We start from the raw sequence: 57,049 nt of genomic DNA, 5'->3' as shown, positions 1-57,049 counted from the left end.
GGAGCACCCGGTGACCGAGCTGGTCTACGGGGTGGATCTGGTCGAGGAGCAGCTGCGGGTGGCGGCCGGGCTGGCGCCCACTTTCGACCCGGACGCACTCGCCCCGCAGGGGCACGCGATCGAGCTGCGGATCAACGCCGAGGACCCGAAGCGGTTCCTGCCCGGCCCTGGTGTGGTCAAGGCGTGGGTGGAGCCGACCGGCGACGGGGTACGCGTCGACTCCGGCTACGTCGAGGGGAACACGGTTACCCCGTTCTACGACAGCCTGATGGCCAAGCTCATCGTCAGCGGCGCGACCCGGGCCGAGGCGATCGAGCGGGCCCGTGCCGCCGTCGCCGGCTTCGAGGTCGCCGGCCCGAAGTGCAACCTGCCCTTCTTCGCCGAACTGCTGGAGAACGCCGAGTTCGTCTCCGGCGACTACGACACCGGCATCGTCGGCCGGATGCGCTGACCCCGCCCCGCCCTGTCCCCGCCCCGCCCCGCCCTTAGCGTTGATCATGAAGTTGTTGTCACGACACGCCGGCAGGGATGGCAATAGCTTCATGATCAACGCGGAAGGCCGGGGCGGCGAAGCGAACGGGAGGCCGAGAGGCGGAGGCGGGGTGGGATGCTGGGGGAACCCATCACGTAAGAGCGACCGGCAATAGGGCGGCCCCGCCAGTCCTATTGCCGGACGCTCTGAGACCGTCACAGTGAGGTGACCCCTTATGGCGGAACTGCCGGACTTCGTCTCCATCCGGGAGGTCGGGCCGCGGGACGGACTCCAGAACGAGGAGCCCATCCCCACCGACGCCAAGGTGCGGCTGATCGACGCGTTGTCGCGTACCGGCGTGCGGCGGATCGAGGCCGTCTCGTTCGTGCACCCGAAGGCCATCCCGCAGATGGCCGACGCGGACGAGGTGTGGCAGCGGGCCACGGAGGCCGACGGGGTGCGCTACTCGGCGTTGGTGCCGAACACCCGGGGCGCGCAGCGCGCCCTCGCCGCCGGCTTCACCGAGATCGAGGTGGTGGTCTCGGCCAGCGACACCCACAACCGGCGCAACGTCAACCGGTCCACGGACGAGTCGCTGGACGACATCGCCGAGCTGATCGACCTGCTGCACAGTGCCGGGGCCACCGCCGAGGTCATCGTGGCGACCAGCTTCGGCTGCCCGTACGAGGGGGACGTCGACCCGCAGCGGGTGGCCGGCATCGTCGACCGGGTGGTCCGTGACGGCGCCGACCGGGTCGCGTTCGGCGACACCACCGGCATGGGTACGCCCCGGCGGGTCCGTGAGCTGCTCACCGCTGTACGGGACCAGAACGCGCACATCCCGGTGCTGCTGCACTTCCACAACACCCGGGGCACCGCCCTGGCGAACATGCTGACCGCGATGGAGTTGGGCGTCACCGAGTTCGACGCCAGCGTCGGCGGCCTCGGCGGCTGCCCGTACGCGCCGGGGGCCAGCGGCAACCTGGCCACCGAGGAGGCGGTGCACATGCTGCACGACATGGGCATCGACACCGGCATCGACCTGGACGCCCTGATCGAGGCCGCGGAGTTGGCCGAGGAGTTGGTCGGCAAGAAGCTGCCCTCGGGCGTGCTGCGGGCCGGCCCCCGCACCCGGCTGACCCCGCTGCCCGCCTGATCCCCCACCCGCGTCGTCGCCAGGATCAGCGGGCCGGGGCTTCGTGTATCAGCAGATCGAGGTCCGGTCCCCGGTCACGGGCATCAGCAGATCGAGGGCCGGTCCCCGGTCACGGGGACCAGCTCTCAGCGTTCCGGACCCTGGTCACGCGGCGGCGGTGCGGCTCGCCGGAGGGTGAGGGGATACGCTAGCCTAACGATCGTTCAGGTCGGTAGGCCGGTTTGTCCGGCACGCGACGAGGGAGTCGGCGTGACGCTCGACGGTGAGGCACTGGAGCAGCTACGCAAGCGGGCCCGGGCCGGCGGTGCGGACAAGTACCACGCGGCGAACGCCGCGAAGGGAAAGCTCTTTGCGCGGGAACGGGTAGCTCTGCTGGTCGACGAGGGTTCCTTCGTCGAGGACGGCCTCTACGCCAACGCCCTCGCCGACGGGTTGCCCGCCGACGGGGTGGTCACCGGTACCGCCACGATCGACGGCCGGCAGGTCTGCCTGATGGCGAACGACTCCACGGTCAAGGCCGGCAGTTGGGGAGCCCGTACCGTCGAGAAGATCATCCGGATCATCGAGCGGGCGTACGCGAACGGCGTACCCATGGTCTACCTGGTCGACTCGGCCGGCGCCCGGATCACCGACCAGGTCGATCTCTTCCCGGGCCGGCGCGGCGCCGGCAAGATCTTCTGGAACCAGGTCCGCGCCTCCGGTTCGATCCCGCAGGTCTGCGCGCTGTTCGGGCCGAGCGCGGCCGGCGGGGCGTACATCCCGGCGTTCTGCGACGTGGTCGCCATGGTCGACGGCAACGCCAGCATGTACCTCGGCTCGGACCGGATGGTCGAGATGGTGACCGGCGAGAAGACCACCCTGGAGGCGATGGGTGGGGCGAAGGTGCACTGCGCCGAGTCGGGCGTCGGGCACTTCCTCTGCAAGACCGAGGCCGAGGCGCTCGACGTGGTCAAGCGCTACCTGTCGTACCTGCCGGCCAACTGGACCGAGCAGCCGCCGGCTGCGGAGGCGGTGCCGGCGCCGGAGAAGGTCGACCTGGCCGCACTGGTACCGGTCAGTGAGCGCCAGGCGTTCGACATGCGCCGGTACGTCAGGGGTCTGCTCGACGACGGCTCGTTCTTCGAGATCCAGGCACTCTGGGCCAGGGAGCTGACCATCGGCTTCGGCCGGCTGAACGGCCAGGTCGTCGGCGTGGTCGGCAACAACTCGATGTTCAAGGGCGGCGTTCTCTTCGTCGACTCGGCGGACAAGGCGACCCGGTTCGTGCAGCTCTGCGACGCGTTCAACGTGCCGCTGCTCTTCCTCTCCGACGTGCCCGGCTTCATGGTCGGTACGGCGGTGGAGAAGCAGGGAATCATCCGCCACGGGGCCAAGATGATCACCGCGATCTCCGAGGCGACCGTGCCGAAGATCTGCGTGGTGGTGCGCAAGGCGTACGGCGCGGGCCTCTACGCGATGGCCGGCCCGGGGTTCGAGCCGGACGCCACCATCGCCCTGCCCACCGCCAAGATCGCGGTGATGGGCGCGGAGGCCGCCGTCAACGCGGTCTACGCCAACAAGATCGCTGCCATCGCCGACCCGGACGAGCGCGCCGCCTTCGTCGCGGAGAAGCGCGAGGCGTACGAGCGGGACATCGACATCGTCCGCCTCGCCAGCGAACTGGTGGTGGACGCGATCGTCGAACCGCACGAACTGCGGTCGGAACTCGTCCGCCGGTTCGCCGCCGCCAGGGGTAAGGAGCGTTACTTCTCCCGACGCCGGCACGGCGTCACCCCGGTCTAGCGGCGTCACCCCGGGCCGGCGGTGTGACACGCCGGCCCGGCCGCGTCACCCCCGACCGGGCGCCACAAGCGCCGGCCGGGACCGATCCGTACAGGAGGAACCCGATGGACTTCCGGCTCACCGAGGAGCACGAAGCGCTCCGTGACAGCGTGCGGGAATTCGCCCGCGAGGTGGTCGCGCCGGTCATCGCCGAGCACTACGAAAAGCACACCTTCCCGTACGAGGTGGTCCGCCAAATGGGCAAGATGGGGCTGTTCGGGCTCCCCTTCCCCGAGGAGCACGGCGGGATGGGCGGCGACTACTTCGCCCTCTGCCTGGCCCTGGAGGAGCTGGCCCGGGTGGACTCCAGCGTGGCGATCACCCTGGAAGCCGCGGTCTCGCTCGGTGCCATGCCGATCTACCGCTTCGGCACCCCCGAACAGAAGGAGCGTTGGCTGCCGAGGCTGGTCAGCGGGGAGGCGCTGGCCGGGTTCGGGTTGACCGAGCCGGGGACCGGTTCGGACGCCGGGGGTACCCAGACCCGGGCGGTCCTCGACGGTGACGAGTGGGTCATCAACGGTTCGAAGGCGTTCATCACCAACTCCGGTACCGACATCACCGTGCTGGTCACGGTGACTGCGGTGACCGGTACCCGGCCGGACGGCTCCAAGGAACTGTCCACGATCATCGTGCCGTCCGGTACGCCCGGCTTCACCGTGGCGCCCGGCTACTCCAAGGTCGGCTGGAACGCGTCGGACACGCACGAACTGACCTTCGACGACTGCCGGGTACCGGCGGAGAACCTGCTCGGCGAGCGCGGCCGGGGCTTCGCGCAGTTCCTGCGGATCCTCGACGAGGGCCGGATCGCCATCGCCGCCCTGGCGGTCGGTCTCGCCCAGGGCTGCGTCGACGAGTCGCTGAAGTATGCGAAGGAGCGGCACGCCTTCGGCCAGCCGATCGGTAACTACCAGGCCATCCAGTTCAAGATCGCGGACATGGAGATGAAGGCGCACACCGCGCGGCTGGCGTACTACGACGCGGCGGCCCGGATGTTGGCCGGCGAGGACTTCAAGCGTTCGGCGGCGATCGCCAAGCTGCACGCCAGCACGGTCGCAGTAGACAACGCCCGGGAGGCGACCCAGATCCACGGCGGGTACGGCTTCATGAACGAGTACCCGGTGGCCCGGTTCTGGCGGGACTCGAAGATCCTGGAGATCGGCGAGGGTACCTCCGAGGTGCAGCGCATGATCATCGCCCGGGATCTGGGGCTTTAGGTAGCAACAGCGCCCGTTCCCAGGGGAACGGGCGCTGTCAGGCTGGCTGTGGTCAGGCTCATTCGGCGACCTGGGTGACGAAGGCCCGCCAGGCGGCCGGGGAGAAGGTCAGCGCCGGCCCGGCCGGGTCCTGCGAGTCCCGGACACCCACGACACCGGGCAGGTTGACGGCCACCTCCATGCAGTTACCGACGTTGCCAACTGCTGCGGCTGCCTGGCGGGCTGGTTCACCGCCGTGGTCACGGAACTGTCCCGACATGGGGCATGCTTCGATGTGGACGCGCTGTACCAGCGGCACCTCGGCTGGGTCGAGCTGACCCGCCGGCCCCGTCGGCTGCCAGGAGCGGCGGTGACCGTTCCGATCGCGATGGACAGGGTTAGCCCCACTGTCGAGCTGCTGGCACAGACGGAGCAGTTCGGCCGAGCGGTGTAGTTCGGGCAGTGTGTGCAGGCCGTGCTGCCGTGCAGCTGGGGGTGCGCTGTAGTTCAGCCGTGCCGTGCAGCTGGGGGTGCGGTGTAGCTCAGGCCGCGCCGTGCCGTGTAGTTGGGGGTGCACTGTAGTTCGGGCCGTGCGGTTCGGTTGGGAGTTCGGCCCGCCCTGCACCCGCAGGTCCGCCGGTTCCGTTGCACAAACGGTGCAGCTCGACAGGGAGTGACGGCCGCCTCCCGTCTTCGGTCAACGGGACGGCGCCGTCGGCCGCGCCGGGGACCGATCGGCACGCCGGTGGCGGGCCCGGTATGCCTTCGCCCTCGCTGGGCAGAGACCCGTGTCGGATATCCGAACCGGTACCGGTCGGTAGGACGACGCAATCCTGTCGGATGTCGGCGGCCCTCCGTAGCCTTCCTGCCCATGACTCCGGATCATGATCGCGGGCAGGGTCGGTCCGGGCTGCCGGAGTTGTTGCTCGGGCACCGGCTCGCCGCCGGGTTCACCCAGGCCGAACTGGCCAGCCGGGCCGGCGTCGGGGTACGTACCGTCCGTGATCTGGAACGCGGCCGGTCGGTACGCCCGCAGCGGACGACCGTGGAACTGCTGGCGGCTGCGCTTCAGCTCGATCCGGCCGACCGGTCCGTCCTGCTGGCCGCCGCACGTGGCCACCGCAACCCGCCACCGGCCGCAGGGCTGGTCAACCCGCCACCGGCCGCAGGGCTGGTCAACCCGCCACCGGCCGCAGGGCCGATCAACCAGTTGCCGCCCGCCACCGAACTGATCGGCCGGGACGACGAGGTCACCGGCGTGGTGGAGCTGTTCACCCCGGCACCGGACCGGCGCTCCCCGGCCGTGGTCAGCCTGGTCGGGCTGGCCGGTGTCGGGAAGACCGCCCTGGCCCTCTCGGTCGCCCGGGCGGTACCCGTACCGCACCGTGCCGGGGTCCTGGTCGGTGAGGGTTCGGACGTCGGGGACGTGCTCACCGCAGTGGCCGGGGTGTTCGGGGTGGCCCGACCGGCGGAACTCGTCGACCGGCTCGGTGACGCTCCCGCGCTGCTGGTGGTGGACGCGGTGGAGCGGGCACCAGGTGCGGTGGCCGAGGCGCTCACCCGGCTCACCGGTCACCTGCCCGGTCTGCGGGTACTGGCCACTGGCCGGCACCCGGTCGGTCTGCCCGGCGAGCGGGTCTGGCCGGTCACCCCGTTGGACGTGCCCCCACCCGACAGCGGGCCGGCCGGAGCGCACCGCACCGGTATCCCCGCCGACCTGGACCGGCTGGCCACCTACCCGGCGGTCCGGCTCTTCCTGGCCCGGCTCGGCCAGGTACGCCGGGAACCGCCCCGACCGGACGAACTGGCTGCACTCGGTCTCCTCGTCCGCCGGCTCGGTGGACTGCCGCTGGCGATCGAACTGGTCGCTGCCCGGGGCCGGATCCTCGACCTGAACGACATGCTCGACCGGTACGGCGACCGGGTGCTCGACCTGACCACGGTTGCTCCCCGGCCGGCGATGGCGGTGACCATGCGGGACGCGGTCGCGGCCAGCTACCACCTGCTCGCACCGGAGGAGCAGCGGGCACTGCGGGTGCTGTCCGTGTTCCGTAACCGGTGGTCGCTGGCGCTCGCCGAAGAGCTGCTCACCGCCGATCCGGATACCGGATCCCGCCCGGACCCCGACACCGGTGCCGGACCGGCGGCGTTCGGCCCGGTCGCCGGCACCGACCTGGTGGCCCTGCTGGACCGCCTGCTCGAACTCGGCCTGCTGAGCGTGTGTGGCTCCGGGGAGTTCCGGTTCCGGCTGCTGGACGTGGTGCGGGACTTCGCCGCCGAGCAGGCCATCGTCAGTGGTGAGGCCACCGTGATCCGGCGCAGGCACGCCGTGGTGCTGACCCGGTGGGCCGCGCGGATCGCACCGGAGCTGGCCGGTACCGACCCGGCGCCGACGGTATGCCGGTTCGACGAGGTCAGCCCCGACCTCTCCACCGCGTTGACCCACGCGGCGAACGACGACCCGCACACCGCGCTGGCGCTGGCCGCCGCACTGTCCCGCTGGTGGGGCTTCCGCGGTCGCGACGTGTTCGGCCGGCAGTGGCTGCGCCGGTTGCTGGACGACCCGCGCACCGCCGACGCCGACCCCCGGGTACGCGCCGACGCCCGACTGGGAACGGCCCGGCTGGCCGCCGAGCACGGGGCGGGCGCCGACGAGGTACCGGCGGCGCAGGAGGCGTTGGCGGAGTACCAGCGGACCGCCGACCTTCCGGGCGAGGTGGCGGCCCGTACCGTGCTCTGCGCGCTGTTGACCGCAGCCGGCGGGTACGACGAGGCCCGTGCACACGGTGAGACCGCGCTGGCTCTGGCCGCACGTACCGGCCGGAACCGGGACATGGCAGTGGTCCAGCTCGAACTGGGCCGGCACGACATCCGGGTCGGTGACCTCCAGGCCGCCCGGCGCCGGCTGGCGGTGGTGGACCGGCTCGCGGCCCGGTGCGGTGATGGCCGGCTGCGGTCCCTGGCCCGGATGGAGTTGGCCGAGGTCGACCGGTTCGTCGGCCGGTACGACGAAACGGTCCGGAACGGCCGGCGGGTGGCTGACGCGCTGCCTGGCCAGGGTGATCCCGGGCAGCGCTATCGGGAGTTGGGCACGGTGGGGCTCGCCCTGGCCCAGGACGGGCGACTGGACGAAGCTGCGGTCAACGCGGCAATCGAGGGATATCTCGCGCTGCGTCGGGGTGAGCTGGAGCGGGCGGCGCAGTGGTTCGCCGCGGCTGTGGCGGCGAGCCGTTAGCGGTACCGGTCGCCGGTCGCCTGCTCAGTCGGTCGCCGACTCGGGTTCGAGGTGGCGCGAGCGGCGGAGCCCCCTGTCTAACCCCTCGCTCGCCGCCCGCGCCACCGCCCCCCGGTGCGTTGCCGCTGATGCAGGTTAGCCGGCGTTAGCTGACCGGTTTGTCTATTAAGTGCGGATCCGTGCCGTCTGTGGCCCGGTTCTGCCGGCACTTCTGCCGGTGGTGGGCGTCGGCGTCCGGGCGTGGTCAGGCGTGCGGCGCCGGTTCGGTGCTGCCGGCGGTGGCGCCCGGGTGTACCGCGTCGCGCACCTTGCGGAGGCCGTCGAGCAGGCCGGTCAGCTCGCGGGCGGTGAGCTGGCCGGTGAACCACTGCTCGATGATCTCCAGGTGGCCGGGCAGCGTCTCGTCGAGTCGCCGGAGTCCGGACTCGGTGACCACGGCGTACGAACTGCGCCGGTCGGACGGGCAGGCGCGCCGGCACAGCAGCCCGTCCCGTTCCATCCGGTCCACCACGCGGGTGACCCCGCTCGTGGACAGGGAGGTCTGCGCGGCGAGGTCGGTCATGCGGAGCTGGTTGCCGGGTGACCGCGACAGTCGCATGAGCACCTCGAACTCCACCGGCGACAGGCCGTGCTCCTCGTACTGCGCGGCGAACCGGGCGGAGAGCCCGGCGTGCGTCTCGAAGAGCAGGCCGACGGCCGTGATGCGGGGGTCGTCGAACACGTTCCTGGTCACTGGTTCATCCTAGCAGTACTTGACAGGGGGAATATTGCTTCGGCTAAAGTTGCTTCAACAGCCATTGGGTATCTAAACCATCTCTCCGGAGGGCAGCAACATGACCAGCGGCATCGAATCCGTTACCCGCGAGTGGGACGGCCTCACCATCCCGGCAGCCGGCACCTACCTGCTCGACCAGGCGCACAAGCGGGTCGGCTTCGTGGTCCGGCACATGATGGTCAGCAAGGTGCGCGGCGAGTTCGCCGAGGCGACCGCGACGATCACCGTTGCCGAGGACCCGCTCCAGTCGTCCGTCACTGCCACGATCCAGGCCGCCAGCATCAGCACCGGCCAGACCGACCGGGACAACCACCTGCGCAGCGGTGACTTCCTGGAGGCCGAGAAGTACCCGACGTTGGAGTACCGCAGCACCGGGGTCAAGTCCCACGACGGCAACGAGTTCGTGCTCACCGGCGAACTGACCATCAAGGGCGTCACCCGCGAGGTCGAGCTTGAGGTCGAGTTCGAGGGCGTCGGCCGCAGCCCGTACGGCCAGGACATCTTCGGTTTCTCGGCCAGCACCGAGATCGACCGCGAGGACTTCGGCCTGACCTGGAACGTGGCCCTGGAGACCGGTGGCGTGGTGGTCGGCAAGAAGATCAAGATCGAGATCGAGGGTGAGGCCATCCGTCAGGAGGCCTGATCCGGTCCCGAGTGACCAGCACGACGCCCCGGCTGCCGGCGATCCCGGTACCCGGGGCGTCGTGCTGGGTATGGAGGTGCCCGGGAACGCCGGCCGGTGCCGGGTGGTAGCCCCCGCCTGGCGGGTGCCCTTTCGTCCGCCTCTGGTTCCGATCTGGTCGTCCCTCTTACCGTAGATAGTTCACAAGCGTCACGGTACGACCGTACTGTTGTATCGTCGGCCGCCTCGCTCCGGGAGGGCACATGGGTAGGGACGTCGCGAAGGGCGCCTTCTCCCGGGAGGATCGGATCCGCTACCGACAGAAGGTCCGTCGGTGCCTCGACGTCTTCGCGCTCATGCTGGACGACTTCGGCTTCGATGCGGACCGGCCCACCACCGGGCTGGAGATCGAGCTCAACCTGATCGACGGTGCCGCCGAGCCCGCCATGCGGAACGCCCAGATCCTGGCCGACATCGCCGACCCCAACTTCCAGACCGAGTTGGGGCAGTTCAACCTGGAGTTGAACGCCAGCCCACGGCTGATCGAGGGCAGCGGGTTCGCCGACTACGAGCAGGATCTCCGGGACAGTCTGGGGCGGGCCAACGAGCGGGCGGGCAGGTCGGACGCCGCGATCATCCTGATCGGCATCCTGCCCACCCTCACCGAACGCCACCTGGTGCTGGACAACCTCTCCACCAACGAGCGGTACCGGGTCCTCAACGAGCAGATCGTGGCGGCCCGGGGCGAGGACATCGAACTGGACATCCGGGGCGTGGAGCGGTTGCAGACGCACACCGACTCGATCGCTCCCGAGGCTGCCTGCACCAGCCTCCAGTTCCACCTCCAGGTCGCCCCGGACAGTTTCGCCAACTACTGGAACGCCTCACAGGCCATCGCCGCGGTGCAGGTGGCGATCGGGGCGAACTCCCCCTTCCTGTACGGGCGGCAGCTCTGGGCAGAGACGCGGATCGCCCTCTTCGAGCAGGCCACCGACACCCGGCCGGACGAGCTCAAGGCGCAGGGGGTACGCCCCCGGGTCTGGTTCGGGGAGCGTTGGATCACCTCGATCTTCGATCTGTTCGAGGAGAACGTGCGCTACTTCCCGCCGCTCCTGCCGATCTGCGAGGAGGAGGACCCGGCCGAGGTGCTGCACGGCGGCGGCGTACCCACCCTCGGGGAGCTGCGCCTGCACAACGGGACGGTCTACCGGTGGAACCGGCCGGTCTACGACATCATGAACGGCCGCCCGCACCTGCGGGTGGAGAACCGGGTACTACCGGCCGGGCCGACGGTGGTCGACATGCTGGCGAACGCCGCCTTCTACTTCGGGCTGGCCCGGGATCTCGCCGAGGGCGACCGTCCGATCTGGAGTCAGCTCAGCTTCAGTGCCGCCGAGGAGAACTTCCACGCCGCAGCCCGGCGCGGCATCGACGCCGTCCTGCACTGGCCCCGTCTCGGCGACGTACGCGCCACCGACCTCGTGCTCGACGTGCTGCTGCCCCGGGCGGCGAACGGGCTCGACCGGTTCGGGGTCGCGGCCGAGCACCGGGACCGACTGCTTGGTGTGATCGAGGGACGGTGCCGGACCGGACGCAACGGAGCGGTGTGGCAGACCGAGGCGGTGTGGGCGGCCGAACGGCATGCCGGACTGGACCGGGGGGCCGCACTGCACGACATGCTCAGGCGCTACGGCGAGCTGCAACGGACCAACGAGCCGGTGCACACCTGGCCGGTGGAGTAAGCCCGCCGGGCCGGCCCGCCTTCCCGCACGAACGCATGCGGATCCGGTCCGGTCGGCCGGGGCACGGTCAGGGCGTGGCGGGGCGGTCCGGTTCCGTACCGTCCGCCGGGGCGGTGCCGGCCGGGGCGGACGCGGATTTCGACCGGCGGGAACGCGGACGCGGGACGACCGGGCGGGCAATCGGCTGATCGACCGGCCCGCCGTCCGGGGCCGGTTCCACATCCGCTTCCGGTTCCACATCCGCTTCCGGTTCCGGGCGCTGCCCGGACTGCGGGCCGGCCGGTTGCCCGGCCCGTTCGGCGGCACCCTGTCGGGCCCGCTGCTCGGCGCGTTGCTCGGCCCGCTGGGCCAGAGCCGCCACCAGGGCCGAGCCGGCCAGCCCGGCGAGGACCGCCCAGGGAGCCACCAGGTGGGCCGAGCGCAGCTCCGCCGGCAGCCCGGACAGAACCGGTGTGGTCAGCAGGTAGGCGACGGCCACCAGCAGCGGGCCGGCAGCCCCGGAACCGGCCGCACCCACCCGGCCGGTCGGCTGTTGGGCCGCCGTCCGGGCGGCGAGCATCCCGATCAGCAGGGCGGAACCGAGGGAGAGCGCCGCGCCCGGCCAGTAACTGATGTCGCGGAACCACCGGTCGCCGGTGCCGGGGGGCCAGTTGGCCAGTGGGCCGCCCACCGGCGGGTCCCCACCGGCAGCCCGGACGACCACCCCGGCGACGGCCAACGTCCAGATCCAGGCCACCGTGCCCGCCACGTTCCGGGCGGCGGCCGGTGAGGTGAGCACCCAGTACGCCGCGATCAGACCCAGGAGCACGCCGAGCAGGGCGTGGCCACCCACGACGGTCTGCGCGGGTGCTGCCGTCGTACCGTCGGCGGTCCGGGCCGGTACGGCGAGCAGGACGACCGTGACCAGCGCGCCGATCGCCGAGGCGAGGGCGAGTACGGGTCGGCCGGGACGGGCCACCGGTCGGGCCGTACCCGGTGCCGGGTCGTCGACCCCACCGGTGCCGGTCAGCCGGCCGGCGGCGAGCGCCCCGGCGACCGTTGACGTGGCGGCCACCCAGACGGCCCAGGCGAGGCCCTGCACCCAGGCGGTCGCTGCGGACGGGTCGCTCGGTGCCAACCAGGTGATGATGCCCAGCCCGTAGCCCAGGCCGAGTTGGGCAGCCCCCGCAGCAGCCGCCACGCCGGTCGCTGTCCCGACCGGCCCTCCCCAGCCTCGTACGGCCATGCCGGGCAGCGTAACCGTCCCCCGGCCGGCGGGCGACCCTTACGACACGGGTGAGCTGCCTCCGGGCGCCGGGCCACCTCCGGCCGTCGTGCCGGGCCACCTCCGGCCGTCGTGCCGGGCCACCTCCGGCCGTCGTGCCGGGCCACCTCCGGCCGTCGTGCCGGGCCACCTCCGGCCGTCGTGCCGGGCCACCTCCGGCCGTCGTGCCGGGCCACCTCCGGCCGTCGTGCCGGGCGACGACCGGTCCACCCCCCGTTGCCGACGGCCGGTACGGTCGCCATGGTGACGCGGAGGTCGTAGATGGTTCAGGGAGACACGGACCGGTCGGGAGTGCCGGTCCGGCGGCCCAGCCGGGGAAAACTGGTAGTGGGCTCGGCCACCGCATTCGTCGTGCTGGCCGCGCTCGGGGCGTTCGGCGGCCACCTGATCGCCACCCGGGGAGCCGGGCGACCCGCCGCAGATGCCGGGGCCGTGCCGACGGTCAGCGGCCCGCCGGTCGCTGTCCCGACCGCGCGTACGCCGCGACCGGCCACCCAGCAGCCCACCACCCCGGCTGCGCAGCGGACCACCGGCGCCGCCGGAGAGCCGCTGCCTGACCTGGTGGGGAAGGACTTCGAGCAGGCCCGTACCGAGCTGCGGAAGCGCCGGCTCGGTTGGCGACTGGTCTTCGCGTCCGATGGCGGGAGCCGGGCGGTGCTGCGGACCGAGCCGGCCAGGGGTACGCCGGTACGCCCCGGCGACACGGTCCAGCTCTTCGTGGCCGGAGCGGCACCGGTCGTCCGGGTACCGGACCTCACCGGCGACGGGTGTGCGGACGCGGCACAGAAGCTGGTCGACGAGGGACTCTATCCCCGGTACGCCTCGGGTCGGCAGGGAACGGTGACCGGGCAGAACCCGGCTGCGGACGCCGAGGCCCGTTGGAACGACCAGGTCGAGATCGTCTGCGGCAGCGCTCCGCCGACCGCCCCCACGGCCGGTCCTAGCCCCACCTGACTGACGTCGGACACGCCGGGGTCGGACGCTCGATCCCGGCCTGTTGCCGCAGGTGCGGTTAAGTTTGGTGGTGGGGGGCCAGGGGCGCCGGCCCCCGTGGAGAGGACGCGCCATGGGCGACGATCGTCAGGATCCACCGGAACAGCCGCGACCCGTGCCGGATTCGGACCGGACGCAGCGCATCCCACCGCCGGGCGCAGACGACGTGGACCGGACGCAGCGCATCCCACCGCCGGGCGGCGGGTCGAATCCGGCAGGTGGTGCGACAGCCCACCATGAATCGGTCGACCGGACCATGCCACTGCCCCCGGGCGGGCAGGTCGACCAGACCGCCCACCCGGCACCATGGTCCGGGCGGGCCGAGGTCCGGGCACCGCAGCCGATCGACGACGCCGGTCCGGGCGACTGGTACGCCGACCAGGACCAGTCGGGTCGTCGCTGGTGGCTGCCGATCGTCGCCGGCATCGTGGCGTTGCTCCTGCTCGGCGTGCTGGGGCTCGGAGTCTGGCTGATCCTCCGGTCGACGCAGGGGGAGCCCGGCCCGCCACCGCTGCCATCGGCCGTCCCGTCGGTGACCGGTCTGCCGTCGCCCACCGCGCCGGCCGCCACCACCGGCGAACCCTCGGAGACCGCCGGTCAGCCCACCACCCCACAGACCACTGCGGCGTCGCCCACCACGGCCGGATCCCGGCAGGTACCGCCGCTGGTAGGACTCCCCCGGGAACAGGCGGTCGCGGTGCTCGAACAGCTCGACCTCGACTACCGGATCCGCACCCGTGAGTCGGACCGACCGCCCGGCACGGTGATCGCCACCGAACCGGGACCGGGGGAGCCGGTACCGGACGATGAGGAGATCATCCTGGTCGTCGCCGCTCCCCGGGTCGTACCGAGTGGGGAGCCGAGCGCGTCACCGAGTGGTCCCCGGCCGACCCGGTGACCTGAGGAGGCCCCACCGGTCGGTCACCACAGCCGACGTCGGTGACCCACCAGCGTCAACCCCACCACGGAGATGAACAGTCCGAGCAGGCCCGAGAAGACCAGCGACCGGGACAGGTCGACGGATCGGTCCCGGTGGGGACGAAGGCCGGGAGGCGGCGGGGCGGCGACCGGCCCGTCGGCGGGTACGCCCTCGTCGCCGGACAGTCCGGACGGCTCCACGGCGACCAGGTCGACCGGTTCGGCGCCCGGAACCGGCCCGGTGGTCTCCGGTGGCCGGGAGGCGAGTGGAGCGGCGGGCGTGGGCGGATTGGCGGGGCCGACCCCCGGTGCCGTCACCGCTCCGGCGGTGACACCGATGAGGACGAGCAACCCGCCGACGAGGAGCAGGCGGGGTGTGGGGCGCGGGCGTGCGGCGGACTCTCTGAACATGGCCATCCCAGGTTCTGGGTCCGGACCACGCGGTTGTTCCTGCCGGGGTGGGCACCACCGAGTCTATGGGCTCCGAGGGTCGTCGGCCGCTGATTCGCCGCGCTGGAGGTGGATGCCGTCCGCCTGACCGCCTCAGCCGTCCGCCTGACCGCCTCAGCCGACCCCGACCGGCGTCCTGGCGACCGGCCGGCGCGGCCGGACGGTGTGCGGGCGCGGCTCCGGCGCCGAGCGGAGCGTACGCAGGCCGGCCAGCTGAACGAAGATCGAGCGACGACTGACCGCTTCCCCCGTCGCGTTCAGTTCGTACCCTTCGAGCCAGACCCAGCCGTCGTAGGTGACCCAGTCGAGGATCCGGATGACCCGGAAGAGGATCGGCTTGACGAACTGCACACTGGCTGCGCGAGTCACGTGTAGTACGTCACCTGAGCGGGGAGGCACATCGGCTCCTACGAGGATTGGCCGGTGGAGGTACCGGCGAGAGGTCTGTCGGGGGCATCGGCGTGCCGGCGGGATCCTGCCGTCCGGCGATCAGGTCGCTGGGTGGGGTTGGCCGGGGGCGCTGCTGGTGGCCCTCGCACCCGGCCAACACCCGTCCTGCACCGGGGTACCGCTCCCGTCGCCGAAGCCGTCCGGCCTCCGGCAGCGGGGTCTTTCCACCCCGGCGCACGTCTAGGTGGTGATGTGGACGACCCGGATACGGCGTGTTCCGCAGCAGATGGCGGCGTCCCGCCAACCGAGGAAACCGGAACGCTGAGTTACCCGAGCCATACGGACAGCGTGCATCAGACGAGTGGTTTGGTGCAAGTTGCAAGTCGGCTTTTGCTGTTCGGCGGCTAGGTCACCAAAGAGTGGTTGATGCCCACCTGTCCCGGACGGCACACTGGACGCCGGTTTCGCCGTTGCGGCCCGGCCGAGGATCGGTAGCACCTGCCGCGATGATCGCCCGCCGCTCGACGGTCGCGCCCTCGGCGGGCGCCCGACCACACGCGACCCGGAGGTGACTGGTGAGTGCGAGGAGCGAGCTTGCGAGCCCCGCAGTCGCGAACGGAAGTGGTCTGGTGAGTGCGAGGAGCGAGCTTGCGAGCCCCGCAGTCGCGAACGGAAGTGGTCTGGTGAGTGCGAGGAGCGAGCTTGCGAGCCCCGCAGTCGCGAACGGAAGTGGTCTGGTGAGTGCGAGGAGCGAGCTTGCGAGCCCCGCAGTCGCGAACGGAAGTGGTCTGGTGAGTGCGAGGAGCGAGCGTTCCGGGGCCACTCGCGTGGGACGCGGTGGCGCCGGAATGCGAGGAGAGCTTGCGAGCCCCGCAGTCGCGAACGAGGCGATGAGCCGGTGACGGAGCGCCGCAGCCCCACCATCCGCCGGCGCCGGCTGGGAGCCGAACTCCGCCGACAGCGGGAGGCCGCCGGCATCACCATCGAGATGGTCGCCGAGCAGTTGGAGTGCTCCGCCTCGAAGATCTCCCGGATCGAGACCGGCCACACCAGCGCCAGCCCACGTGACGTACGCGACATGTTGCAGATCTACGGCGTCAGTGACGAGGAGAGCGAGGAACTGGTCCAGATCGCCCGGGAGGCCCGGCAGAAGGGCTGGTGGCATCCGTACAGCACGGTGCTGACCGGCGCCTATGTGGGTCTGGAGGCGGCGGCCAGTTCCATCCGGGCGTACGAGCCACAGGTCGTTCCAGGCCTCCTCCAGACCGAGGAGTACGCCAAGGCGATGATCCTCGGTGCCCGTACGGATATTTCTGCCGGCCAGATCGATCAGATGGTGCGTGTCCGTTTGGGGCGCCAGTCGTTGTTGAGCCAGGACGATCCGATCGATCTGTGGGTGGTGCTCGATGAGGCGGTGGTGAGCCGGCCGGTGGGCGGGGACGCGGTGATGCGTGCCCAGTTGAGGCGTCTGGTGGAAACGGCCAATCTACCGAATGTGACGATTCAGCTGTTGCCCTTTGAAGTCGGGGCCCATGCCGGCATGGACGGCAGTTTTGCCATCCTCGACTTCCCGGAAGCCGGTGATCCGGATGTGGTGTACGCAGAGAATGCCACGGGCGGACTCTTCCTGGAGAAGAACGACGAGCTTCAGAAGTACATCTTCATCTTCGACCATATTCGAGCAGCGGCCATTCGCCCGGATGAGTCCATAGCTCTCATCGCAAAAATGGCAGAGGAGCCGTTGTGGAAGTGCCGACCAAAGGGTTCCGCGTGGACCTGACGCACGCAGCGTGGTTCAAGAGCTCGCGTAGCGGGCCCAATTGTGACAACTGCGTGGAGGTGGCGTTCGTTGCCGGTGGGATCGCGGTGCGCGATTCCAAGAACCCGACCGGACCCGCCCTGATCTTCACCCCGGACGAGTGGGACGCCTTCGTAGGCGGCACGAAGGACGGCGAGTTCGACCTGGCCTGACCCGTTTCTCCGGGCAGCAGGCAAACCAGGGCGTGGCCCCGACCGGTTCCGGAACCGGTCGGGGCCACGTCTGCTGTTCGGGCCGTACCGGTACGCCCGGGCAGCCAGCCAGCCCGGCCGTGCGGCAGGAGACGCCGGTGTGCCCCCGGGGCGGACACCGGTGGCATCGGCCCGTCGCCAGTTCCCCACCTGCCTCGTTGTACGTCTCGGTACGGCAGAGCCGGCCAACCCGCGGCAGGAATCCGCAACCCACACGAGGCAGGCGAGACGGATGACGATCGGGTCAGACAATCTGGGCAACGGCTCCGGGAAGCCGGAGCGCTTCGGCGGAAAGTACCGGGGTGCCCGTCGGGACAGTGTGTTAACCGAGGTGGTCTCGACGGACAGTGACAGCGGCGGTCGCGAGTCCAGCCCGCCGGCCTTGGAGCTGGCCGAGCCGCCGCCGACGCCACTCAGCCTGCCGTCGCTCGACCCGGGCACGTTGGCCGAGCCGTCCTTCTCCCCGGCTGGTTGGGGTGAGGTGACCCCGCCGCTGGCGGACCACCCGCTGCTCCGCGGTCTGCTGCTGGAGTTGCCGCCGAGGGGAAGCGTTCCGCCGCCCGGGTGGCTCGACCGGTGGTTCGAGGCGACCCGGGCGATCCTGGAGCTGCTATACGTGCAGGGCGCCGGTCGCGGGCGGTGACGCCGCCGCGGCGGGAGCTGCCAGTTCGGTGAGGCGGTTGTGCCGCAGGGCGTGTCGCACCCCGATCGCCAGGACGCCGATCGCCAGCAGGCTCAGTATCAGTCCGCCCGGACCCGTGGTCAGGGACGTCTCCGGACGGCTCGCCGGAACCAGGGCGAGGGCGCAGAGCAGCGCGGTGACCTGGACCGGTAGGCCGATCATGGGATGTGCGGCGCCGACCCGCAGGCTGGGTGGTGCAGGCGTGCCGGGTGCGGAGGCGAAGGCCCCCGCACCGGCCCGGATCCGACCGAGCCGACGGAGGGTCGACAGTGCCACCACGGCGGCCGGGATTGCCGGTACCGCCAGCGCGGTGCCGGCCCGGTCAACTGCGGTGAGGTCCGTCGTGCCCAGTCCGGCTGCGACGACCGTGGCCGTCCCGGCCAGGGCGGTGAGGATGAGGGTGAGCAGCCAGCCGGTACGGCGGCGGAGCGTGCGGGCCCGGTCCAGCGCGGGCAGCCGGTCGGCCAGCACGCCGGCGACCAACCAGAGCGCGGCCATCGGGAGCACCATGGCCAGTGAGGTCTGCATGACCCCACCCTTGCCCTTCTCCGGTCCCGACGGATCCGGGCCGGGCCCCCGGCGGACCCGGACAGTCGACCACTAGGGGAAGCCTGGCGGTACGTGAGGGGTCATCCTCTCCACAGTATGGAAGATTCGGCATGTTTATTTATGTCGATCTCAGAGGATAGCCTCGCCTTGATCGGCCATCGTCGATCCACTCCTTTCCGGGGTGGACGCGCGTGCCGGTCGGAGGGGAGGTAGGGAGATGCGTCTCCCGTACAGGTCGATTCTGGTGGGCGTGGCCGTCTTGGGTATGGCGGTTGCGGCTACCCCGGCCTCGGCGGCCGAGCCCACCGGGACCATCCGGTCCGCAGGTGGTGCCACCGCCGTGGCGGACAGCTACATCGTCGTCTTCAAGGACAGCGCGGTCAGCTCCGCCCGGGTCGGTGCCACGGCGCAGGACCTGGTCACCAGGCACGGTGGCACGGTGGCGCGCACCTACTCCGCCGCGCTGCGCGGCTTCGAGATCAAGGCGAACGCCAAGGCGGCCGCCCGGATCGCCGCCAGCCCCGACGTCGCCTGGGTGTCGCAGAACCACACGGTGAGCATCACCGGTACCCAGAGCCCGACCCCGTCCTGGGGCCTGGACCGCAGCGACCAGCGGGCCCTGCCGCTGAACAACTCCTACACGTACCCGAACACGGCGAGCAACGTCACCGCCTACATCATCGACACCGGTATCCGGACCTCGCACAGCGACTTCGGTGGCCGGGCGACCTGGGGTACGAACACGGTCGACACCAACAACACCGACTGCAACGGGCACGGCACGCACGTCGCCGGCACCGTCGGCGGTAACGCGTACGGCATCGCCAAGGGTGCCCGCCTCGTTGCCGTCAAGGTGCTCAACTGCCAGGGCAGCGGCACCTTCGCCGGGGTCATCTCCGGCATCGACTGGGTGACCGCCAACGCGCAGAAGCCGGCCGTGGCCAACATGAGCCTCGGTGGTGGCGCGGACGCCTCGGTCGACACCGCCGTCCGCAACTCCATCAACTCGGGTGTCACCTACGGCCTGGCCGCCGGTAACGACTCGGGTGGCAACGCCTGCAACACCTCGCCGGCCCGGACGGCCGAGGGCATCACCGTCGGCTCGACCACCAACACCGACGCGCGGTCGTCCTTCTCCAACATCGGTACCTGCCTGGACATCTTCGCCCCGGGCTCGTCGATCACCTCGGCGTGGAACACCAACGACACCGCGACCAACACCATCAGCGGTACGTCGATGGCGACCCCGCACGTGGTCGGCGCGGCGGCCCTGGTGGCCAGCGCCAACCCGTCCTGGACGCCGCAGCAGATCCGGGACTACCTGGTCAACAACGCGACCAGCAACGTGGTGACCAACCCGGGTACCGGCTCGCCGAACAAGCTGCTCTTCGTGGTCAACGACGACAACCCGCCGGCAAACGACTTCTCCGTCGCGGTCTCGCCGACCTCCGGCTCGACCGCGCCGGGCGGCTCGGTCACCGCCACCGTGGCGACCGCCACCACCAACGGTTCGGCCCAGTCGGTCAGCCTCTCCGCCAGCGGCCTGCCGAGCGGGGCGACCGCCTCGTTCAACCCCGCCACGGTGACCTCGGGCGGCTCCTCCGCCCTCACCATCAGCACCTCGGCCAGCACCCCGGCCGGCACCTACTCGGTGACCGTCACGGGCACCGGCACCTCCGGTAGCCGTACCGCGACCTACTCGCTGACGGTGACCGGGACCGGCGGTGGCTGCTCCGGCACCAACGGCAATGACGTGTCCATCCCGGACACCAACACCGCGATCAGCAGCTCGATCGTGATCAGCGGCTGTGACCGGAACGCCTCCTCGGCCTCGACGGTCGCGGTGAACATCGTCCACACCTACCGGGGCGATCTGGTCATCGACCTGATCGCGCCGGACGGCTCGGCGTACCGGCTGAAGAACTACGCCTTCTTCGACGGTGCCGACAACGTGGACACCACCTACACCGTCAACGTCTCCGGCGAGGCGGCGAACGGCACCTGGAAGCTCCAGGTCCGGGACGTCTTCTCCGGTGACACCGGCTACATCAACACCTGGTCCCTGAACCTCTGAGGCCGGTACGCGAAGGGCCCCCTCCACCCGGAGGGGGCCCTTCCCGCTGTCGTGCGTCGGTCGTCAGACCGAGAAGCTGGCCGGCAGCTCGGTGGCCGGTGCGGGCGGGGTGGCCTTCCAGAGACCGGTTTTCTGGGCGGCCATCCGGGCCAGGTAGGCGGGGTTGAGGATCACGTACCGGCGCCACAGCCGCTTGGGCTCCAGCCCGAGCCGCCAGAACCACTCCAGCCCGGCCCGCTGCATCCACGGCGGCGGCTTGCGGAGCAGCCCCGCGTGGTAGTCGAACGCGGCGCCGACCGCCATCAGCGGCATGTCGAGCAGCGGCCGCATGGCGTACGCGAAGACCTCCTGGCGCGGGCAGCCCAGACCGACCAGGACGAGCCGGGCGCCGCTGGCCCGGATCCGGTCGGCGATCTCGGCGGCCTCGCCGGGCTGGACCGAACGGAACTTGGACGGCTCCACCCCGGCGATCTTCAGGGCCGGGAACATCCGCTCCAGCGCCGGGATGAGCCGGGAGAGGGTCTCCTCGGTCGAACCGTAGAGGTAGACCGGCAGCCCCTCGTCGGCGAACCGGGAGAGCACGCGCAGAGTGAGGGTCGGGCCGTAGACCCGGTCGGTGAGCCCGGCGCCGTGCAGCAGGTTGAGCGCCCAACGCACCGGCTGCCCGTCCGGGGTGACCACGTCGAAGGAGTTGAGCCGGGCGTTGTGCGCCGGGTCGAGCACCCCGGTCATCACCCCGTGCACCGCGAGCGCGGTCAGTGCCAGCGGCCGCCGTTGGTGTCCCGCCGCCACCACCTGCTCGGTGGCCGCGGCGTAGTCGGTCGCGTCGACCAGGACACCGAGGATGTTCCGCTTACCGCCCCGTGCCGTGCCGCTGCCGTGCCCGCTCATGCCTGCGGTACCCACTTGTCGACGTTGGCCTCGTAGATCTCCTGCATGATCATCGGTACGTCGTAGACCTGCTTCCACTCGGGGTAGTCGGCCTGGAACGCCTCGTTCGAGCCGATCCACCACTTGTGGTCGCCGATCCGGTTCTCCTCGACGTACTCGGTGACCATCTCCCGGCCGGTGATCCGCTCGGCCAGGGCGAACGCCTCCCGGTTGGAGGTGTTGGAGTGCCGGCCGCCGCCCAGGTTGTAGACCGCCGCCGACCGGGGGTTACGGAAGAACGCCTCGAACGCCGACACCACGTCCGAGCTGTGGATCGCGTCGCGGACCTGCTTGCCCTGGTAGCCGAAGATCCGGTACGTCCGGCGCTCCATGTTGGCGCGCATCACGTAGCCGAGGAAGCCGTGCAGCTCGGTGGCCGAGTGTGCCGGGCCGGTCAGCGTGCCGCCCCGGAAACAGGCCGTCCGCATGTCGAAGTAGCGGCCGTACTCCTGCACCATTACGTCCGCCGCGACCTTCGACGCGCCGAAGATCGAGTGCAGGCAGGAGTCGATCGACATGTCCTCCCGGATGCCCTGCTCGTACGGGTGGCCCGGCTCGATCTCCCAGCGGGTCTCCAGCTCCACCAGGGGGAGGGTGTTCGGCCGGTCGCCGTACACCTTGTTGGTGGAGCAGTGGATCACCGGCGCCCCGATGCAGTGCTCACGCACGTTCTGCAGCACGTTCAGCGTGCCACCGGCGTTGACGTCGAAGTCGGTGTAGGGGTCGCGGACCGCCCAGTCGTGCGAGGGCTGCGCGGCGGTGTGGATCACCACGGCGATGTCCCGGCCGTACCGCCGGAAGATCGCCGTCAGCGCGTCCCGGTCCCGGATGTCGACGTTGTGGTGCGTGTACGCCGCACCGAGGTCGGCGGCGAGCCGCTGCACGTTCCACGCGGTGGACGCCTCGACGCCGAAGAAGGCCTGCCGCATGTCGTTGTCGATCCCGGCGACATCGAGGCCGAGGCCGGCGAAATGCCGGACCGCCTCGGAGCCGATCAGGCCACCGGATCCGGTCACCAACGCGACAGCCACACGCCACTCCTGGGTCTGGGGGGAGGCAGGGAAACCACCGGAGCATAACGCGCCCGCGAGGGGGCCCTGGAACGAAGGAAGGGCCCCGCGTTTCGCGGAGCCCTTCGACTCTGGTGGGGAAGGGGGGAGTTGAACCCCCACGCCCTTTCGGGCACACGGACCTGAACCGTGCGCGTCTGCCATTCCGCCACTTCCCCGTGGCTCGACCAGGATTCAGTGTAATCTGTCCCGATCCCTCCCCTTAGTGGGGGGTGCCCGGACATATTACGCTGTCCCCAGCCTCCGCTGCGAAAGATCGCTCGTTCGCGGCGGAGGGAAGAGTAGCACGACATGAACGGCCCGGTGGAACGGGCCGGTGACAGGCGGCCGAGCGGCGTGTGAGCTGCGCGAGCGGCGGCCGGATACCATCATGTCCTCGGGACCCGAGGAGGAGCCGGTGAGCGTGCTGCAACGCTTCGAGAAGCGTCTGGAAGGCCTGGTTGAGGGGGCCTTTGCCAAGGTCTTCAAGGGGGTCGTCCACCCCGTGGAGATCCTCAACGCCATGCAGCGGGAGGCCGAGGCGCACAAGGCGATCCTGGCTGGTGGGCGCACGTTGGTGCCCAACCGCTACGTGATCGATCTCTCGCCGTACGACCACAGTCGGCTGGCGCCGTACGCCGCCGCGCTGGCCCAGGAACTGGCCCAGTCGCAGGCGGAGTTCATCGGCGAGCAGGCGTGGACCGTCTACGGGGACGTCATCGTCGAGATCGAGCGCGGCGAGGGGCTGGACACCGGCATGTTCCGGGTCACCGCCGAGGTCTACACCGGTGGTGAGGTCGCCCCGGTCTCCGGTCCCGGCTACGACGCCCCGCCCGCCTACCCGGCGTACGACCAGGGCGGCGGCTACGGCCCCCCGCCCGGCCACGGCGGCGCCCGCAACGTCCGTCTGGTCTCCGGTGACGGCCGGACGTACCCGCTCCAGATGGGCTCGACGGTGATCGGCCGTGGTGACCAGGCCAACCTGCGCCTGCCGGACGTCGGCATCTCCCGTCGACACGCCCGGCTCGACTTCGACGGTGGCCAGGTGGTGCTGACCGACCTCGGTTCGACCAACGGGACCATGGTCAACGGTCAGCGGGTGTCGGCCGTGGCGCTCAACCCGGGCGACATGGTCCAGCTCGGGACGACCACCCTGACGTTCCGCGTGGACGGTTAAGCGACTTGCCCCCTCTCGTCATAACCGTTGCGCGCTTCGGCTTCCTCATCCTGCTGTGGATCTTCGTGTTCACCGTGGTGGGAGTGATCCGTCGGGATCTCTTCGCCGGGGCCAGGTCCAACCGACTGGTTGCGGCACCACGTGCGGTCGGGGCCTCGACGGGACAGGCGGCGGCCAAACCGGCGAAGGTCAAGCGGGGGCGGGCCGCCCACCAGTTGGTGGTCACCGCCGGTCAACTCGCCGGCACCCGGATAACCCTCGGCGAGTCCCAGATAACCATCGGTCGGGCAGAGGATTCGACGCTCGTCATCACCGACGACTACGCCTCCGCGCGCCACGCCCGGCTGGTCCCCCGGGCGGGGCAGTGGTTCGTCGAAGACCTCGGCTCGACTAACGGCACCTATCTGGATCGCGCTAAGGTCACCGGACCAACCCCCGTCCCCCTCGGCGTGCCGATCCGGATCGGCCGCACTTCTCTCGAATTACGGCCATGACACTGACCCTGCGCTATGCGGCCCACAGCGACCGCGGTCTGATCCGAGACGGAAACCAGGATTCCGTCTACGCCGGGCCGCGGCTGCTCGCCGTCGCCGACGGCATGGGCGGCATGGCCGCCGGTGACGTCGCCAGCAACATCGTCATCGGCGCGCTGGCGCCACTCGACGAGGACGTCCCCGGTGATGCGCTAGTCGATGCGCTGCGCTCGGCCGTGGACACCGCCAACCAGCAGCTGCGCGACACGGTGGACGCCAACCCGCAACTGGAGGGGATGGGCACCACGCTGACCGCGACCCTCTTCTCCGGCAGCAAGATCGGGATGGTGCACATCGGGGACTCCCGCGCCTATCTGCTGCGCGACGGCGAGTTCTCCCAGATCACCAAGGACGACACGTACGTCCAGATGCTCGTCGACGAGGGCCGGATCAGCCTGGAGGAGGCGAGTAGCCACCCCCAGCGCTCGCTGCTCACCCGGGCACTCGACGGACGGGACATCGACCCGGAGTACTCCGTCCGCCAGGTGCTCCCCGGCGACCGCTATCTCATCTGCAGCGACGGGCTCTCCGGCGTGGTCAGCGCCGAGACGATCGCCGAGACGATGCGGGAGTACGCCGACCCGCAGCAGTGCGTCGAGCGGCTGGTGCAGCTCGCCCTGCGCGGCGGCGGCCCGGACAACATCACCGTGGTCATCGCGGACGCCACCGACCAGGACATCGTGGAGGCCGCGCCGATCGTGGGCGGGGCAGCCGCCCGGGACCGGGGCATGGCGACCTCCGCCGACCGCTCCACTCCCGCGGCCCGGGCCTCCGCGCTCGCCGCGCCCCGCCCGCCGGCACCCGAGCCGGCCCCCGCGCCCGGCCGGGACGACGACGGTGAGCGTCCCCGGCGACGGCCGGTCCGCACCGCCCTGCTCCTGATCGTGCTGCTCGGTCTCCTGGGAGCCGGGCTGTGGGGTGGCTGGAGCTACACCCAGCGGCAGTACTACGTCGGTGCCACCGAGGACGGCCAACTCGCCGTCTTCCGGGGGGTGCCGGGGCAGATCGCCGGGCTGGACCTGTCCAGCGTCCACACGACCAGCGCGGCCGAGCTCGACGACCTCACCGCTGCCGCTCAGGAGCAGGTCAAGCAGGGCATCCAGGCCAAGAGCGAGCCGGACGCCGAGCGGCGCCTCGCCGAGCTGACCAACGATGACCCGACCAACCCGAACCTCAAGCCGATCTGTCCGCCGAGCCCCGCTCCGGGGGTGACCCCGTCGGCGGTACCCGCACCCGGCGGCACCACGGCGCCGGCCGCGACCACCACCCCGGTCGCCCCGACCGGGGCGACCCTGCCCACCGCCACCGCGACCGCAGCGGTGGCCCCGACCAGCACGCCCGACGCCCTGCCCTCCGACTCGGTTCCGCCGGTGCTCGATCCGGCGGGTTGCCGGTCGCCCGAGTGAGCTCCGGCTCGACGACCTGAGGACCTGCTTGTGACCGCCCAGGCCGGAACGGCACCGTCCCTCTCATCCGGGGGCGAGCTGCCGGGCGCCCGCCTGGCCCGCGCCCAGCGCAACTCCGAGCTGACCCTGCTGCTGTCCGCGATGGCCATGGTGGCCGCGTACGGGGCGACCGTCGAGGCCAACCTCCTCGACACGGTCACCCCGGACTTCTGGATGCCGGCCGCCGCGCTCACCGGCGTGTTCCTCGGCCTGCACCTGATGATCCGCTGGCTCGCGCCGTACGCCGACCCGGTGCTGCTGCCGGCGGTGGCCCTGCTCAACGGGCTCGGGGTGGGTTTCCTGCGCCGGCTCGACCTGGGCAAGGCCACCCCGGCCGAGCGGGAGGACCTGGCGATCTTCGCCGGTATCGGCGGTCGTCAGCTGGCCTGGACCCTCGCCTCGGTGGTGCTGGCGGCCGGCCTGCTGGCCCTGATGCGGGACCACCGGTCGGTCTCCCGGTACGCCTACACCCTCGGCCTGGCCGGCATCGTGCTGGTGATGATCCCGGCGGTGCTGCCCGGCCGGTTCTCCGAGATCAACGGCGCCAAGCTGTGGATCCGGGTCGGCGGTTTCTCCATCCAGCCCGGCGAGTTCGCCAAGCTCGCCCTGCTGGTCTTCTTCGCCTACTACCTGGTCCGTAAGCGCGAGGTGCTCTCGCTGGCCAGCCGGCGGTTCCTCGGCATCGACTTTCCGCGCGGCCGGGACCTCGGCCCGGTGGTCGGGGTCTGGCTGATCAGCCTGCTGGTGCTGGTCTTCGAGAAGGACCTCGGCACCTCGCTGCTTTACTTCGGCATGTTCGTGGTGACCCTCTACATCGCCACCGAACGGGTCAGTTGGCTGCTCATCGGTCTGGTGCTGTTCTTCGGCGGTGCCTTCCTCGCCTACTTCCTCGGCAGCACCATCGGGGGGCCGTTCGCCAACTTCTACGACCGGGCGCAGATCTGGCTCAACCCGTTCGCCGAGCCCTACGACCGGGGTTACCAGTTGGTCCAGGGTCTGCTCGGGCTCGGTACCGGCGGCCTGTTCGGTACCGGACCGGGTGGCGGGGAGCCGCTGGAGGTCCCCGAGGTGCAGAACGACTTCATCTTTGCCGGCATGGGAGAGGAAATCGGCCTCTTCGGGCTCACCGCCCTCCTGGTGATCTACCTGCTGATCGTCGAGCGGGGCCTGCGGTCCGCGCTGGCGGTCCGCGACTCGTTCGGCAAACTGCTCGCCGGTGGCCTGTCCTTCACCCTCGGTTTGCAGGTCTTCGTGATCGTCGGCGGGATCAGCAAGCTCATCCCGTTGACCGGTCAGACCACCCCCTTCCTCTCCGCCGGTGGCTCGTCGCTGATGGCCAACTGGCTGCTGATCGCGGTGCTGCTCCGCGTCTCGGACGCCGGGCGGCGACCCCTGACCGGCGGTCCGGCCCGTCCCGCCGGGTCGGGTGGCCCACCCGAACAGCTGCACGGTGCCCCCACGGAGGTGATCCGCCCGTGAACGCGCCCCTGCGCCGTGTCGGCGTGGTTGTCATGATCCTGTTCGGTCTGCTCTTCCTGAACCTCAACTGGGTACAGGCGTACAAGGGCGACGAGTACCGCACCAGCGACTACAACGGTCGGGTCCAGGTGGCCGAGTACGACCGCAAGCGCGGCAACATCGAGGCCGGCGGCTCGGCGTTGGCCACCAGCAAGGAAACCAGCGGGAAGCTCAAGTTCCTGCGGGTCTACCCGCAGGGCGAGAAGTACGCGCACATCCTCGGGTACAAGCCGGTCAACCTGGCCGACATCGGCATCGAGCGGGTCGAGAACGACTTCCTCGCCGGCACCAGCGACCAGCTCTTCGGCGACCGGGTCAAGGACCTCTTCACCGGAGAGCAGACCGGCGGCGGCAACGTGCTGCTGACCATCTCCCGGCGGGCCCAGGAGACGGCGTACACCCAGCTCAGCGAGAACCGGGTGGGCGCGGTCAAGGGCGCGGCGGTGGCGGTCGACCCGCGTACCGGGGCGGTCCAGGCGCTGATCTCCATGCCCAGCTTCGACCCGAACCCGCTGGCCAGTCACGACACCGACGCCGCATCGGCGGCCTACAACAAGCTCGACTCGGACAAGAACGGTCCGCTGCGCAACCGGGCGCTGGCCGAGGTGCTGCCCCCGGGGTCGACCTTCAAGGTCGTGGTCGCCGCAGCGGCCCTGGAGTCGGGCATCGGCCAGCAGACCAACATCCCGGCCGGCCCGTCCTACCGCCCGCCCACGGCAGGTCAGGACATCCGCAACGCCGCTACGTCGATCTGCCCCGAGTCGCAGGTCACCCTGAAGAAGGCCCTCACCCAGTCGTGTAACACCGGCTTCGCCCAGCTCGGGGTCAAGCTCGGGGCCGACAAGGTGAAGGAGAAGGCCCGCCAGTTCGGGTTCGAGCAGGAGGACCTGACCGTCGGCCAGATCAGCGAGGGTGGCCTCCCGGTCGCGGCCAGCCGGACCGGGACGATGCAGAACCCGGACGGCGGTACCGACCCGGCGGCCCTCGCCCAGTCCGCGATCGGGCAGAACAACGTCTTGATGACCCCGCTGCAGGGCGCGATGATCGCTGCGGCGGTGGCGAACGACGGCCGGCAGATGCGCCCGTACCTGGTCCAGCAGCTCCTCGGCCCGGACCGGACCACCAGCTACTACACCGCCACGCCAAAGGAACTGCGCGAGTCGGTCAGCAGCCCGGTGGCCCGCGACCTTCAGGAAATGATGGTCAGCGTGGTCACCGACGGCACCGGGACCAACGCCCGGATCAGTGGCTACACCGTGGGTGGCAAGACGGGTACCGCGCAGAACGGCGGCGGGACCGCGGAGGAGGACCACGGCTGGTTCATCGGCTTCGTGATGAAGGACGGTCAGCCGATCTCGGCGGTCTGCGTCGTACTGGAGAACGCGGGCCGGGGCGGGAGCGCCGAGGCCGCACGCATCGCCGGGCAGATCATGCGCGGTGTCATCGCCGACACGAGGGGCCGCTGACATGTTGAGCCCCGGGGTGCAGCTCAACAACCGCTACCGGCTGGACGAGCGGATCGCCAGCGGCGGCATGGGTGACGTCTGGCGCGGTACCGACCAGGTGCTGGGCCGGACGGTCGCGGTCAAGAGCCTGCTGCCCGCGCTGCTGGACGAGCCCGGCTTCGCCGAGCGGTTCCGGGGCGAGGCACGCACCATGGCGACGATCAACCACCCCGGTGTGGTCGACATCTACGACTTCGGCAACGACCAGCAGATCGCCTTCCTGGTGATGGAGTACGTCGAAGGTGACGCGCTGGCCAGCACGTTGAGCCGGGTCGGTCGGCTCACCCCGGCACGGACGATGGCGCTGCTCGCGCAGGCCGCCGACGCGCTGCACGCCGCACACGCCAAGGGGATCGTGCACCGGGACGTGAAGCCCGGCAACCTGCTGGTCCGGCCGAACGGCACCCTGGTGCTCACCGACTTCGGGATCGCCCGCTCCGACATGGTCGGCCAGCTCACCGCAGCCGGCTCGGTGCTCGGCACCGCCTCCTACATCTCCCCGGAGCAGGCGGCCGGTGCGGTCGCCACCCCCGCCTCCGACGTCTACGCCCTGGGCGTGGTCGCCTACCAGTGCCTCTCCGGCCGGCGTCCCTTCGAAGGGGACAACCCGTTGGAGATCGCCATGAAGCACGTCCGGGACCACCCCCGGCCACTGCCGGGTGACATCCCGCCCCAGGTCCGGGCGATCGTCGAACGCGCCATGGCCAAGGACCCGACCGCCCGTTGGCCCAGCGCCGCAGCGCTGGCCGGGGTGGCCCGGCAGGCTGCTGCGGCGGCGCCGCACGCCGGCCGTACCGGTCCGCACCGGGCTGCCGTCCAGGTCTCCGCTGCGCCCTCCTCACCGGCCACCCCGCCGCCGTCGGCACGGGCCCGGGTGGCCCCGCCGCAGCCCGCGGCCCCGCGTCCACCGGTCACCCCGCCACATCCCCGTCCGCCGGTCCAGGCGCCGACCCCGACCCGGGTCGCCGGTCCGGTGCCCCCGGTCCGGACCACCGGCTCCGCACCGGTCGGTGCGCCGCGGTCCCCGGCCGTACCGATGCCACCGCCGGGTCCGGTCGGCTACCAGCGGGGTGCCGCCCCGGTGCCGCAGGCCGTGCCCCGACCGGCCCCGGTACACGGTTACACCCGACCGGTCCCGCCGCCGCCGATCGCCGACTCGTCGGGCAACCGGACCACGGTCGTGCTGATCGCCATCGTTCTGGGCGTATTGGTGCTCATCTGCTCCGGCATGATTTCCTATAAGTTGAGCACCGGCTCGACCGCGCTCGGTGTGTCGCAGTCTGCGGCGGTGCCGTCCCGGTCACTGGCGGACGGGTGGAACGATCCACCCCGGGGGTCGTACCGTCAGGTGGAGTCCCTGCCTGCCGGGTGGGGTGACCAGACGAGCGAAGGACGACAGAGGCGATGACAGCGCAGGCCCGCCTGCTCGGTGGCAGGTACCAGGTCGGCGAGCTGCTCGGTTACGGCGGCATGGCCGAGGTGCATCGCGGCCGCGACCTCCGGCTCGGTCGGGACGTCGCGATCAAGATGCTGCGGGCGGATCTCGCCCGGGACGCCACGTTCCAGATGCGGTTCCGGCGGGAGGCGCAGAACGCCGCCTCGCTCAACCACCCGGCCATCGTCGCCGTCTACGACACCGGTGAGGAGATCGCTCCGACCGGCGAGACCCTGCCCTTCATCGTCATGGAGTTCGTCAACGGACGGACGCTGAAGGAGGTGCTGGCCGCCGAGGGGCGGTTGCAGCCCCGCCGGGCGCTGGAGATCACCGCGGACATGTGCGCGGCGCTGGAGTTCAGCCACCGGCACGGGATCATCCACCGGGACATCAAGCCCGGCAACGTCATGCTCACCCTGACCGGGCAGGTCAAGGTGATGGACTTCGGTATCGCCCGGGCGTTGGCCAGCGGCGCGACCACCATGACCCAGACCAGCGCGGTCATCGGCACCGCCCAGTACCTCTCCCCGGAGCAGGCGCGCGGTGAGGCGGTCGACGCCCGCTCCGACGTCTACGCGGCCGGCTGTGTGCTCTTCGAGCTGCTCTGCGGCCATCCCCCGTTCGTCGGGGACAGCCCGGTGAGCGTGGCCTACCAGCATGTCCGGGAGGACCCGCCGACGCCGAGTGACATCAACCGGGATGTCACCCCGCCGATCGACGCGATCGTGCTCAAGGCGCTCTCCAAGAACCCGCTCAACCGGTACCAGAGCGCGGGCGAGATGCGGGCCGACCTGCTCCGGGCCGCAGCCGGTAGGCCGGTGATGGCCACCCCGGTGCTGCGGGAGGCCGAGACGGTGGCGATGGCGCCGATGGCCGGCCAGGGCCAGTTCACCCGACAGGGCGCCCCGACGGGTCCGCAGACCCGTCCGATCCCGGCCACGGTCGGTGACCCGCGCCGTCGGCGTGCCTCGTCGTGGGTGCTCGCGGCGCTCAGTGCGCTCGGCGTGCTCGCGGTGATCGCCCTGGTCGCGGGGCTGTTGCTGACCCAGCGGGACGAGCGGGTGGCGGTACCTTCGGTGATCGACCAGCCGCGGGCCACCGCGATCGCCGCCCTGACCAATGCCCAGCTCCGACACCAGATCGGCGAGCCGGTCCTGAACAGCGAGTGCAAGCCGGACACGGTAGTCGAGCAGGATCCGCCGAGCGGTCGCAGAATCGATCCGCAGAGCATCGTCACCCTGCGGATCTGCGGCGGCAAGCCCACGGCGACCATCCCCAAGGGCCTGGAGGGCGGCACCTACGAGGCGGTTGCCGCCCAGCTTGAGGGCCTCAACCTCAAGCCCAAGGAGAAGCCGGTCAACAGCGAGCGGCCGGAGGGCACGGTCACCAAGATCACCCCGGCGCCGGGGACGGTCGTCCCCGAGGGCACCGAGGTGACCGTCGAGGTCTCCCGGGGCAACATCCGGGAGGTGCCGAACGTGGTCGGGCTCAGCGAGGCCGAGGCCACCCGGGTACTGGAGAATGCCGGTTTCAGGGTGGACGTCGAGGACGGGCCGGAGGTCGATCCGCAGGAGGCCGGTCGGGTCACCGACCAGAACCCGAACAGGGGGAGCAAGAAGGCCACCGGCAGTACCGTCGTCATCAAGGTGAGCCAGCCACGCAGCGAGCCCACCCCCACCGATCCGGGACCGAGCGGGACGGCGACCCCGCCGCCCGGCGGCGGGGGCGGCGGCCTGCCGCTGCCGACCGGATCACCCACCTTGCCGTTCCGCGACTGACCCACCCGGTCAGACCCGCGAGCCGTCACGCCGGCCCTGCGTGGCTGACCGCCGCCGGTCAGACTCCGGCGAAAGCCGCCCGGCGGCGCTCGTCCACCTCGGCGGCGAGCGCCGGTGCCCGGTCCAGTGCGGCCGGGAGACCGCAGGTGGCGAGCCAGTTAGCGAGCATCAGGTGTCCGCCCTCGGTGAGCACCGACTCGGGATGGAACTGCACCCCCTCGACCGGCAGGCTCCGGTGCCGGAGTGCCATCACCACCCCCGAACCCGTCCAGCCGGTCACCTCCAGCTCGCCGGGCACGGTCTCGGGCACCACCGCGAGCGAGTGGTAACGGGTGGCGGTGAACGGGTCGGGGAGGCCCGCCAGTACCCCGGTCGAGTGGTGTCGTACCTCGGACGTCATGCCGTGCAGCAGCTCGGGCGCGCGGGTGACGGTGGCGCCGAAGGCGGTGGCGATCGCCTGGTGACCGAGGCAGACACCGAGGATCGGTAGGCGGCCCGCGTACGCGTCGATGACATCGGGACAGATGCCGGCCCGCTCTGGGCTGCCCGGGCCCGGTGACAGCAGCACCCCCGCGACACCCAGCCGCCCCACCTCGGCCACGCCGATCTCGTCGTTGCGCCGGACCAGACAGTCGGCGCCGAGCTGGCCGAGATACTGCACGAGGTTGAACACGAAGGAGTCGTGGTTGTCGACGACGAGGATGCGCACCCGGCTCACCGTCCCGGCGAGGAAGGCGGGTTGTTCGTGGTGATGTCGTACGGCAGATCGTGGTCGTCCATCCCCGGTGGCGCGTCGGTGCCGACCCCGCCGTCCCCACCGGGTACCCCGGAGTCCTGGGTCACCTGCACGTCGTCGAAGGGCAGCAGTGGCTCCGCCCAGGGGAAGACCACGTACCAGAGCAGGGCCACCACGGCGGTGGCCAGCAGCAGGGAACCGGCCAGTTTGCCGGCCAGACCGAAGGGCAGCTTGCGCCAGATCCAGGCGTACACGGCGGTCAGTCCCTGAGCTCCGCCGGCCGGCCGGCCGACTTGGGTTGGGACCGGTCCAGCTCGGCGTGCACGATCAGGCGTTCGTAGTTGTCGAACTTCGGGTTGCAGGTGGTGAGGGTCAGCATGGCCTTCGTCGGCTTCACGCCGGGGCGTCCGGGGACCGGTGCGACGACCTCGACCTGCGACGGTTTGACGATGCGCAGCTGCGAGACCCGGTAGACGTACCAGCTGTCCTTGCCTTCGACGACGATCGCGTCGCCCGAGGAGAGCTCGTCCAACCGCCAGAAGGTGGCCCGGTTGCGGTGGCCGGCCACCGAGAAGTTGCCGACCTGTCCCGGCATCGCGCTCTTCGGGTAGTGGCCCGGTGCGTACCGGATGTCCTTCTGGGTGACGCCCTCGACCACCACCCAGTTCTTGTCCAGCTTGGGGATGTACAGGCCGGCGATCGGCCGGCCGTGGACGACCGGTTGCAGTTTGCTGCCAGACGGTGTCGGCGTCGGCGTCGGGCCGACGGTGGGGTCGGTGCCGACCCCGGCCGGACCACCCCAGGCCTGTTCCAGTTGCTGGCTCAGGTCGCTCTGGTGGGCGTCGACGATCGCTGACTTGCCCCACACCTCGTACCCGGCGAAGAGCAGGACGACCAGACCGAAGGTGATCAGCAGTTCACCGGTGACCCGTATGCCGGTGCGGATCCGCGAGCCAAGGGTGGGGCGGGTCAGTTCGGAGTAGACGCTGCGGTAGCCGTCCTCGGTACGGCTGGCCCGGAGTTGGACGACGCGCTCACCCCGACGGGGACGGACCTCGGGTGGTGGCGGCGGGATGACCAGTCGGCCGGGCTGCAGCGTCGGGATCAGGGCCGTCTCCGAGGCCACCGCGGTGACCCGATCACCGGTCGGCGGGTCGGTCCGGCCGGTTGGGGAAGTGGCCCGGTCGGCGGGTCGGCCGATCGGGGAGGTGCTCCGGTCGGCGGGTCGGCCCGGCGGGGGGTCCCAGCCGCCGTCGGCCGGGGCGACCCGGTCAGCGTTGGATATCGCCGGGATCAGCGCGGTGAGCCGGTCGTCGGCGTTCGGGCGCCCGGCCACGGACGGGATGAGGGCGGTGTCGGCGGCGTCACTGCGACCGGTGCCGTGATCGTGGCCGGCACCACCGGGACGCCCGCCCGCACGGCCGGCCGTCCCGGCGGGGATCGTGGTGATCTTGGTGGTCGGTGGATCCGCATCGTCCTGCACCGTGGGGATGAGCACGGTGGGACGGTCGGCCGGCGGCGGTACGTCGGTGGTCGGGGGTGATACCCACGGTCCCGCCGTCTGTGGGGCCGGTGTCGGCCAGGGCGGATGCGGGGCCGGTACCGGCGACTTGGTTGGTGCTGGCGGCTCGGTCGGTACCGGCGACCCGGTTGGTGCCGGCGGCCAGGCCGGCGGTCCGGCCGGCACCGAAGGCTGGACTGATGGGCCTGTTCGTGCCGGATGTCCGTCTCGCGGCGGCGGCGGCGGTCCGGTCGGAGCCATGGCGGGTGGTGCGGACGGTGGCGTGGTCGGCGGTGCGGTGGGTGGCGGTGCGGTGGGTGGCGTGGTGGGCGGAACCGGCCCGGGGCCGTCAGGTAGGGGCGTGGCCGGCCCGGTCACCCGTGGGATGATCGCAGTGGGATCGTCCGTGTGTGCGGCACGGTGCCTGCCGTTACGGCCAGCCGACCGGTCGTCGTGGCCGGCCGCCGGGTCCCCGGTCGGTCCGTTCATTCAGGCACCTGCGCGGAGCGCAACGCTGTCGAACCCTCGAACGCGGGCACGGTCACGGTGGAGACGGTCTCGCGGTAGCCGAGCTGGTAGTGATCGACCACTTCCTTGAACAACCGGACTCCCTCGGAGTCGGCGAGGGCTCGCTGAAGAGCAGCCGGATCGCCGATTGCCACGATCTTGAACGGCGGGGAGTAGACCCGACCGTGCAGCAGCAGCGTGTTGCCTACGCAGCGTACCGCGCTGGTGGTCAGGACGCGGACGTTCATGATGGACATGGCCTCGGCGCCACCCGCCCAGAGGGCGTTCACCACCGCCTGTACGTCGCCCTGGTGGACCACCAGGTCATCCGCGCTGGCGCCGTCGGGCAGCGAGCCGTCGCCGCGCTGGGGAGCGTCGTCGAGCTCGACCGTCACGCCGGTACCGGTGAGGGCGGTGAAGCCGGCCGCCTCCCGTAGCCCGGCGGCCCGGTCACGCTGGGTGGCGATCGGCTGATCCGAACCCGCGAGCGCGGCGGTCTGCCCCTCGATCCTGGCGCGGAGTTCCGCCGCCCGCGCCTCGCTGTCCGCTACCTGCTGCCGGCGGTCGTCGATGAGCTGCGCGAGCTGTGGACGACGGTCCTCACGGAGGGCGGTCCCGCCGGCGGTGGTGGCGGTCGTGGTGAAGAGCAGGCCCGCGGCGAGTGCGATCAGCGGTACGCCGACCGACCAGCCGGGGCGTCGCTGCTGTGGTCGTCGCAACAGGGCGGCCACCGCGCGCCGGAGCGCCTTCTGCCAGGAGGCGGCACCGGACGTGTACTCCACCGTCTGTTCCTTCCGCTTGTGCCCGTCCGCCCGGTTGGCTCCGTAGCGTCACGGATGGCGGGTCGCTCAGCTCATTTCGGTCACCACGCGTATCCGCCTGACCCCATTCATGGCCTGCGCGGGCCTTCGCGACTACGCTATCTGTCGAACATTATTGGCCATGGACCGTCGCCCCCGCGCCCGGTTGTCAGGCCGGACGAGGTCGTATCCCCTCAGGAGAGCGTCGTGCCCAAGTCTCAGGTTCGTAAGAAGAAGGTCTACACTCCGCCGTCCGACGTCCGTCCGACGGCGACGGCTGCGACACGTAAGCCGAGCCCGGTCTGGCTGCCCATCTCAGCGGTGGCTCTGATCGTGTTCGGGATTGCCTGGCTGGTTGTCTACTACCTCTCCGAGACGGAGTACCCCGTCGCGGCGTGGGGCTACTGGAACCTCGCGGTTGGCTTCGGCGCGATGGTCGCCTCGCTGATCCTGCTGTCCCGCTGGCGCTGACCCGGCCCGCTGCCGGGGTGACGGGCCGCTCTCGGGCACCCCGTCCCACGGTCGGCGGCCGGGCCACGCCCACCCTGGCCGGCGGATTCTCCGTGGTGCGCCTAGGGTGTGCGCAGGGCAGCGCGGCCCGGTGCGAGAAGACTCACGTTACTGCTGGGTAACCTTGCGCGTAGGCTGCATGGCATGACCGAGCTGAGCGAGGTCATCGACCGGTCCGGTCCAGCTCCGGGCGACGACGTCCTGTCGGCGCCCCGCTGACCCGTCCCGGTCGCCCAGCCGCTTGCCAGCAGCAGACCGGGAGGCCAACGCATGGGCAGCGTCCAGATCGTCACCACGGTCCTCGCGGCCGCCATCACCGCGGTAGCGGTGTGGCTGGCGGTACGCGCGGTGCTGCGAATGGTGTCGGTGATCCGGCTGGGTCAACCCGACCCGTCCCGCTTCACCGACAAGGCCACCCGCACGAAGACCATGCTGACCGAGACGGTCGGCCACACCCGGATGCTCCGCTGGAGCGTCGTCGGTGCGGCCCACTGGTTCGTGATGGTCGCCTTCGTCGTGCTGTCGCTGCTCGTCCTTGAGGCGTACTTCGAGGTGGTGAGCCCGACCGGCGGGCTGCCGCTGATCGGCGGCTGGGCGGTCTACGGTCTGGTCACCGAGATCATCGCGGTGCTCGGCGTGGTCGGCATCCTGGTGCTGATCGCGATCCGGCTGCGCAACCGCCCGACCCGGCCCGGTGGCCGCTCCCGGTTCACCGGCTCGACCATGTGGCAGGGCTACTTCGTCGAGGCGGTCGTACTGGCCGTGCTGATCCTCGGCTTCCTGATCCGCGGCTTCAAGGTCGCCACCGACCACTTCGAGTACCCGGTCTGGGCCACCCCGGTCAGCCACGCGGTCGGCGCCCTGCTCCCGAACTGGGACGCCGGAGTCAGCATCGCCGCCCTGCTGAAGATCAGCGTCTCGATGACCTGGCTGATCGTCATCGCGCTGAACGTCACCATGGGCGTCGCCTGGCACCGGTTCGCGGCCTTCTTCAACATCTTCTTCAAGCGCAACCCCGGGGCGGCCGGCTCCGGTCTCGGCGCGTTGCGCCCGATGATGAGCAACGGCAAGCCGCTCGACTTCGAGGAGGCCGACCCGGAGAAGGACCAGTTCGGTGTCGCCCAGGTGGAGCAGTTCACCTGGAAGGGCCTGCTCGACTTCACCACCTGCACCGAGTGCGGCCGGTGCCAGTCACAGTGCCCGGCCTGGAACACCGGCAAGCCGCTGTCGCCGAAGCTGCTCGTGCTGAGCCTGCGCGACCACGCGTACGCCAAGGCGCCGTACCTGCTGGCCGGCGGCGGCAAGGACCTCACCGGTGAGGAGAAGGCCACCGCCGCGCAGCTCGCCCACGTCGATGTGCTGGCCCTGGCCGAGGCGGACAAGCCGCTGATCGGTGGCGCGGAGGACGGCGGCGTCATCGACCCGGACGTGCTCTGGTCCTGCACCACCTGCGGGGCCTGCGTCGAGCAGTGCCCGGTCGACATCGAGCACGTCGACCACATCGTCGACATGCGCCGCTACCAGGTGCTCATCGAGTCGAGCTTCCCCTCGGAGGCCGGCGTCATGCTGCGCAACCTGGAGAACAAGGGCAACCCGTGGGGCGCCCCGCAGAACACCCGCGAGGACTGGACCAAGGGACTCGACTTCGAGGTGCCCCGGGTCGGTGAGGTCGACGACTTCGAGTACCTCTTCTGGGTCGGCTGTGCCGGCGCGTTCGAGGACCGGGCCAAGAAGACCACCCGGGCGGTGGCCACCCTGCTGCACGAGGCCGGCGTCAACTTCGCCATCCTCGGCGAGGGCGAGACCTGCACCGGTGACCCGGCCCGCCGGATCGGCAACGAGTTCGTCTTCCAGATGCTGGCCCAGCAGAACGTGGAGACGCTGAACGAGGCGTTCGGCGACCGCGAGCCGACCAAGCGCAAGATCGTCGCCACCTGCCCGCACTGCTTCAACACCCTCGGCAACGAGTACGGCCAGCTCGGCGGCGAGTTCGAGGTGGTACACCACACCCAACTGCTGGCCCACCTAGTCGCCACCGGCAAGCTCACCCCGGTGCAGCCGGTCGACGGCGGGGTCACCTACCACGACCCCTGCTACCTGGGCCGGCACAACCGGGTCTTCACCCCGCCGCGCGAGGTGCTCGACTCCTCGATCGCAGGCGAGATCACCGAGATGCCGCGCAACAGCGAGCGCTCCTTCTGCTGCGGCGCCGGCGGCGCCCGGATGTGGATGGAGGAGAAGATCGGCAAGCGGATCAACGTCGACCGGGTCGAGGAGGCCATCTCCACCGGCGCGAAGACCATCGCGGTCGGCTGCCCGTTCTGCAGCACGATGCTCAACGACGGGGTCAACGGCAAGGGCGTCGGCGAGCAGGTCGAGGTGATCGACGTGGCCAGCGTGCTGCTCCGCTCGGTGAAGCCGGCGAAGCACGAGGGCGAGCCGGAGCCGGTCGCCGCCGGCTGACCCCGAGCCCGTGGGCGGGTGTTAAGAAGGGCCCCTTCCGCTACCGAAAGCGATAGGAAGGGGCCCTTCCTTACACCCTCAGCCGCGGTGACGGCCGCGGTGCGGGCGACCGCGTAGCCGGGTGACGAGGAAGTACGCCGCCGCGACCACCACGGCCACGATCACCACCTTCTGGAACAGGCCGGCGTACTCCTCGACCCGCCACCAGTTCTCGCCGAGCAGATAGCCGGCGAGCACGAAGATGCTGTTCCAGATCAGGCTGCCGAGGGTGGTGAAGAGCACGAACGTGCCGAGCGGCATGCGTTCCACCCCGGCCGGGATGGAGATCATGGAGCGGAAGATCGGGATCATCCGTCCGAAGAACACCGCCTTCTTCCCGTGCCGGGCGAACCACGCCTCGGTACGGTCCACGTCCTCCAGCTTGACCAGCGGAATCCGGGCGATGATCCGGCGGGTACGGGACCGCCCCAGCGCCGCGCCGATGTAGTACAGCGCCAGGGCCCCGACCACCGAACCGATGGTGGTCCAGACGATGGCGGCGGTGAGGCTCAGGTCCCCCCGGCTCGCGGCGAAACCGGCCAGCGGCAGGATCACCTCGCTCGGCAGCGGTGGGAAGAGGTTCTCCAGCGCGACCGCGAGACCGGCACCCGGCGCCCCGAGGGTTTCCATCAGATCGGTCGCCCAGCCGGCGATCCCGCCGGGCGATTCAGGGGTCGGCTCGGCGGCGAGGGGGATCATCCGATCGACGTTAGGCCTCCCTTCCTGGGAAGCTGCTGTGAGGTGTGCCCGGGGCGCGCCGCGATGGTGACTCGTGCCAGCCGTACCGCCGTGCAAGAATCTGCGCCGAGGTGAACCGACCATTGACGGCATACTCCTGACCACGCTGTTGCCCCTGGTCGGCTTCGTCCTGCTGACCGCCGGCAACGCGTTCTTCGTCGCAGCCGAGTTTGCGCTGGTCACCGTGGACCGGGCGGACATCGACCGGCGGGTGGCCGCTGGCGACCGGCGGGCCCGGACGGTCCGCCGGGCGCTCCGCGAACTCTCCTTCCAGCTCTCCGGCGCGCAGTTGGGCATCACCATCACCGCCCTGCTCACCGGGTACCTGGCCGAGCCGGCCCTGGCCAAGGTCTTCAGCCCGCTGCTCCGCTCGGTGGCCGGTACGCTCACCGACCGGATCACCCCGCTGCTGGCGCTCGCCCTGGCCACCCTGCTCTCGATGCTCTTCGGCGAGCTGATCCCGAAGAACGCCGCGCTGGCCCGGCCGCTGCCGACCGCCCTGGCCACCGCCGGACCGATGCGCGGCTTCTCCCGGACCTTCGGCTGGCTGATCCGGACCCTCAACAACTCGGCCAACTGGCTGGTCCGCCGGCTCGGCGTCGAGCCGCAGGAGGAACTGGCCAGCGCCCGTTCGCCGGAGGAACTGGGCCTGCTCGCGGCGATCTCCGCCCGGGCCGGCGCCCTGCCGTCGGACACCGCCATGCTGTTGCAGCGGACCATCCGGTTCGGCGACAAGCGGGCCGCCGAGGCGATGACCCCCCGGGTGGACGTGGTCGCGCTGCGGTCCACCGCCACCGTCGCCGAACTGCTCACCCTCTCCCAGGAGACCGGTCGGACCCGGTTCCCGGTCTACGAGGAGACCCTGGACCTGGTCACCGGTGTGGCCGGGGTGCCGGACGCGCTCGGCGTACCGCTGGCGCGGCGGGCCGGCACGACGGTGGCCTCGGTCGCCCGGGAACCGGTCTACGTGCCGGAGAGCCTCAACCTCGACGGGGTGCTCGCCGCCCTCACCACCGCCGGTGCCGACCTGGCCATCGTGGTCGACGAGTACGGCGGCACGGACGGGGTGGTGACCGTCGAGGACCTGGTGGAGGAGCTGGTCGGGGAGATCGCCGACGAGTTCGACCCGGACGCGGTGGACGACGCTGGCCGGCTGGAGCTGACCGTGCCCGGCGGTGAACGGACCGTCCTGGTCGACGGGGTGCTCCGCGAGGACGAGCTGGCTGAGCAGACCGGTTTCCGGCTGCCCGAGGGCCCGTACGAGACTCTCGCCGGATTCCTGCTCGCCCGGCTCGGTCACATCCCGGTCCCCGGTGAGACCGTGGAGGAGGCCGGTTACGAGTTCACCGTGGTCGAGGTGGAACGGCACCGGATCGAGCAGGTCCGGGTGGTCCGGCCGGAGGAGCCGGGTGAGCGTGCTTAACCTCGCGATCACCGCCGCCCTGCTGCTCGGCAACGCCTTCTTCGTGGGCAGTGAGTTCGCGTTGATCGCCTCCCGGCGTACCGTCATCGAGCCGCTGGCCGCGACCGACCGCCGGGCCCGGTGGGCGCTGTCCGCGATGAACCAGATCCCGCTGATGATCGCGGGCGCACAGCTCGGCATCACGATCTGCTCGCTGGGTCTGGGTGCGATCGCCGAACCGGCGCTGGCGCACCTGCTGGAGACGCCCTTCCACGCGCTCGGCCTGCCGGAGGGGGCGATCCACCCGGTGGCGTTCGTGATCGCCCTCGGTGTGGTGGTCTTCCTGCACACCGTCGTCGGCGAGATGGTGCCGAAGAACATCACCCTCGCCGGACCGGAGCCCGCCGCGCTCTGGCTCGGGCCGGCCATGCTCGCCTTCTGCCTGGCCACCAAGCCGCTGCTGCTGGCCATGAAGTGGGCGTCCCGGCGGGTACTGCGGCTGTGGCGGATCGAGGCGGCGGACGCGGTGAAGACCGTGTTCACCGCCGAGGAACTGGCCGGTCTGGTGTCCCAGGCCCGCACCGAAGGGCTGCTCGGCTCGGAGGAGCACGCCCGGATCACCGGCGCGCTGGCCCTGCACCAGCGGACCGCCACGGACGCGATGCGCCCCTGGGCGGCGGTGACCACCGTCGCCGAGGACGTCTCGCCGGCCTCCCTGGAGGTGCTCTCCACCCGTACCGGCCGGTCCCGGTTCCCGGTGGTGCAGCGGTCGACCCGGCGGGTGCTGGGCTTCGTGCACGTCAAGGACGTCCTCGGGTACGCCGGTGCGAGCCGGCGGGCCCCCGTACCGCCGGAGGTGTTCCGGCCGTTGGCCGTGGTCCCGCCGGACCGGACGCTGGCCGACCTGCTGCTGGCGATGCGGCGTGAGCGACGACACATGGTGCTGGTCTCCGATGGCCGCCGGCCACTGGGCGTGGTGACCCTCGACGACGTGCTCACAGCGGTGGTGGGGCGCCCGTCCGATACGGCGGGTACCCGGTTGAATACGCAGAAGTGATGTTGCGTCGTGCGCTTTCCGGAGCGCCTTGATTCGCTCCCGAACCTTCCCTAATGTGATGCACCGACCGCTGTGGTCGTCGGCCTCCATCTTTCCCCTCGCGAGGCGCCCGGCGGTCGGGTCACAAAGGAGTCGGTGCCGGTGGCACTCCTGCCCCCATATCGCCCTTCGCCAGACCAGCAGTCCATCCGTCGGGGTGGTCTGCGCCGGTTCGCGCGCCATCTGACCGCCGTCGTTGCCGCTGTGGTCGTCGGCACCGGTCTGCTCGCTGCCGCTCCCGTGCACGCCGAGCCGTCGGTGGACGAGATCGAGGCGCAGATCGACAAGCAGTGGGAGCAGATCGAGCCCACCATCGAGCAGTACAACAAGGTACGCAGCCAGCTGAAGGTCAACCGGCAGAAGTCGGACGACCTGCAGAAGAAGATCGAACCGTTGGCGTTGCAGAGCCAGCTCGCGCTCAACCGGGTCGGCGCCATCGCGGCGCGCTACTACATGACCGGCCGGTCGAGTGAGCTGAACGCCCTGCTGGCCACCGGCAAGCCGGACAACCTCGCCGAGCAGCTCGCCCTGCTGGACCGGCTGGCTGCCCACGAGCGGGCGCAAATCGCCGGGGTCATCGCCATCCGCGACAAGTACGACGCGGAGAAGCAGAAGCTGGACACCCTGATCGCCACGCAGGTCAAGCAGGAGCGGGACCTGGCGGCCAAGAAGAAGCAGATCGACGCCGAGATCAAGCGGCTCCAGGCGTCGCTGCCGAAGACCGTGGTGAAGACCACCAAGTGCCCGACCGTGACCGGGGTACTCAGTGCCAAGGCAGCCATCGCGATCAGGACCGCCTGTGCCCAGGTCGGTAAGCCGTACGTTTGGGGTGCCACCGGGCCGGACGCGTTCGACTGCTCCGGCCTCACCCAGTACGCCTACAAGGCGGCCGGGATTTACCTGACGCACTACACGGGAGCCCAGTGGGACGAGGGCAAGCCGGTCAGCCGGGCTGACGCGCGCCCCGGTGACCTTGTGTTCTTCCCCGGCCATGTCGGGCTGTACCTCGGCAACGGGCTGATGGTGCATGCTCCCCGTGAGGGTAAGCCGGTGAACGTTTCGCCGATCAAGTACATGACGCTGAAGGGCTTCCGCCGGGTCACCTGAGCCCCTGACAGCGTGGAAAGGACCCCCGGCCATCGCCGGGGGTCCTTTCACATGACGTGCAACCGGATGTACGGGTTGGCGTCCCCCGGATCCCGGCCCGTGCGCTCCCCGCCTCTGGCCGAACCCGGTGTATGCCGACTGCGACACTGTCGAGCTGCCTGCGCAGACGGAGCGCTCCGTCCGGGCAAGCAACTCGACAGCGCCGGCTTCCGGGTGTGCCAGCGGCATCCTGGCGGCGTCATCCCGATCCAGCCAGGATGACACCGCCAGCCCGCGTGATCCCCGGCCAGTGGCCCGCGTGGTCCCCGGGTCAGGCCGGCGCGCCCACCGCCGACGGGAGCAACTGCACGTCGTCCAGGTTGACGAACATCACCCGGTGACCGAACTGGATCTGCACGTAGCGGTTCTCGCCCCGGATCACCGTCCAGTCGCCCGGCGAGGAACCGTCGAACGTGGTGGCCCGGTAGTACTCGCCGGGCACGACGTTGCCGACGGCGTACCGCTGGCCGGCGGAGAGGGTGTACTGCAACGGCGAGATCGGCTGGTACGGCACGCCGGGCGGATAGGCTGCCGCCTCCGGGTACGCCCGGCCGTACACCGGGATGGTCGCCTTCCCCGGCTTCGGGGTGGCCACCATGCCCACCGTCCACTCTGCGGTCGGCGCGTCCGCCGGGTTGTGGAACCACGCCTTCTGGCCGAGGTACCAGACCGCCGTCCAGTCACCCTGCCGGTCCGCGATGACGTACGTCTGACCGGTCGACGCGCGTGCCCCGTGGTCCGAGATGTGCATCGTGTTCGGGGTACCGTCCGGACGCAGCGCGATGTCGTTGACCAGCGGTGCGTTGTGGTCCGGTGCGCTGCGCAGGATCACCGACGACGAGCCGCGCGGGGTGCACGGCACACCGGCCCGGACGCAGCCGGTGAAGGCCGGCTTGTTGGTGGCGAAGTCGGGCGCGATCCGCACCATGCCCGTCGCCGGGGTGCCGGTGTTGACTTCCGGGGCCTTCATCAGGTCGAAGTAGTGGTCCCAGTCCCAGTACGGCCCCGGGTCCCAGTGCATGCCGCGCACGGTCGACGCGACGGTACCCGGCACGTTGTCGTGGCCGATGATGTGCTGCCGGTCCAGCGGGATGCCGAGCCGCAACGCCAGGTGCCGGACCAGCTTCGCCGAGGTCCGGTACATCGCCTCGGTGTACCAGGTGCCCTGGGCGGCGAAGCCCTCGTGCTCCAGGCCGATGGACTTGGCGTTGACGTACCAGTTGCCGGCGTGCCAGCCGACGTCCTTTGCCTTCACGTGCTGGGCGATGTGCCCGTCCACCGAACGCAGCGAGTAGTGCCAGCTCACGTAGGTCGGGTCCTGGACCAGCTTGAGGGTGGTCGCCCAGGTCGCCTCGGTGTCGTGGATGAGGATGTACTCGATCTTCTGCCGGGCCGGCCGGTCGGACAGGTCGTGGTTGCCGTAGTCGCCGCCACCGAGCTCCTGGTAGGGGGCCGGGATCCACTCGCAGGAGATGTCGAGCGGGCACTCCAGCCCGTCCGGACGCTCCAGCCTGCGCAGCCCGAGCCGGTCCAGCCAGGACCGCTCCGGGGTGATGTCGGCCCGGGCGACGAGGGCCACCTGCTGCCCGTCGTCGGTGCGCCGGCTGACCCCGGTACGGATCGTGTCGTACACCTGGTCGGCGAAGGCCGCCGCCGCGTCGGCGCTGTCCGCGCCCGCGTACCGGGCCACCGCGCCGTACCAGGCGGCCGGGTTGCTGTCACTGCCCGTCGGCCCGGCCAGGCTCCGCTGGTACGACGCCAGCAGGGCGGCGCCACCCCGGATGTTGACGGCCGGCTCGGCCCGCAGCGACTCCTCGGCGGCGCCGGTGAGCCCGGCGGCGGCGTCCAGCGTCTGCAACGACGCGGCCGGCGGTGCCGGACTGTCCGTCCCGGTACCGGCCCGGCTTGGCCGGGAGTCGTCACCGCGCGGGTCCTCGTCACCGGAGTCGTGGTGGTGCCCGGGGAGGGAGAGCACGTACTCGGCGTCGGTGAGGTGCATCGGGCCGAAGCCGCCGCTGGTGCTCGGGGTGCCCGCGTTGGTATCCCAACGGGACTGGAGGTAGGAGACGCCGAGCAGGACGCTCTCCGGTACGCCGTACTCCGCTGCTGCGGCGGCGTACTCCTGCTGCCGGGTCGGGGCGGTCGAGCCGGCGGCCGGGGCCGTCGCGGTGAGTGGGACGAGCGTCGCGGCGCCGGCCACGACGGCGCTGAGCAGGATCCGTCTGCTCGTCGGTACGTTCGGGCGAAGCATCGAACCTCCATTCGGGGGGGGGATGGGTCAGTCCGTCGTCACCCTCGCGCGTGCCGGGACGTTCGTCAACAGATTCCGACGAGACCGGTGCCAGTGAAATTTATCTTCGCTCCCCGTCGGGGGCCGCCGCGTTCCAGAATCGCCGCGTCCCGCCCCCGACCTGTCGAGGAATCGTCACGTCCAGCGGGCCGCCGTGTCGGGTCGAGTGTCCGCCATGTGGATGGAATCGAGGGGTGTCGCAGCTTGCGACCATCCGGCGGCCTTCTCTAGTGTGGTCATTTGTCGAGACGGCAGCAGGTCACCCAGCCCGGGTGGCATCGGCTCGACACCGCCGAATCGCTCGCCTGGCGAGCCGGGGACCCAGTGCACCACCGGGGTGAATCCGCAGTCCTGCGGTAGGGCGCCTCCCTTCCCGCCCGAACCCGTCAGCTAACCCGGTAGGCGGTAGGGGAAGAAGGAGTTAAGGCCTCGGTGGCACACCATGCCCCGCGGTCGACGTCCACCCGACCGGCTCCCGCCGGCCGGCGGACGATCGCACCGCGCCCACGCTGGTCTCGCATATCCACCGCACTCGCCGCCCTCATCGGGTTCGCCGTCATCCTGACCGGCGGAGCCACCGCGGCACACGCCGAACCCTCGATCGCCGAGATCGAGAAGCAGATCGACGAGGACTGGAACAAACTCGAACCGATCATCGAGAAGCACAACGCCACCCGCCAGGACCTCGCCGCCCGCCGCAAGCAGGCCGCCGCGCTCGCCCGACAGATCGAACCTCTGCAACTCCAGGTCGACCTCGCGATGAACAAGGTCAGCGCGCTCGCCGTCCGGGCGTACAAGGGTGAGAACACCTCGGCCCTGAACGCGATGCTCGCCGGCGGCTCACCCACCACGTTCGTCAGCCAACTGGAGATCCTCGACCAGTTCGCCAAGCGTCAGCAGGCGGACATCCAGGCGGTCGTCGAGCTCAAGCGGAAGCTCAGCGCCAAGAAGGAGCCACTGGACGCGCTGGTCGCCCAGCTCACCCGTACCGAAGCCGAGCTGGCCGCGAAGAAGAAGCAGATCAACGCCGAGATCGACCGGCTGCAGAAGCTCCGGATCCAGGTGTACGGCAACGGCGGCGGTGGCCCGCTGCGGCCCGCCCCCTGCCCGGCCACCTACCCCGGCGGCAAGGCCGGCATCGCGGTCAAGTTCGCCTGCGCCCAGATCGGCAAGCCGTACGTCTGGGGCGCCGAGGGGCCCAACTCGTACGACTGCTCCGGGCTCATGCTCGCCGCCTGGGCCAAGGCGGGCGTCTCCCTGCCGCACAACGCCGCCGCCCAGCGGCGAGCGGTGCCGAGCGTCAGCCGGTCCGAGCTACGCCCCGGTGACCTGGTCTTCTACTACAGCGACCTGCACCACGTCGGCATGTACGTCGGCGACGGCTGGCTGGTGCACGCCTCCCAGGCCGGCGAACCGGTCAAGATGAAGCGGGTCGACAACGGACCGATCCACAGCTACGGCCGCCCCGGCTGAGATTCGATGTAAGGAAGGGCCCCTTCTTAACGCTTTCGGTATAGGAAGGGGCCCTTCTTAACGCCTGTCGCCGGTGTGGCTGTCGCTCAGCGGGTCGGCCAGGTCCGCCAGTGCTGCCAGGCCCGGCTCGGTGTCGGGCCGCGCTGCCCCTGGTAACGCGAGCCGTAGACGGCCGACCCGTACGGATGGTCGGCCGGCGACGAGAGCCGGAAGATGCAGAGCTGCCCGATCTTCATGCCCGGCCAGAGCGTGATCGGCAGGTTCGCCACATTGGAGAGCTCCAGGGTGACGTGACCCGAGAAGCCGGGGTCGATGAAACCGGCCGTGGAGTGGGTCAACAGCCCCAACCGGCCCAGCGAGCTCTTGCCCTCCAGCCGTCCGGCGAGCTGGTTGCCGAGCGAGATCACCTCAAGGGTCGAGGCGAGCACGAACTCCCCGGGGTGCAGCACGAACGGTTCCCCGTCCGGTACGTCCACCAACGAGGTCAGGTCGTCCTGCTGCATCGCCGGGTCGATGTGCGTGTAGAGATGGTTGTTGAAGACACGGAACAGCCGGTCCAGGCGTACGTCGATACTCGACGGTTGCACCAGCGCGGGCTCGAACGGCTCCAGCGCGAGATTACCCGCCTCGATCTCCAGCACGAGGTCACGGTCGGAGAGCAGCACGGACACACCTTAGCGAGCCGCCCGGCCGGTACCTGCGTCGGCGTCGGGTCAAATGCCTGGTTGAGTGGGCGTTCGAACGTGTGTTCGATAGAATGAGGGCATGGCAACCTGGTCTGAATTCGCCGCTGACGAGCCCCGACTCGCCGACGGGATCCGCCACCTCATGCAGCAGTACGGGCCAGGTCTCGGCTATCTGGCGACGGTCCGCGCGGACGGTGGTCCCCGGGTGCACCCGGTGTCACCCGTTATCACCGAGGAGGGCCTCTTCTGTTTCGTCATCGACTCGCCGAAGCGGCGCGACCTGGAACGCGACGGGCGGTACGCGCTGCACTCGTTCCCGCCGGAGGAGAGTGACGACGAGGCGTACGTGGCCGGTCGTGCCCGACCGGTTACCGATCCGGCCCGGATCGCCCGCCTCGCCGACCGAGCGCATGCCACGCGGCAGGTCGACTGGCGGCTCTTCGAGCTCACCGTCGATGTGGCGATGCTCGCCCGACGCGGTGGTCAGGGTGATCCGGGCTCGCCGCACTCGCGCCCGGACGTGCAGGTGTGGCTGGATCCGACCGGAGCCGGAGCCGGAGCCGGAGCCGGAGCCGGAGCCGGAGCCGGAGCCGCCGGGCCCACGCCGCCGCCAGTCCGGCCGAGCCGACGTGGGCGGCACGCCCGCCATCCGATTGCGGAGACGCCGGTGCCTGTCCTGGTCCCAGAGACGCCGGTGCCGGCCCCGTGACACGGAGCCGGCACCGGACGGTGGTTGCGTTTACGCCGCGCGGTACGCGTTCCACGCGGTGATCATGCGAGCCGCCTGGCCGGCGGTGAACTCGTACATGCACGAGTCGTACGTGTAGTCCATGAAGTTGTGGATCGGATCGGCACCCGCGGTGGAGCAGGTGTCCCGGCCGGTCGGGCACTGGTAGGCCGGCGACGACTCAGCCGGGGTGTCCGAGACGCTGTCGCCCGAGCCGGAGCAGCCACCCTGGAAGGTGTGGTAGAGGTTCAGCCAGTGGCCGACCTCGTGGGTACCGGTGTCACCCTGGTTGTAGTTGGTGGCGGTACCACTCGGCAGCGACTCGCCCAGCACGACGACACCGTCCATGCTGTCCAGCTTGCGCTTCGGGAAGGTGGCCCAGCCGAGCAGGTCGTCGCTCAGCTCGCCGAGGTACATGTTCAGGACGTTCTTGCCGCCCTGGCGCAGCGAGGTCTTCATCGACCGCTCTGCGCTGGAGCCGTAGACGATCGGGTACCACGCGGGGTTGGTGACCCGGTTGATGCTCTGCAACTGGAAGGCGAAAGCGGTGGGGGCGCCACCGGTCGCGCCGCTGTATGCCTGGTTGAGTACGTTGATCTGCGAGGTGATCATCGAGTCCGGGATGTTGCCACCGGCGCGGGTGCTGTCCCGCTGGATCACGTGCACGATCACCGGGATGGTTACGGTGGCCATGGTGGCCGGACCGGCAGCCTCCGGTCCGTTGCGCAGCGCACGCTCGCGTAGCGCGGCGACCAGGTCCGCGTCACGCTCGCGCACCTGGGCTGCGGTCAGCTCGTTCGGGTCGTGCTTCGCCGTGCCGCCAGCCTTGACCTTGGCGTCTGTATGGGTGTCAGCCGGCGTGGCGCACTCCTCGGCGTGGCCGGCGAGTGCTGCGGCAGCGGGCGTGACGCCCACCGCTGCGGTGCTGAGCAGCAGTGCGAGGGTCGTGGAGGCGACACCAGCGGCACGCCGGGTCAGCAGGTTGGGACGAAGTCCCATGTGGCCCACCTCTTTCTCCGCGGTGCGACCGAGGGTGTGTCGCACCGTGTCCGGGAACGTGGGGGGAACGTTACAACTGATTGATTCATTTGAGAACGGCCATGTGTTGCACCAGTGGAAATTTCTGTGAGCTGCCCGGGGGTGCCGAGCTGCACCGGGAGGCTTCTGAAGATCAACTCATCTGGATGGGTGGCGGTCGTCGGTGCCATCGACGGGCCTGGACGGGGTCGGTCGGCTACCGAGGGCGCGGCAGCGACGGGTGCCGTGGGAAGGGCGTAGACGGCGTGCCGGGGGTGGGTGAGTGCATGATCGGAGGCGACCAGGTACAGTGGGTTCCGCTTGCGGGTGTAGTTCAATGGCAGAACATCAGCTTCCCAAGCTGACAGTGCGGGTTCGATTCCCGTCACCCGCTCCACGTACGAAGGCCCAGGTCAGGACCCAGTTTCTGACGCTGGGCCTTCGCTGTTTCTGATCACTGATCATGCCGCGTGCCCCCTGCGTGCCCCTTCGGTTCACCGTGCCCCTCCGTGCCCCCGTCCTGCCCCGGGTCGGCGTCGCCCTGGTCGCCACCGTCGCTGCGGCCCGTGCCCCCGCGTGAGTCCTCGACGAGCTGGCTCAGCGCGTCGGCGATCTTCCGATCCCGGCCGGCGGTTTTGTGCAGATAGATCAGCGCCGCCCGGGTGGTCGAGTGGCCCATCCGATCCATCAGGTCCCGCAACGTCGCGCCGGTCTCGGCCGCCCAGGTGTTGCCGGTGTGCCGCAGATCGTGGAAGTGCAGACCCGGCTGACTGATCTCGGCCACCGCCTTACGCCAGTGATCCTGAAAGTTCGACCGGCGCAGCGGGCCACCCTTCGGACCGAGGAAGAGCAGCGCTTCGGCGCCCTTGCCGGTGAACTCGTCCAGGTGCCGCACCACGTCCGGCAGCAGGATGGCGGGAACCGTCACCACCCGTACGCTTGCGTCCGACTTCGGCGGGCCGAAGACCAACTCAGCCGTGGGCAGCTCCACCACCGAGCGCTCGACGAGGACCGTACCGGCCACCGGGTCGACGTGCTTGCGGGCCAGCGCGGCCAGTTCACCCCAGCGCAGCGAGTTGAAGCAGGCCAGCAGCACCAGCAGCCGGTACCGCTCAGGCACCGAATCGGCGATGGTGAAGACCTCTTCGATGGTCGCCGTGGGCCGCTCCGGGCTCTTCTCCAACCCGGCGCCCGGGATCTGGCAGGGGTTCTTGGTCAGGTACCTGTCCGAAACCGCCGTGTTCAGCATCGATCGCAGCAGCCGGTACGCCTTCGCCACGGTGACCGGTCCCACGCCACCATCGAGCAGGTCACGCCGCCACTTCCGGAGCCGAGGAGTGGTGATCTCAGCCAGCCGCATTTTGCCGAGCGCCGGTGCGATGTGCAGGCGGAACAGCCCCTCGTAGAGCACCACCGTCTTCGGCCGCAGCTTCGGCCGTTCCTTGATCCACGCTTCGCCGTACTCACGGAGGGTGACCTTGCCGCCCTCCGGATCCAGCCACTCACCGCGTGCGATCTCCGCTTCCTTTGCCGAAAGCCAGAGTTCCGCGTCCCGCTTCCGGTCGAAGGTGGTGTCAGCGGGTCGCAGTACGCCGTCGGGGCCGGGGTAGCGCACCTGGTAACGCCCCGAGGGCAGCTTGCGCACCCGCCCGAAGTGCCGCCGCTTCGCCATTACGCGGCCCTCCCGAGCTGGTGGACCCGGATGGTCGGCGTGACCCGGCCAGCAGCGACGAACGCCGACAACTCGGCGGACTCGATCCGGACATGGGCGCCCAGCTTCACGTACGTGATCCGGCGCTCCTCGATCAGCCGCCGGACGAACCGGGGCGACGTACGAAGCCGTTCGGCTGCCTCGTCCACCGTCAAGAGCTGATCCACTGTGGTTGTTCCTCCCCGTTGTGCGTCGTGCTGTCGTGCTGCGTGCCGTGCTGCTCGGTGCTGTCTGCGGTTGCCGAAAGGTTGGGCTGGCCCTGGGCGGCCCGGTCCTTGGCGGCGAGGAGTTCGGAGCGCCATCGGGCGCGTTCGCTGATGGAGCGCATGAGTCGGTGGGCCAGGGGTGGCACGTCCCCGTCATCGGGGCGGGCGAGTTCCCAGGCGTGCCGTACCCGTTCGATGGTGTCGCCCTGGGTGTCGACGCTCGCGGCATCCGTGGTGACCCCGAGCAGGGCTTTCACCCAGGCTTTGGCGTCGTGTTTGTGGTCGGCGAGGGTCTTGCCGGACCAGTCTCGGGAGATGAGGATGCGCCGGCCGCCGATGCCGAGGGTTTCCCGCTGGTGGACCTTGCCCTTGCAGCGACCCGGCTTGAGCTTCGCGTGTGCCTTCTTGGGCTGGATGCCGTAGAGCAGCCAGTTGGCGCACCGGTCGGTGCACGGGGTGACCCGTAGTGCGGCCCAGAGCCGGTCGAGGTGGCGTTGCTGCCGGTCGGTGGTTGCCTTGTGGCAGTCGCCGGTGGCCTTGGTGATGTATTTCGTGACGTACCGGATCGTGCGTTCAGCGTCGGTGGTGCCAGGCATGACGCCGCGTGCGTCGACCTGGACGCCGAACCGAACGACGTGCACGGGTTCGGCATCCGGGTCGGCGTCGATGGCGTCGAGTGCTTCGGTCCAGGTGGTCAACGGTTCCCGGGTGTCCGGGTCGACCCAGGTCGAGGCGGCCTCGTCCCAGACCGGGGGCCGGTCGGCGGTGTACCGCTGGACGTCGACTGAGGGCCACCACACCTGGTGGTAGGTCGCGGCGGCCACGGTGCGGAGGGTGTCGCGTGCGATGGTGCCCCGGATGGCGAAGTGCGCGTGTGGCGCGAGTCGCCGTTGGGGCTCGACGCAGCCGGCGTACTGGACGTTCCAGCCTTCGCAGCGTCGGAGGTTCTGCCAGAACCGGTCGAGGAGCCGGGGGAAGTGCACGGCGTCCCAGGCGGCGCGGCGGTAGTCGTACCGGTCGGGGTTGACCGGGGTGCCGTCGGGGCGGACCGGCCCGTACGAGTCGAGCGTGAGGGTCAACCACATCGACGGCCGGTAGGTCGACCCGTCCGGGGCGCTGTAGGTCTTGCCGACGGTGCGCCGCTCGACCTTCCGGCGGGGTAGGTCGGGTGCGTCCTGCCGCCGCCGGGTGGAGCGCTTACGCCGCCGGCCGGTGTCGTCGTCGCCCTGGTCCTCGTCGCTGTCGACCTGGTGGGGTGGACCGACCCGCCCGCGTAGCCCTTCGGCGGTGATGGCCTCTTCCACCTCGCGGATGGCTTCGTCGATGTCGGCGACCTGGTCGCGCTGGCAGGCCCGGGATGCTTCGTCGCGGGCGAACTCCAGGTGTGCCCGGAACAGGATCAGTGCTTGCTGTTCCTCGGTGGCGGGTTTCGGGCTGGGTAGGGGTTCGTCGTCGCGGTGCCAGCCTTCGCGGATCTGGGCTTGCCGCAGTCGGCGGTTCTTCTTCGCGCAGGGTGGGCACTTGTCTTCGCGGGTGGCGCCGCAGGGCAGGTCGATGACCTCGGTCAGGCCGGTGTCGAGGTCGGTGCGGCGCATGGCCAGGGGGCGAATGCAAACGCCGTACTCGGTGGCGATGTCCTTGAGCACGTCGACGGAGCGGGGTAGGGCCATGCGGGCCGCCCGCGACCCCGGCCGAGGAGCATCCACGGTCGGGGCAGCGGGAACGGCAGCACTCAGGCCGGGCAGGGTGGGTGCGGTCATCGGATGATCCCGACGACGGCGGGACGGTTCGGTTGGACGACGCTGCGCGGGGGCAGGACCGCCGACGGCACCGGCCGTGCCACAGCAACGGGTGCCGGCATGTCGTCGACCTGCTCCGGCTCAGGTTCGGTCGTTTCGGCGGTGGCGGGTTCCGGCTCGACGGGCGCCCAGTCGTCGACCAGGACCGGTTCCGGTACCACGGGGTTGCTGGACAGGACGACCTTGACCAGGGCGAGGAACGCCAGCGACGGCACCGCGGCGACGATCCACCCCCACACCGACGGTTCGGCTTCGGCGACCTGGGCCGCCAGAGACAGCAGCGCGAACGCGACCAGGAGCACGCCGACCAGGCCGACCGGTCTGCCGGTACGCCGCCGGGCACGGATCTCCAACCCGAGGTAGATCGCCATCAGCTCGACGGCCACGGCGTTGGCCCAACCGATCCAGTCGGGTTGGCCGTGGGCAACGGTCAGGTCATGGACGTGGGTGAATGCGGCAGCACCGGCCATCGCACCGATGGCAAGCAGGATCACCACCCGTACGGCGGTTTCGGCCCGGTGGCGGATCATCGGCGCCGTCCAGTGCGAACGGTCAGCGTGATGCGGATGGACTGGCCGTCGAGGTCGTGACGGCGGTCGACGAAGTGCGCGAGCCCGCGCAGCGCCGCAGCCAGCCGTTCCGGGGTGTCGTTCAGCTCGACGTGCAGCGGCTCGATACGGGCCGGGCGGTGGAACAGACGGAAGGGGTTCACGGCGATCACTTCCCGGTCGGTCGGATGGTCGTACGGATGTGGTCGGGTGGGTCGCCGAGGGTGGCGACGGCTTCGGACAGGCAGCGCCACAGCGCCCACGCCTCGTCCGGGGTCAGGTACATGCGGCGCCGGCCACCGCCGACCGCGAGATACAGCGGGTACGGGTCGGGCCGGTCGGGGTCGACGCGGACGGATACCGCCGTCGGGCCGGTCGGGTTGGGTGCGCGCAGCCGGTAGAAGCGCCGCCCCTCGCTGGTACGGGTCACTGCGGTTCACCCCCGTCGGAGTCGAGGATGTTGCGCAGCGCGTCGGGCAGCAGCGGCCCACGTCGAGGGCCCGGCAGCGGTCGCCGGGTGGGTTCGGGGGCGGTTTCCCGGCCGACCTGGGCGAGGATGTCGGCCGCGTCGACCGGGGCCGGGTACTGCTGGGCCAGGTCCCGGATGTGGGTGTCGTCGAGGTAGGAGAACCGGACCCGCATCGGTTCGGGGGTGCCGTCGAGGATCACGTACCCGACGCCCTTGGCCCAGCGGGGCATCTGGTCAGCCAGGGCGCCCCGGTTGCGGGCACCGTCGCCGAGGACCATGTCGACCTGTGACGCCTCGGTCAGGCCGAGCGCGATGCGGGTCGGGAACAGGTCCCGGAACGGCAGTACCTCTTTGCGGGGGTCCTGCAACGCGGCCACGACCAGGACGCCGACGCCGGCACCCTGGGACAGCAGTACCCCGAGGGAGGAGGCGATGCGCTTACGCAGGTCGACATCGGGCAGGTACGCGGTGAGCGCTGCCATCTCGTCGATGACCACCACGACCAGGGGGTCATCGGTGGTCGGGGTGTGTACCCGGACGGTGCCGGCCAACCGGGCCTGCCGTTCGCGCAGCACGACCACGGCTTCGTCGAGCAGGTCGGCCATGGCGTCGAAGGACTTGCAGGCGAACCGGGCGAACATCGGCCGTCCGATGGCGAACTCCATTCCGCCCTTGGGGTCGATGACCCAGAGCCGGACCAGCCCGGAGGAGATCCCGTCGGCCAGCGACCGCACCAGGGACCACAGCACCGAGCCCTTACCGCGCCGGGTGGCGCCACCGACCAGGACGTGCGTGGCGAGCAGGTGCAGCGACCAGGTACGCAGGTCCTCCCGCCGGGCCAGCGGCAGCGCGGTGAAGTCCGGCACCGCCGGGATGTCGAACGGTGGGACCAGGGTGCGCAGCGCATCGGTACGGACCAGAACCAGGTACACCACCGTCGGCCGGTCCCGGAACCGCACCCGATCCACCAGGCGCAGCAGCCACGCCCAGTCACCGGTACGGGTCGGCGGTTCGTCGGGGTGCTCGGAGTACACCCGGGCATGCCGGCGGCCGAAGGCGTACGCCAGGTTCGCGGTTGCCTTCTGGAAGTCTGCCGGGGTCTGACCCCGGACCATCCGGACGGTCAGCACGTCCAACGCCTGATCCGAGCGGACCCGCAGCAGTTCCGGCAGCACCACCCGGTGATCGAAGGTCGCCGACAGCCCGCACAGGGTCATGGCCTCCCGCCACACCCGCCGGTACACGAACACCCGCCGCAGGTGACCGAGGATCGGCCCGGCGCACCACCGCCACCAGGACGTTTCATCCCGCCACCGCCACAGCGCCGACACCGCCGACGCCAGCACCAGCGGTACGACCAGACCCGGCCAGTCGTACTCGACGTACAGGGCCACGCCGCCGACGGTCAGGCCGACGGTGACCGGGTGGCGCAGGCACCACCAGCAGCCCCGCCACGACCACCGCAGCACCAGGCCCAGCGCGATCAACCAGACCGGCAGCTCCAGCCGACGAGGCCGGATCACCACCAGGTCCCCGGCGGTCGTCATGACCACCTCACCCCGAGGCCGCCCGATCACTTGGCACCCCGCAGCGACACGAACCGCCCCGACGAATCCCGCACCGCCGGCAACGGCAACACGAGCTGGTCGACGCAGAGCGGACACCGGTCGGTCGAGCCGGTACCCGGGTTGAACCTCGTCTGACACACGCCGCACCGGAACCGAGCCGGGGCAGCCGGGCGCCTACGCTTGGACACGTCTGAACCTCTCTCCACACAGAGCAGGGGGAAGGACAAAGAGGGGCGGGGCTGCTCGTCCGCCAAGATCAGACAGCCCCGCCCGTCGCACTACGGCTATGCCGCCGCCTTCTGCTTGCCGACCACACCCGCCGGAGCACGCATCCCGGTCGCCCGCAGCGAGTACGCCATCCGACCGTTGTTCGCCACGTACGGCGTGACCGTCATCCCGTCAAACTCGACCTGCTCGAAGTACGCGCCCGTCGGCGCCACCGGCTGGTAATCGGCCGAGATCTTCACCGTCGTCTCCCGCGACCGCTTCCCGAGGTCGGGGTCCAGGTCCATCACCTTGACCTGCCACACCCGCTGCCCGGTCAGCTTGTCCTTAGCCGGCGACCGCCGACCCGTCTTCTCGTCGAAGTCCTCCACCTCACCCAGCGACTCGGGCACCAACGCGCACCCCGCCGGGAACACGTCCTCACAACGCACGGCGAACCTCGTACCGCCACGCAGAGCCATCGCTCAAACCTCCGCAGGTTGTTGACATGTCTGCCAAGTTGTGAGAACCAAGGTAGACGGCACTTGGCAGACAAGTCAACAAGTCGTCAAAAATGAAGCGCCTGCCGAGTTGGGCAGGCGATCCATGGTGGATGCCTCTATGTAGGTGAAATGGTTGCTACTTCTACGAATCTGGGCATCCAGGATGATTTGACCTTGACGTCAGGTGGGAGCCAAGGGCGGAGCTTGGGCGTTAGCTCAAGTAGCCTTCTCTCAACATGCCTCCAGGAGCCCTTCGCCAAGATCTCCACAGGGCAGAAGCAGCCGTTTGCGTGTCCGGGGTCGACATCAAGGCGAGACCGTATGCAGTAGAAGGCGTCATTACTCGCATCTGCTCGCACGAGATACCATTTACCCCTGCGCTCATCTGGCGAAAGTCCGGCTGCCACAGCGGGCTCCTGTGGGAGAAATAGTCGACTTTCCTGGTGGTGAATCACAAATAGTCGGTCGACTAGCTCGACAGTATCTGGTTCCGGTTGATTGAGGGAGATCCAGGAAGCGGCCTCCAACTTACTTCCTGGACCCCAGATATATTCGGAGGGAAACCGGGTCGTATTGTATCGAGCATCGAAGTGGGTTAGATCTGGATCATGAAAATCTCCTCTAAGTAAAATCCACGACCAAGTTGGGTCGTCGAGTTCCGAGAAGTTCGCGTGTCCGGCGCCCACTCGTGCGCCCGAGCTATCCCACCCAATTGTCAAGATCTCTCGACGTGCTGGAGCTGGGTAAATGCGACCACCAGGCGTTGGTGTGCCCCATAGCTGATTGATGAACTCGGCCATGTCTCGAATGCCCAGCACGGCATCTCCTGGCGAAAGAATGTGGTAAATCGATGCGTGGGAAACATGGTTTCGCATCTTCAGGGTCAGCCTCTCCTTTCCCCGGGCGCGCTGGCCACGGAGCAGTCCCTCAGCGCGCGCCCAGTTCATCAGGCCGTCGAGCATTCCGTTAAATGCTTTTGGACCCGATGACGTTTCAATCTTCAAGCCCTTTTCGCTCTTGACCTTTTGGTACATAGTCTCGTAGCTCGAAACCTTGATTGTCGATGAAATCCCGTCGCGGCTAATGAGGCGCACTTCTTGATTGCTGTAGAAATCAACGAACCTGGCTCTCAGCCTCGATCCACCGATGAATGTCGGGTCGGCGGGACCCCGGAGATAGAAAGTGCCCTCTGAG

51 protein-coding genes, 2 tRNA genes, 1 pseudogene and 1 riboswitch (1 of these 55 cut by a window edge) are annotated in these 57,049 nt (G+C 70.2%); of the genes and pseudogenes, 28 read left to right on the top strand and 26 right to left on the bottom strand.

Going from position 1 to position 57,049, the window contains the following annotated elements; translation table 11 throughout:
* The 4 genes from V6U90_RS05640 to V6U90_RS05625 form a co-directional block, all read left to right on the top strand.
* Positions 1-451, top strand: the 3' portion of a protein-coding gene (locus tag V6U90_RS05640) for an acetyl-CoA carboxylase biotin carboxylase subunit (RefSeq protein WP_334431635.1). The gene continues 917 nt to the left of window position 1, outside the view; 451 of the gene's 1,368 nt are visible here — the last part of the coding sequence; its start codon lies beyond the left edge, outside the window; the stop codon is at positions 449-451.
* Positions 452-707: 256 nt separating this feature from the next.
* Positions 708-1,628 carry a hydroxymethylglutaryl-CoA lyase gene (locus tag V6U90_RS05635; protein WP_334431633.1) on the top strand — a complete coding sequence of 307 codons (921 nt, stop codon included), beginning with the start codon at positions 708-710 and terminating at the stop codon, positions 1,626-1,628.
* A gap of 249 nt (positions 1,629-1,877) precedes the next feature.
* Complete coding sequence (locus V6U90_RS05630; RefSeq protein WP_334431631.1) at positions 1,878-3,410, top strand: acyl-CoA carboxylase subunit beta; 1,533 nt, start codon at positions 1,878-1,880, stop codon at positions 3,408-3,410.
* Positions 3,411-3,514: 104 nt separating this feature from the next.
* Positions 3,515-4,663 (top strand): acyl-CoA dehydrogenase family protein, encoded by a 1,149-nt coding sequence (locus tag V6U90_RS05625; protein WP_334431629.1) that lies wholly within the window; start codon positions 3,515-3,517, stop codon positions 4,661-4,663.
* Between the two features lie 58 nt (positions 4,664-4,721).
* On the opposite strand, the gene V6U90_RS05620 is transcribed toward V6U90_RS05625, so the two are convergent.
* A complete protein-coding gene (locus V6U90_RS05620) occupies positions 4,722-4,922 on the bottom strand; it encodes a DUF397 domain-containing protein (protein WP_334431627.1) in 201 nt (66 codons plus the stop codon).
* 591 nt (positions 4,923-5,513) lie between these two features.
* On the opposite strand from V6U90_RS05620, the pseudogene V6U90_RS05615 reads away from it, so the two are divergent.
* Positions 5,514-7,862: pseudogene (locus V6U90_RS05615) on the top strand (ATP-binding protein); the annotation flags it as partial.
* A gap of 259 nt (positions 7,863-8,121) precedes the next feature.
* Here the strand turns inward: V6U90_RS05615 and V6U90_RS05610 are convergent.
* Positions 8,122-8,610 carry a MarR family winged helix-turn-helix transcriptional regulator gene (locus V6U90_RS05610; RefSeq protein ID WP_334431625.1) on the bottom strand — a complete coding sequence of 163 codons (489 nt, stop codon included), beginning with the start codon at positions 8,608-8,610 and terminating at the stop codon, positions 8,122-8,124.
* A gap of 100 nt (positions 8,611-8,710) precedes the next feature.
* On the opposite strand from V6U90_RS05610, the gene V6U90_RS05605 reads away from it, so the two are divergent.
* Complete coding sequence (locus V6U90_RS05605) at positions 8,711-9,295, top strand: YceI family protein (RefSeq protein ID WP_334431623.1); 585 nt, start codon at positions 8,711-8,713, stop codon at positions 9,293-9,295.
* 242 nt (positions 9,296-9,537) lie between these two features.
* On the top strand, positions 9,538-11,016 hold the full coding sequence (locus V6U90_RS05600) for a glutamate--cysteine ligase (protein ID WP_334431621.1): 1,479 nt from the start codon (positions 9,538-9,540) through the stop codon (positions 11,014-11,016).
* Between the two features lie 67 nt (positions 11,017-11,083).
* On the opposite strand, the gene V6U90_RS05595 is transcribed toward V6U90_RS05600, so the two are convergent.
* A complete protein-coding gene (locus V6U90_RS05595; protein WP_334431619.1) occupies positions 11,084-12,241 on the bottom strand; it encodes a hypothetical protein in 1,158 nt (385 codons plus the stop codon).
* A 366-nt stretch (positions 12,242-12,607) separates the two neighbouring features.
* Between V6U90_RS05595 and V6U90_RS05590 the strand changes: the two genes are divergently transcribed.
* Together V6U90_RS05590 and V6U90_RS05585 are read left to right on the top strand one after the other, a co-directional pair.
* The gene (locus V6U90_RS05590) at positions 12,608-13,234 is read left to right on the top strand and encodes a PASTA domain-containing protein (RefSeq protein ID WP_334431617.1); all 627 of its coding nucleotides are present in this window, start codon (positions 12,608-12,610) and stop codon (positions 13,232-13,234) included.
* Positions 13,235-13,529: 295 nt separating this feature from the next.
* Positions 13,530-14,171: a PASTA domain-containing protein gene (locus V6U90_RS05585; protein ID WP_334431615.1), complete on the top strand. Its 642-nt coding sequence runs from the start codon at positions 13,530-13,532 to the stop codon at positions 14,169-14,171.
* A 23-nt stretch (positions 14,172-14,194) separates the two neighbouring features.
* Here V6U90_RS05585 and V6U90_RS05580 read toward each other — a convergent pair whose 3' ends face one another.
* Together V6U90_RS05580 and V6U90_RS05575 are read right to left on the bottom strand one after the other, a co-directional pair.
* The gene (locus tag V6U90_RS05580; protein WP_334431613.1) at positions 14,195-14,602 is read right to left on the bottom strand and encodes a hypothetical protein; all 408 of its coding nucleotides are present in this window, start codon (positions 14,600-14,602) and stop codon (positions 14,195-14,197) included.
* 153 nt (positions 14,603-14,755) lie between these two features.
* On the bottom strand, positions 14,756-15,040 hold the full coding sequence (locus tag V6U90_RS05575; protein ID WP_334431611.1) for a hypothetical protein: 285 nt from the start codon (positions 15,038-15,040) through the stop codon (positions 14,756-14,758).
* Between the two features lie 889 nt (positions 15,041-15,929).
* Between V6U90_RS05575 and V6U90_RS05570 the strand changes: the two genes are divergently transcribed.
* The 3 genes from V6U90_RS05570 (at position 15,930) to V6U90_RS05560 (ending at position 17,684) form a co-directional block, all read left to right on the top strand.
* Entirely contained in the window at positions 15,930-16,811 is an 882-nt protein-coding gene (locus V6U90_RS05570; protein ID WP_334431609.1) for a helix-turn-helix domain-containing protein, read from the top strand.
* Positions 16,781-17,002, top strand: coding sequence for a DUF397 domain-containing protein (locus tag V6U90_RS05565; protein WP_334432051.1), 222 nt, complete (start codon positions 16,781-16,783; stop codon positions 17,000-17,002). Before V6U90_RS05570 ends, V6U90_RS05565 begins: the two co-directional genes overlap by 31 nt.
* Positions 17,003-17,273: 271 nt before the next feature.
* On the top strand, positions 17,274-17,684 hold the full coding sequence (locus tag V6U90_RS05560) for a hypothetical protein (protein WP_334431607.1): 411 nt from the start codon (positions 17,274-17,276) through the stop codon (positions 17,682-17,684).
* Here the strand turns inward: V6U90_RS05560 and V6U90_RS05555 are convergent.
* Entirely contained in the window at positions 17,652-18,251 is a 600-nt protein-coding gene (locus V6U90_RS05555; RefSeq protein WP_334431605.1) for a hypothetical protein, read from the bottom strand. The genes V6U90_RS05560 and V6U90_RS05555 overlap by 33 nt on opposite strands.
* Positions 18,252-18,489: 238 nt before the next feature.
* On the opposite strand from V6U90_RS05555, the gene V6U90_RS05550 reads away from it, so the two are divergent.
* The gene (locus tag V6U90_RS05550; RefSeq protein ID WP_334431603.1) at positions 18,490-20,346 is read left to right on the top strand and encodes a S8 family peptidase; all 1,857 of its coding nucleotides are present in this window, start codon (positions 18,490-18,492) and stop codon (positions 20,344-20,346) included.
* A 63-nt stretch (positions 20,347-20,409) separates the two neighbouring features.
* Here the strand turns inward: V6U90_RS05550 and V6U90_RS05545 are convergent, their stop codons facing one another.
* From V6U90_RS05545 to V6U90_RS05535, 3 genes are all read right to left on the bottom strand, one after another.
* Positions 20,410-21,237: a WecB/TagA/CpsF family glycosyltransferase gene (locus V6U90_RS05545; RefSeq protein WP_334432048.1), complete on the bottom strand. Its 828-nt coding sequence runs from the start codon at positions 21,235-21,237 to the stop codon at positions 20,410-20,412.
* A complete protein-coding gene (locus V6U90_RS05540; RefSeq protein ID WP_334431600.1) occupies positions 21,234-22,307 on the bottom strand; it encodes an NAD-dependent epimerase/dehydratase family protein in 1,074 nt (357 codons plus the stop codon). The genes V6U90_RS05545 and V6U90_RS05540 overlap by 4 nt, the downstream gene beginning before the upstream one ends.
* Positions 22,308-22,418: 111 nt before the next feature.
* Positions 22,419-22,504, bottom strand: a tRNA-Leu gene (locus tag V6U90_RS05535).
* Between the two features lie 212 nt (positions 22,505-22,716).
* Here V6U90_RS05535 and V6U90_RS05530 point away from each other — a divergent pair.
* The 7 genes from V6U90_RS05530 to pknB all read left to right on the top strand — a co-directional run bounded on the left by V6U90_RS05530 (position 22,717) and on the right by pknB (position 31,716).
* Positions 22,717-23,502, top strand: coding sequence for a DUF3662 and FHA domain-containing protein (locus V6U90_RS05530; protein ID WP_334431599.1), 786 nt, complete (start codon positions 22,717-22,719; stop codon positions 23,500-23,502).
* A gap of 5 nt (positions 23,503-23,507) precedes the next feature.
* Positions 23,508-23,996 carry an FHA domain-containing protein FhaB/FipA gene (locus V6U90_RS05525; protein ID WP_334431597.1) on the top strand — a complete coding sequence of 163 codons (489 nt, stop codon included), beginning with the start codon at positions 23,508-23,510 and terminating at the stop codon, positions 23,994-23,996.
* Positions 23,993-25,441, top strand: coding sequence for a PP2C family protein-serine/threonine phosphatase (locus V6U90_RS05520; RefSeq protein ID WP_334431595.1), 1,449 nt, complete (start codon positions 23,993-23,995; stop codon positions 25,439-25,441). The genes V6U90_RS05525 and V6U90_RS05520 overlap by 4 nt, the downstream gene beginning before the upstream one ends.
* Before the next feature lie 141 nt (positions 25,442-25,582).
* Entirely contained in the window at positions 25,583-26,959 is a 1,377-nt protein-coding gene (locus V6U90_RS05515) for an FtsW/RodA/SpoVE family cell cycle protein (RefSeq protein WP_334432046.1), read from the top strand.
* Complete coding sequence (locus V6U90_RS05510; RefSeq protein ID WP_334431594.1) at positions 26,956-28,464, top strand: peptidoglycan D,D-transpeptidase FtsI family protein; 1,509 nt, start codon at positions 26,956-26,958, stop codon at positions 28,462-28,464. The genes V6U90_RS05515 and V6U90_RS05510 overlap by 4 nt, the downstream gene beginning before the upstream one ends.
* 1 nt (position 28,465) lies before the next feature.
* Complete coding sequence (locus V6U90_RS05505) at positions 28,466-29,911, top strand: serine/threonine-protein kinase (RefSeq protein WP_334431592.1); 1,446 nt, start codon at positions 28,466-28,468, stop codon at positions 29,909-29,911.
* On the top strand, positions 29,908-31,716 hold the full coding sequence (pknB, locus tag V6U90_RS05500; protein ID WP_334431590.1) for a Stk1 family PASTA domain-containing Ser/Thr kinase: 1,809 nt from the start codon (positions 29,908-29,910) through the stop codon (positions 31,714-31,716). The genes V6U90_RS05505 and pknB overlap by 4 nt, the downstream gene beginning before the upstream one ends.
* Positions 31,717-31,774: 58 nt before the next feature.
* Here pknB and V6U90_RS05495 read toward each other — a convergent pair whose 3' ends face one another.
* From V6U90_RS05495 to V6U90_RS05480, 4 genes are all read right to left on the bottom strand, one after another.
* Positions 31,775-32,425, bottom strand: a complete 651-nt coding sequence (locus tag V6U90_RS05495; protein ID WP_334431588.1) for an aminodeoxychorismate/anthranilate synthase component II — start codon at positions 32,423-32,425, stop codon at positions 31,775-31,777.
* Between the two features lie 5 nt (positions 32,426-32,430).
* Positions 32,431-32,706, bottom strand: a complete 276-nt coding sequence (locus V6U90_RS05490; RefSeq protein WP_334431586.1) for a hypothetical protein — start codon at positions 32,704-32,706, stop codon at positions 32,431-32,433.
* Positions 32,707-32,711: 5 nt separating this feature from the next.
* Entirely contained in the window at positions 32,712-33,950 is a 1,239-nt protein-coding gene (locus V6U90_RS05485; RefSeq protein ID WP_334431584.1) for a class E sortase, read from the bottom strand.
* 488 nt (positions 33,951-34,438) lie between these two features.
* Positions 34,439-35,242, bottom strand: coding sequence for a DUF881 domain-containing protein (locus V6U90_RS05480; protein ID WP_334431582.1), 804 nt, complete (start codon positions 35,240-35,242; stop codon positions 34,439-34,441).
* Positions 35,243-35,467: 225 nt separating this feature from the next.
* Between V6U90_RS05480 and V6U90_RS05475 the strand changes: the two genes are divergently transcribed.
* Both V6U90_RS05475 and V6U90_RS05470 read left to right on the top strand, forming a co-directional pair.
* Complete coding sequence (locus V6U90_RS05475) at positions 35,468-35,731, top strand: cell division protein CrgA (RefSeq protein ID WP_208814514.1); 264 nt, start codon at positions 35,468-35,470, stop codon at positions 35,729-35,731.
* Positions 35,732-36,040: 309 nt separating this feature from the next.
* Complete coding sequence (locus V6U90_RS05470) at positions 36,041-38,233, top strand: (Fe-S)-binding protein (protein WP_334431580.1); 2,193 nt, start codon at positions 36,041-36,043, stop codon at positions 38,231-38,233.
* Between the two features lie 78 nt (positions 38,234-38,311).
* Here V6U90_RS05470 and V6U90_RS05465 read toward each other — a convergent pair whose 3' ends face one another.
* Entirely contained in the window at positions 38,312-38,971 is a 660-nt protein-coding gene (locus V6U90_RS05465) for a DedA family protein (RefSeq protein WP_442933528.1), read from the bottom strand.
* 148 nt (positions 38,972-39,119) lie between these two features.
* On the opposite strand from V6U90_RS05465, the gene V6U90_RS05460 reads away from it, so the two are divergent.
* The 3 genes from V6U90_RS05460 (at position 39,120) to V6U90_RS05450 (ending at position 42,615) form a co-directional block, all read left to right on the top strand.
* Complete coding sequence (locus V6U90_RS05460; protein ID WP_334432041.1) at positions 39,120-40,433, top strand: hemolysin family protein; 1,314 nt, start codon at positions 39,120-39,122, stop codon at positions 40,431-40,433.
* Positions 40,426-41,469 (top strand): hemolysin family protein, encoded by a 1,044-nt coding sequence (locus tag V6U90_RS05455; RefSeq protein ID WP_334432039.1) that lies wholly within the window; start codon positions 40,426-40,428, stop codon positions 41,467-41,469. Before V6U90_RS05460 ends, V6U90_RS05455 begins: the two co-directional genes overlap by 8 nt.
* A 135-nt stretch (positions 41,470-41,604) precedes the next feature.
* A complete protein-coding gene (locus tag V6U90_RS05450; RefSeq protein ID WP_334431578.1) occupies positions 41,605-42,615 on the top strand; it encodes a C40 family peptidase in 1,011 nt (336 codons plus the stop codon).
* A gap of 310 nt (positions 42,616-42,925) precedes the next feature.
* Here the strand turns inward: V6U90_RS05450 and V6U90_RS05445 are convergent, their stop codons facing one another.
* Positions 42,926-44,905, bottom strand: coding sequence for an N-acetylmuramoyl-L-alanine amidase (locus V6U90_RS05445; protein ID WP_334431576.1), 1,980 nt, complete (start codon positions 44,903-44,905; stop codon positions 42,926-42,928).
* Between the two features lie 319 nt (positions 44,906-45,224).
* Positions 45,225-45,364: riboswitch (cyclic di-AMP (ydaO/yuaA leader) on the top strand.
* 12 nt (positions 45,365-45,376) lie between these two features.
* On the opposite strand from V6U90_RS05445, the gene V6U90_RS05440 reads away from it, so the two are divergent.
* Positions 45,377-46,417, top strand: coding sequence for a C40 family peptidase (locus V6U90_RS05440; protein WP_334431574.1), 1,041 nt, complete (start codon positions 45,377-45,379; stop codon positions 46,415-46,417).
* A gap of 86 nt (positions 46,418-46,503) precedes the next feature.
* On the opposite strand, the gene dcd is transcribed toward V6U90_RS05440, so the two are convergent.
* Positions 46,504-47,082 (bottom strand): dCTP deaminase, encoded by a 579-nt coding sequence (gene dcd, locus V6U90_RS05435; RefSeq protein WP_334431572.1) that lies wholly within the window; start codon positions 47,080-47,082, stop codon positions 46,504-46,506.
* A gap of 100 nt (positions 47,083-47,182) precedes the next feature.
* On the opposite strand from dcd, the gene V6U90_RS05430 reads away from it, so the two are divergent.
* Positions 47,183-47,812 (top strand): pyridoxamine 5'-phosphate oxidase family protein, encoded by a 630-nt coding sequence (locus V6U90_RS05430; protein WP_334431570.1) that lies wholly within the window; start codon positions 47,183-47,185, stop codon positions 47,810-47,812.
* Between the two features lie 30 nt (positions 47,813-47,842).
* Here the strand turns inward: V6U90_RS05430 and V6U90_RS05425 are convergent, their stop codons facing one another.
* Positions 47,843-48,829, bottom strand: coding sequence for a zinc metalloprotease (locus tag V6U90_RS05425; protein WP_334431568.1), 987 nt, complete (start codon positions 48,827-48,829; stop codon positions 47,843-47,845).
* A gap of 341 nt (positions 48,830-49,170) precedes the next feature.
* On the opposite strand from V6U90_RS05425, the gene V6U90_RS05420 reads away from it, so the two are divergent.
* Positions 49,171-49,244 (top strand) — tRNA-Gly (locus V6U90_RS05420).
* A 57-nt stretch (positions 49,245-49,301) separates the two neighbouring features.
* Here the strand turns inward: V6U90_RS05420 and V6U90_RS05415 are convergent.
* The 9 genes from V6U90_RS05415 to V6U90_RS05375 form a co-directional block, all read right to left on the bottom strand.
* Positions 49,302-50,519 (bottom strand): tyrosine-type recombinase/integrase, encoded by a 1,218-nt coding sequence (locus V6U90_RS05415; protein WP_334431566.1) that lies wholly within the window; start codon positions 50,517-50,519, stop codon positions 49,302-49,304.
* A complete protein-coding gene (locus tag V6U90_RS05410) occupies positions 50,519-50,725 on the bottom strand; it encodes a helix-turn-helix domain-containing protein (RefSeq protein WP_334431564.1) in 207 nt (68 codons plus the stop codon). The genes V6U90_RS05415 and V6U90_RS05410 overlap by 1 nt, the downstream gene beginning before the upstream one ends.
* A complete protein-coding gene (locus V6U90_RS05405; protein WP_334431562.1) occupies positions 50,710-52,524 on the bottom strand; it encodes a replication initiator in 1,815 nt (604 codons plus the stop codon). The genes V6U90_RS05410 and V6U90_RS05405 overlap by 16 nt, the downstream gene beginning before the upstream one ends.
* Positions 52,521-53,093 (bottom strand): DUF2637 domain-containing protein, encoded by a 573-nt coding sequence (locus V6U90_RS05400; protein ID WP_334431560.1) that lies wholly within the window; start codon positions 53,091-53,093, stop codon positions 52,521-52,523. The genes V6U90_RS05405 and V6U90_RS05400 overlap by 4 nt, the downstream gene beginning before the upstream one ends.
* Positions 53,090-53,284 (bottom strand): hypothetical protein, encoded by a 195-nt coding sequence (locus tag V6U90_RS05395; RefSeq protein WP_334431558.1) that lies wholly within the window; start codon positions 53,282-53,284, stop codon positions 53,090-53,092. The genes V6U90_RS05400 and V6U90_RS05395 overlap by 4 nt, the downstream gene beginning before the upstream one ends.
* On the bottom strand, positions 53,281-53,541 hold the full coding sequence (locus tag V6U90_RS05390) for a hypothetical protein (RefSeq protein ID WP_334431556.1): 261 nt from the start codon (positions 53,539-53,541) through the stop codon (positions 53,281-53,283). Before V6U90_RS05390 ends, V6U90_RS05395 begins: the two co-directional genes overlap by 4 nt.
* The gene (locus V6U90_RS05385) at positions 53,538-55,127 is read right to left on the bottom strand and encodes an FtsK/SpoIIIE domain-containing protein (RefSeq protein WP_334431554.1); all 1,590 of its coding nucleotides are present in this window, start codon (positions 55,125-55,127) and stop codon (positions 53,538-53,540) included. Before V6U90_RS05385 ends, V6U90_RS05390 begins: the two co-directional genes overlap by 4 nt.
* 305 nt (positions 55,128-55,432) lie before the next feature.
* Positions 55,433-55,834 carry a transcriptional regulator gene (locus V6U90_RS05380; protein ID WP_334431552.1) on the bottom strand — a complete coding sequence of 134 codons (402 nt, stop codon included), beginning with the start codon at positions 55,832-55,834 and terminating at the stop codon, positions 55,433-55,435.
* Positions 55,835-55,971: 137 nt separating this feature from the next.
* The coding region (locus V6U90_RS05375; RefSeq protein ID WP_334431550.1) for a hypothetical protein at positions 55,972-57,049 on the bottom strand (1,078 nt) is incomplete at its 5' end.

This window comes from Micromonospora sp. CPCC 206060 (assembly GCF_036906895.1).
Classification (GTDB): Bacteria; Actinomycetota; Actinomycetes; order Mycobacteriales; family Micromonosporaceae; genus Micromonospora.
This window is presented reverse-complemented; position numbering and strand designations above follow the sequence as displayed.

Excerpts from the sequence above, each read along its gene's own strand:
- V6U90_RS05635 (WP_334431633.1), top strand. The coding sequence starts at position 708 with ATGGCGGAACTGCCGGACTTCGTCTCCATCCGGGAGGTCGGGCCGCGG.
- V6U90_RS05625 (WP_334431629.1), top strand. The coding sequence starts at position 3,515 with ATGGACTTCCGGCTCACCGAGGAGCACGAAGCGCTCCGTGACAGCGTG.
- V6U90_RS05620 (WP_334431627.1), bottom strand. The coding sequence starts at position 4,922 with ATGTCGGGACAGTTCCGTGACCACGGCGGTGAACCAGCCCGCCAGGCA.
- V6U90_RS05605 (WP_334431623.1), top strand. The coding sequence starts at position 8,711 with ATGACCAGCGGCATCGAATCCGTTACCCGCGAGTGGGACGGCCTCACC.
- V6U90_RS05600 (WP_334431621.1), top strand. The coding sequence starts at position 9,538 with ATGGGTAGGGACGTCGCGAAGGGCGCCTTCTCCCGGGAGGATCGGATC.
- V6U90_RS05595 (WP_334431619.1), bottom strand. The coding sequence starts at position 12,241 with ATGGCCGTACGAGGCTGGGGAGGGCCGGTCGGGACAGCGACCGGCGTG.
- V6U90_RS05585 (WP_334431615.1), top strand. The coding sequence starts at position 13,530 with ATGCCACTGCCCCCGGGCGGGCAGGTCGACCAGACCGCCCACCCGGCA.
- V6U90_RS05580 (WP_334431613.1), bottom strand. The coding sequence starts at position 14,602 with ATGTTCAGAGAGTCCGCCGCACGCCCGCGCCCCACACCCCGCCTGCTC.
- V6U90_RS05560 (WP_334431607.1), top strand. The coding sequence starts at position 17,274 with ATGACGATCGGGTCAGACAATCTGGGCAACGGCTCCGGGAAGCCGGAG.
- V6U90_RS05555 (WP_334431605.1), bottom strand. The coding sequence starts at position 18,251 with ATGCAGACCTCACTGGCCATGGTGCTCCCGATGGCCGCGCTCTGGTTG.
- V6U90_RS05550 (WP_334431603.1), top strand. The coding sequence starts at position 18,490 with ATGCGTCTCCCGTACAGGTCGATTCTGGTGGGCGTGGCCGTCTTGGGT.
- V6U90_RS05545 (WP_334432048.1), bottom strand. The coding sequence starts at position 21,237 with ATGAGCGGGCACGGCAGCGGCACGGCACGGGGCGGTAAGCGGAACATC.
- V6U90_RS05530 (WP_334431599.1), top strand. The coding sequence starts at position 22,717 with ATGTCCTCGGGACCCGAGGAGGAGCCGGTGAGCGTGCTGCAACGCTTC.
- V6U90_RS05520 (WP_334431595.1), top strand. The coding sequence starts at position 23,993 with ATGACACTGACCCTGCGCTATGCGGCCCACAGCGACCGCGGTCTGATC.
- V6U90_RS05515 (WP_334432046.1), top strand. The coding sequence starts at position 25,583 with ATGGCCATGGTGGCCGCGTACGGGGCGACCGTCGAGGCCAACCTCCTC.
- V6U90_RS05505 (WP_334431592.1), top strand. The coding sequence starts at position 28,466 with ATGTTGAGCCCCGGGGTGCAGCTCAACAACCGCTACCGGCTGGACGAG.
- pknB (WP_334431590.1), top strand. The coding sequence starts at position 29,908 with ATGACAGCGCAGGCCCGCCTGCTCGGTGGCAGGTACCAGGTCGGCGAG.
- V6U90_RS05470 (WP_334431580.1), top strand. The coding sequence starts at position 36,041 with ATGGGCAGCGTCCAGATCGTCACCACGGTCCTCGCGGCCGCCATCACC.
- V6U90_RS05465 (WP_442933528.1), bottom strand. The coding sequence starts at position 38,971 with ATGATCCCCCTCGCCGCCGAGCCGACCCCTGAATCGCCCGGCGGGATC.
- V6U90_RS05445 (WP_334431576.1), bottom strand. The coding sequence starts at position 44,905 with ATGCTTCGCCCGAACGTACCGACGAGCAGACGGATCCTGCTCAGCGCC.
- V6U90_RS05430 (WP_334431570.1), top strand. The coding sequence starts at position 47,183 with ATGGCAACCTGGTCTGAATTCGCCGCTGACGAGCCCCGACTCGCCGAC.
- V6U90_RS05425 (WP_334431568.1), bottom strand. The coding sequence starts at position 48,829 with ATGGGACTTCGTCCCAACCTGCTGACCCGGCGTGCCGCTGGTGTCGCC.
- V6U90_RS05415 (WP_334431566.1), bottom strand. The coding sequence starts at position 50,519 with ATGGCGAAGCGGCGGCACTTCGGGCGGGTGCGCAAGCTGCCCTCGGGG.
- V6U90_RS05405 (WP_334431562.1), bottom strand. The coding sequence starts at position 52,524 with ATGACCGCACCCACCCTGCCCGGCCTGAGTGCTGCCGTTCCCGCTGCC.
- V6U90_RS05400 (WP_334431560.1), bottom strand. The coding sequence starts at position 53,093 with ATGATCCGCCACCGGGCCGAAACCGCCGTACGGGTGGTGATCCTGCTT.
- V6U90_RS05385 (WP_334431554.1), bottom strand. The coding sequence starts at position 55,127 with ATGACGACCGCCGGGGACCTGGTGGTGATCCGGCCTCGTCGGCTGGAG.
- V6U90_RS05380 (WP_334431552.1), bottom strand. The coding sequence starts at position 55,834 with ATGGCTCTGCGTGGCGGTACGAGGTTCGCCGTGCGTTGTGAGGACGTG.